Source organism: Faecalibacterium butyricigenerans (assembly GCF_020687345.1).
Lineage (GTDB): Bacteria > Bacillota > Clostridia > Oscillospirales > Ruminococcaceae > Faecalibacterium > Faecalibacterium butyricigenerans.
This window is the reverse complement of record NZ_JAJEQL010000002.1, coordinates 114,288-163,506: the sequence shown is the minus strand read 5'-3', so window position 1 is coordinate 163,506 and position 49,219 is coordinate 114,288. Positions and strand designations below refer to the sequence as shown.

Here is a 49,219-nt window from a genome sequence, read left to right as displayed (position 1 = left end):
TGCGGTTGGTGCAGACGGTTTCCAGCAGGATGTCCACGATCTCGTCCAGCTGCTCCCGGTCTATCCGGGGATTCTGGATGAGGGTGTCATACTCGATGTTCTCCAAAATCAGGTCCCGGTAGATTTGATAGGCCGCTTCCTTTCGGCTTCCGGTCCGCTCCGGCGGCGGTGCCGCTGTCTCGTCCTCGTCCAAAGGCAAGGGGTTTGGGGAATGGATAGGAATGGAATCGGTATTTAATCCCTCTTTCTTTTGTTTTTCTGTAATTAGTTTATCTTTATTTAATTGCATTGGATTTTCCAACGTAGGGTTTTCCTGCGTGGGATTCTCCAACATTGGATTTTCCAATGTAGGTGAAACCGATGCAGGAACGGGCTGCGGCAGCTCGAAAATCACATAGTCTGCACCACGCAGCCGCCCTTTCTCGTCCCGTTCTCTGGAACGCCAGATGTAGCCCGCCTGTTCCAGTTCCCGGATGGCCTGCCGTATCGCGTCGATGCTTTCCCGGTTGATACGGGCCAGCCCTTGCAGGGTGTAGTCCCAATCTTCCGGCAGGGAGAGCATTTGGGAGAGTAAGCCTTTGGCTTTCAGGGACAAGGCCCGGTTCCGCAGGTGGTGGTTTGACATGACCGTGTAGCCGCTGTTCTTTTCTACCCGAAAAACTGCCATTTCACGGATGCCTCCTTTCTGTTTTTGGGCAAAGAAAAAGCCGCAGGCTTTTTGTTAAAGTCTGCGGCTATGCCGATTGTTAGATATTCAATTCTTTGTGTTTCCGCACTCCATATCAATTACCACCGAAACGGTGATATGATTTTCAATGCGTTTATTGCGGAGTTTATCGCCCTCGCCATCGAACACAACATGACGAGAAAACAACGTAAAGCGGATGATTTCCACTAGATTCCTCTTTGTAGCGAAACTATCGCTTCCACATGCTTCGTTCGCGGAAACAGATCCACGGGCTGCACCTTCTCGGCGCGATACCCATGCTGTCCGAGCCACGCGGCGTCGCGGGCGGCGGTGGAGGGGTTGCAGCTGACGTAGACCACCCGGCGGGGGGACATCTGGACGACGGCGGAAAGGGTCGTCTCATCGCAGCCCTTGCGGGGCGGGTCGAGCATAATGACGTCAGGCCGCAGGCCCTCAGCGGCGAGGCGGGCAGCGGCCTCGCCGGCATCGGCACAGAAGAAGCGGCTCTTGGCGGCGACGGCATCGCCCATCCGGGCGGCATTGGCCTTGGCACTGTCGATGGCCTCGGGAATGATCTCCACGCCGATCAGCTCTCGGCAATGGTTGGCCATCGAGAGGCCGATGGTGCCCATGCCGCAGTAGAGGTCGAGCAGGACATCGTCCGGCTCAAGCTGGGCGTATTCGGCAGCGATGCCGTAGAGGCGCTCGGCAGCCAGCGTGTTGACCTGATAGAAGGAGAGGGGGCCGAGGCGGACGGGCACGCCGCAGAGGGTGTCCTCGATGCAGCCCGGGCCATAGAGGGTCACGCTCTCCTCGCCGAGGATGACGTTGGTCTTTTTGGCGTTGACATTGATGAGGATGGTGGCAATATCGCGGAACTTTTCCCGGAGCAGAGCTACCAACTCATCGCTGTGGGGGAGCTTCGGGCGGGTGCAGACGAGGCAGACCATGATCTGGCCGCTGTGTGCGCCCCGGCGCAGGAAGATGTGCCGCACGAGGCCCTTGCCTCGCTCTTCGTCATAGGGCTGGATGCCGTGGGCAGCGAAGAAGGCGCAGAGAGTGTTGCCGATGTCGTTCAGGACGCCGGGCTGCAGCTTGCAGTCGGGGCAGGGGACGATGCGGTGGGTGCGCCCGGCGTAAAAACCGATGCAGGGTGCGCCGTCCTTATCGCGGCCCACCGGGAACTGGACTTTGTTGCGGTAGCGGTCTACCTCAGGGGAGGGGAGGGCGTCCAGCACAGGCACATCCAGCCCGCCGATGCGGCGGAAGGCGTCGGCGACGCTCTCCTGCTTGGCACGCAGTTCGGCAGCATAATCCAGATGCCGCAGGCTGCAGCCGCCGCAGGGGCCGGCTACCGCGCAGTCCACCGGGATGCGGTCCGGCGAAGGGGTGAGCAGCTTGTCCAGAATGCCGAAGGCGTACCGGCCGCAGTCCTTGACGATGCGCACCTGCGCCTCGTCGCCGGGGGCAGTGCCCGGGACAAAGACGGCCTCGCCCTCCGACGAGTGGGCCACGCCGCTGCCATCGTTGGAAAGGCGCTCGATGCGCAGGGTGAGAAGCTGATTTTTTTGTAAGGGCATGGATGAATTTCTCCTTATGTCTCGTCAGGGGCGGGCTGGACGTCTGCGTCAGCCTGCGAAGTCATATACTTGCTGGGCGGCACACCCTTGGCGCGCTTGAACACCCGCGAAAAATAGAACTGGTCGAGGAAGCCCACGGACGCCGCCACCTCGGCGATGGACAGGGTGCCGCCCCGCAGCAGCTTGCAGGCCTCGTTGACCCGGTATTCGGTCAGGTAATCAATGGGGCTTTTGCCCACGTTGAGCATGAACACCCGGTAGAGGTGGCTGCGGGAGACACCGACGCTCTTGGCGACGTCGTCGATGGAGATGTCGTGGGAGTAGTTGAACTGGATGTACTTGATGGCGTTCAGGACGTACTGGCTGGAGGAAGAGGTGCTGTGGGGGCGGCTCTCGCTGGTCTCCCGCATCAGGGCGGAGATGAACAGGTAGAGATAGCCCACCATTGCGGCCTCATCCTGCGGCTGCAATCCGCGAGAGGAGTAGATGCTGCTCAGGGCAGTCCGCATCCCCTCAAGGTCCTGCGTGTGGTGGACGGGGGCAGTGTCCGTAAAGGGCAGCTGCGCGGCCAGCTTATGGGCGCAGGCTCCGTTGAAACCGACCCAGCTGTACTCCCAGGGCTGGGTCTCGTCGGCCGTATAGCGGATGAGCTGGCTGGGGCGGGCGAAGAACAGATCGCCCGGCGTCACCTCGTAGGTGCGCCCGCCGACCTCGAATACCCCCTTGCCGGAGACGACCAGATGGATGAGGTAGTGGTCCCGGATGCCGGGTCCCCATGTCTGCCCCGGAGCGCAGCGCTCCAGACCGCAGTTGAAGATGGACAGCTCGATGTTGTTGGTGTAATTCTGTTTGAAGGACTGTTTATAGACGTCTGCCATTGCGGTTCCCTCCTGCCTATTGGCTCTATAGCCAAAGTATACCACATTTGCCCCTGCAAATTCAACAAAAGTACATCTTATTCTTTGGGCTGGACACCAAAAATTACTTTTTTTGCGGGTTGAAATTGCAAAATGGCATCGGATGCATTACAATAGCGGTAACAAACCGAACATCTCAGAGAGCGCAGGGGGAGGGGTTCTGGATGGCAACCAGCAGACAGCTCAGAGACGAGATCGCAGCGGGAAGGCGGGACGCCGCGCTGGCCGCGCTTTACGGCGGCAGCAAGAGCGTGCTTGACCGTCAGCGCAGCCGCTACTGCGCGGCACTCGACCAGTTCGAACTTTACTATGGGCCGGGGCGGCAGGTGCGGGTCTATTCTGCCCCCGGGCGCACCGAGCTGGGCGGCAACCACACCGACCACCAGCACGGCTACGGCCTTGCGGGCGCTGTCACCCTTGACCTCGTGGCGGTGGCGTCCCGGAACGAGGACGGCTTCATCCGGGTCAAGTCCCGGGGCTTCAACAAACTGGACGTCATCGATTTGACCGAGGCCGAGCCGCAGCAGGGCGAGAGCACCCACTCGGCAAGCCTCATCCGGGGCATCGCCGATGGCTTCCGCACCAAGGGGTTCGGCATCGGCGGCTTCGATGCCTACACAGCCAGCGATGTGCTCCGCGGCTCAGGGCTTTCCAGCTCGGCGGCCTTTGAGATGGGGATGGCGGTCATCCTCAACACGGAGTATGGCTGCGGCCTTGATGCCCCGGCGCTGGCCCGGATCTGCCAGTTTGCGGAGAATGCCTATTTCGGAAAGCCCAGCGGCCTGCTGGATCAGCTGACCAGCGCCGTGGGCGGTGTGCTCTTTGCCGATTTAGCCGACCCGGCTGCGCCAAAGATCGAAAAGATCCACGCCGACGGTGTCCTGCCGGAGGGGATGACCCTCTGCGTCACCGACACCCGGGCCAGCCACAGCGAGCTGACCGGCGAGTTCGCGGCCATCCGGAAGGAGATGGAGGCTGTGGCGGCCTGTCTGGGCGGAAAGGTGCTGGGCGAGGTCAGCGAGGCCCGCTTCTGGCAGGAGCTGCCCCGGCTGCGGGCGTGCTGCGGCGACCGCGCCGTGCTGCGGGCCATCCACTATTTTGAGGAGAACGCCCGAACCCTTGCCCAGAGAGAAGCGCTCACGGCGGGGGACTTCGCCGCCTTTGTCCGGCTGGTGGAGGCGAGCGGCCACTCCTCCTTTGAACTCTGTCAGAATGTCTACTGCGCCGCCTCGCCCCAATGTCAGGGCCTGTCGGCGGCGCTGGCCCTCAGCCAGAGCATCCTCGCAGGGAGCGGGGGCGCATGGCGGATGCAGGGCGGCGGCTTTGCCGGGACGATACAGGCCTTTGTGCCGGATGCACTGGTGGAGCGCTACTGTGCCGCAATGGAATCCATATTCGGCCCGGGCTGCTGCTATCTGCTTTGTCTGCGGGAGCAGGGGGCGATGCAGGTCCTGTGAACACAAAGAAAATGCCCTGCGGCATGGTGGAGACCCACCGCCGCAGGGCATCGTTTCGTTTGGGGAAAGCTCACAGGCGCTGGGCTTTCATGTCCTCGTGCAGAGCGTGCATATCATTTCTGTAGTTCTCGATGTCCGTCGCTGCCTTGCTGGGGCCGCCGAACAGGAAGGTGTGGACGTTTACTGCCACATGGAATCCGGCTTTGACCACATTGAACAGCAGCATCGGGATGAACGAAATGGAAAGGGACAGCAGCCCGCCTCTAAAGAAGAAATCATTGAGGCGGAGGTGGTCCGTAAATGAGTCCCAAGCGTCGCGGAAGGCTCCGCCGCCGCCCAGAAGCTCCTTTTCTTCTTCCGTCACAACAGCATAGGAAGAAGGCATCTGGATACGTTTCATACAACGACTCCTTTCTATCGCTCCATCGGGTCAGGCAGAAGCGCTTATGCAGCCGCCAGAACGCCGGCCTGTGCCGCTGCGCGGTTGGCCTTGGTCTGCTCGTAAGCGTTCTTCAGCTCGATGTAGAGGGACTTTGCCGTGTTATAGATCTGGATGCCCTTGAGGACGCCGTACCAGCCTGCGAGACCGCCAACGACCACGGTGCCGACCTTACCGGCCTTGCTCTGGCCGTCCCAGTAATAGGAGACGGACTGGGACAGGGTCAGGCCGTCCTCGTGCATCAGAAGCAGGCCGCCCACGGCCGCCGTAAGGGCAGCCTTGCCCATCAGCTGGGCGAAGTTGACCGTGAAGTTCACAGCGGCAGCGAGAAGGTTCTCGGGGTGAAATTCGATGAGGTAAGAACCGATCTGAAGGGCACCGCCGTCGATGTAGGTCATCTCGTCGGCAGAGATGACGGCATAAGCAGCCGGCATCATCGGACTCTGATATGTAAGTTCCATAGGGGGAATGCTCCTTTCACACATACGCTCCGCCGGAGACGGAGACTAAACTATCTGGATTATAGCATAACTGCCGAAAAACAACAAGAGAGCGCAGAAACAGAATCAGAACGGGATTTGGGACACCAAAGCATAAAAATCAAGTGAAACAGACGGAAAAACGCTAAAATATAAAGAAGATGCCCCGGTAAAGGCTCCGAAAAAATGTTGTGTTAAAATTTCGCTGAAAACACAGAAAACAGCAGCGCCCCATCTGCGTTCCGGTAAGGGAGAGGCAGGCGGGGCGCTGCTGCTATCAGGATGAAGCGGAGAATGGGGAAAGCTCAGAGTTCCTCGCCCGGTACGCGGTGGTACAGCGCGGTCAGCGCGGCGATGTGGGCACTGAGGGCTGGGGTGAGCGGCTGGGTGAGCCGCCACTGCCAGTTCGCACCCTGCGTACTGGGGGTGTTGATGCGGGCCTCGGCGTCCAGATGGAGCCAGTCGGCCAGCGGGATGATGGCCATATCCGACACGCAGGAGAGACAGGCGCAGATCATGGCTTCGGTGAGGTCTTCCGGCGTACAGCGCAGGTAACGGCAGGCGTAGGCCACGTCCTCGGGACTGGCGCTCTGACGCCAGCCCTCGGTGGTCACGTTGTCGTGGGTGCCGGTGTAGACCACGCTGTTGCGGGGGTAGGTGTAGGGCAGATAGTTGCCCGGCTCGCGGCTGTCGAAGGCGAACTGCATGATCTTCATGCCCGGGTAGCCGCTGGCGGCCAGCATGGTCTTGACCTCGGGGGTAAGGTAGCCGAGATCCTCGGCGATGATGCCGCCCTCGCCCAGCGCCTTGTGCATGGCGTCGATGAAGGCCCGGTCAGGCCCCTTCTCCCAGTGGCCGCCCGCAGCGGTCTTGTTCCCGGCGGGGATGGAATAATAGCTCTCAAAGCCCCGGAAATGGTCGATGCGGACGACATCGTAGATGGAGGTGGCGTGCTTGATACGCCGTTTCCACCAGCGGAAGTCCTCGGCCTCATGGCGGGGCCAGTCGTAGAGCGGGTTGCCCCAGAGCTGGCCGTCGGCGGCAAAGGCGTCGGGCGGGCACCCGGCCACATTGGTCAGATGGACGGCTCCATCGGTCTGGAACAATTCCGGACGTGTCCAGAGGTCGCTGGAGTCCGGGCTGACGTAGATGGGGATGTCGCCCACCAGCTGGATGCCGTGGCCGTTGGCGTAGGCCTTGAGGGCATTCCACTGGGTGTAGAAGAAGAACTGCACGGCCTTGTGGTAGTCCACCTCAGCGGCCAGCCGTGCCTTGGCGGCGGCGAGAGCCGCAGGCTCCCGGGTGCGCAGGTCATCGGGCCAATCGGAAAGTCCGGCCTGCTGCTGCTCGGCCTTGACGGCCATGAAGAGGGCATAGTCCTCAAGCCAGTCGCTCTGGGCCTCGCAGAAGGCCTTGTAGGCCGGAGTGGGGGCCGCCAGCAGACGCTCCGCCGCCTTGCGAAGGACGACGGGCCGCTGCTGGTAGAGCGCGCCATAATCGATGCGCTCTGCGGGCTGAGGGGAGGGAAACTCGTCCTCCGTCAGCAGACCATCTGCTGCCAGCAGCCGGTAATCAATGAAGTAGGGGTTGCCTGCAAAGGCAGAGAAGCTCTGGTAGGGGCTGTCCCCGTAGCCTGTGGGGCCGATGGGTAAGATCTGCCAGTAGGTCTGCTTTGCAGCCGCAAGGAAATCGACAAAGGCGAAGGCTTCGCCTCCCAGCGTGCCGATGCCGTAAGGCCCCGGCAGGCTGAAGACGGGCATCAGAATGCCGCTCGCACGCATGGATAGAACCTCCTTGTCTTAGCCCTTGACTGCACCTGCCACGACACCCTCGATGATGTACTTCTGGCAGGTCATGTAAAGGATGATGATGGGGATGATGGCGATGATGATGCAGGCCATCATGGGAGCCAGCTCCACGCGGCCATAGCCGCCGCGGAAGTACTGGATGGCCATGGGGATGGTGCGGTACTTCTTGATGTCCAGCACCAGCGTGGGCAGCAGGTAGTCGTTCCAGACCCACATCGTCTCAAGGATGGCGGTGGAGATCATGGTGGGCTTGAGGATGGGGAAGACGACCTTGAAGAAGATCTGGATGGGGCTGCAGCCGTCGATCATGGCGGCTTCCTCAATCTCCATGGGGACGCTCTTCATGAAGCCGGTGAACATGAAGACGGCCAGACCGGCACCGAAGCCCAGATAGATGATGCAGATGTTCCACGGGGTGTTCAGATTGAGGGTGTCAGCGGTCTTGGAAAGGGTGAACATGACCATCTGGAAGGGGACGACCATCGAGAAGACGATGAGTAGGTTCATGAACTTGCTGAGCTTGTTGTTCACGCGGGTGAGATACCAGCCGGTCATGGAGCAGCACAGCAGGATGAGGGCCACGCTGGACACGGTGATGACGAGGCTGTAGCCGAGGCTGGACAGGAAGCCCATCTTGGTGACGCCGTAGATGTAGTTGGACAGGCCTGCGAAGGTCTCTGCAGTGGGCAGCTTAAAGACCGTGGAGGTGGTGAAGGTGCCCTCCTTCTTCAGGCTGTTCAGCAGGATAAGGACGATGGGGTAGATCCAGAGCAGACACAGTAGGCTCATGATGACGGTGAGGACGTTGTCCCACATTTTTTTCTCTTTCGGCATTACTGCTGCACCTCCTTGGAGCGGGTAAATTTAAGCTGGATGAGCGAGATGACCACGACGACGAGGAAGAACACCACGGCCTTTGCCTGGCCGATGCCCTTCCACTGAGCGCCGGAGCGGCCGTAGAAGGTGTTGTAGATGTTCAGGGCCAGCATCTCACTGGCGTTTGCAGGCTCACCGGCGGTCAGAGCCACGTTCTGGTCGAAGAGCTTGAAGCTGTTGGTCAGGGTAAGGAAGGTGCAGATGGTGACGCTGGGCATGACCATCGGGATCTTGATCTTGAAGAGGATCTCACGGTCGTTGGCACCGTCGATCTTGGCTGCCTCGATGAGGTCGCCGGGGACGCTCTGCAGGCCCGCGACGTAGATGATCATCATGTAGCCGATCTGCTGCCAGCACATCAGGATGACCAGACCCACGAAGCCCGCCTTGGCGTCCAGTGCCAGCAGGGGCTTCTGGAGGTTGGCCAGCACGCCGTTCAGCAGGATCTGCCAGATGTAGCCCAGCAGGATGCCGCCGATGAGGTTCGGCATGAAGTAGACGGTGCGGAAGAGGTTGGTGCCCCGGATGCCCCGGGTGAGCACCAGTGCGATGGCGAATGCGCAGACGTTGATGAGGACGGTGGACACCACGGTGAACGCCGCCGTGAAGCCGAAGGCGTGAAGGAAGGTGGAGTCCGAGAAGACGCTGAGGTAGTTCTGCAAGCCCACGAAGGTGGTCTTGCTGACGGTGGTGAACCGCTGGAAGGACAGGTAGACGCCCCAGATGAAGGGCCAGATGAAGCCGATGATGAACGCCAGCAGGGTGGGCAGGACGAACACCGGCCAGTATTTGCTGATGGCCTTTTGCATGATATACCTCCCGAAAAAGAAGGGGGCGGGCGAACCGATCGCCCGCCCCCGTTAGTCAAACTGTTGCGGAAGAAAGAGAGTGCTTAGCCGTTGGCCAGCTTGTACTCCTTGGCCCAGCCATCCACGAAGGCGGTGACGACAGCATTCCAGTCGCCGGTGCCTGCGGCGTAAGCGGTCAAAGCGGAGCCGACGCCATTCTTCCACTCCTCGGAAGGCATGGTGGAGAAGCACCAGTCCACACTGGTCTTGCCGTCGGCCACATACTGGTTTGCAATGGTGATCAGGGGGTTGGTGGAGTCCTTAGCCTTCTTGAAGGGGATGACGAAGCCCATCTTGTCAGCCATCGCGCTGGTGCCGGCCTCAGAGGTGACACACCAGTACAGGAAGTCCAGAGTGGCCTGAATATCTTCCTCAGAAGAGGTGTTGTTGACACACCAGAAGTTCTCGGAACCGGTGCACAGGCCCTGGTTCTCCTCGCCCTCAACGCCGATGTAGATGGGCAGCATACCGAGGTTGTCGTCGCCCAGATCCTTCACGTCATTGTAAGCCCAGGTGCCGTTCTGATAGAAGACGGCCTTCTTGCCCACGAACTCAGCAACAGCGTCGTTGCCGGTCTTGGAAGCCAGCAGCTTGGGGTCGCAGGTGGAGTCGGTGATGTACAGATCCCAGATCTGCTTGTAGTTGTCGAGGTAGGTGCCCTTAATGGCGTCGGTGGAGCCGATGCCGTCAGCCTTGTACTCGTAGTAGATGGGCAGGTTTGCCAGATGGGTCTTGAAGCGCCAGTCGGAAGAGCCATCCATACCGGCGGAGGTGAATGCACCATCGACGCCCAGCTCAGCCTTGCGGGCCTGAATGTCGTCGGCGACCTTCTTCAGGTCAGCGAAGCCCTTGATGTCGTCCTGCGTGTAACCGGCGGCAGTCAGCAGCTCCTTGTTGTAGATGATGCCGTAGGTCTCGATGACGTAGGCGATGCTGGTGACGGCGTCGCCGTCCTTCAGGGCGAAGGAGTCGCTGGTCAGCTCACCGTACAGCTGGCTGCCGGACAGGTCGTAGCAGTAATCCTTCCAGTTTGCCAGACCCACAGGGCCGTTGACCTGGAACAGGGTAGGAGCTTCGCTCTTCTCCATCTCGCTCATCAGGGTGGTCTCGTACTGGCCGGAAGCTGCGGTCACGACGGTGACAGGCACGCCGGTCTCCTTGGTGTACTCAGCGGCCAGATCCTGCCAATCCTGATCCTGCTCCGGCTTGAAGTTCAGGTAGTAGACCTTACCGGAAGCAGTGGGAGCGGCAGAGGCAGCGGTGGAACTGGCCGTGGAGCCAGCAGTGCTGCTGGAAGAGCCGCCGCAGGCAGCCAGACCGAGGGCAGCAGCAGAGATGCCGGCGGCTTTCAGGAAGTTACGACGAGAGATCATCTTTTTCATAATTGTTCTCCTTCTTCATCATGTGATATATACATTCCGCCCCGCGGCGGAAATGAGACGAAATAACTCAGATGGCCCGGACGCTCTCGCCGAATTGAAGCTCGGGCTGGAGCGTGATCTTCTGGGCCGGGGCACCATGCTCGATCTGCCGCATCAGCAGCTCGATGCTCTGGAGGGCGATCTGCTCGCTGGGCTGGACGATGGTGGTCATCACCGGCACGCAGTAGCGGGACATCGTGATGCCGTCGAAGCCGATGACCGAGACATCTTCCGGCACCCGAAGCCCGGCGCTTACCAGCGCCCGGATGGCACCGAAGGCGATGACGTCGCTCATGGCGAACAGGGCAGTGAACTCGGCCCGGCGGGCCAGCAGACTGTTCATGGCGTGATAGGCTGACTCAAAATCGTAGTTTGACAGGCCATAGAGCCGGTCGTCGAAGGCCAGCCCGGCGTCCTCCATCGCCTCCTGTGCGCCGAGGCGGCGCATCCGGCTGGGGTAGCTGGTGGCCGGGCCGCCCAGCACGGCGATCTTCCGGTGTCCCTGTGCGAGGAGGTGGGAGACGGCCGTGCGGGCCGCAGCCCGGTCGTCCACTCCCACCATCGAGAGGTTCGGGAAGTCCAGCTCGTCGGACACCAGCGTGGCCAGCACCGAGGGCACCGTGATGTTCGAGAAGCCCTGCCGGAAGTTCGCCACACTGCCGCCGAGGAAGATCATCCCCTTCGGCTTGATCTCCCGGAGGATCTTTTCGGCGGCGTCGATCTCGTTGGCGTTCTCGTCCAGATAGGAGACGATGCCGTTGTACCCGTAGAGGGTCGCGGCCCGCTGCAGCTGGACAAGAAAGTCGGAAAAGAAGAGGTTCCGGGTGCCCTTGACCACGAAGACGAGGCTGCGGGACTGCTGGATCTTCAGCTGACGGGCGTTGGTGTTGGGCACGAAGCCCGACTCCCGCATCACCTGAAGCACCTTCTCCTTCGTTTCGGGCCGCACATCGGGCCGGTCATTGATGACCCGGGAGATGGTGCTCACCGAGCAGCCGCTCAACCGTGCGATGTCTTTGATGGTCAGATTCGGCATTCCGGGAGACCCCTCTCTTTTTGTCGAAAACGGTTTTTTCTCTGAAACTGTATGGGAACGATGTCGGGAACGGTTTCAGTGACTATAGTATGGCACATTTTGTGGAATAAATCAATAACTCTGAAACACTTTTGGCAGAAGTGCATAACGAATCAACCCTCTTTTGTGCAGGTTGATCTGCCCGCAAAGCAAAATGGAAACGAATTTCCGGTAATTCCCGGAAACTACCGGAAACTCCCGGAGCGACCGTACCTTTTTGTAACTTTTAAGACCAAAAAATACGTTCTCATGTGGGATGGATACAAGCTAACGGATGTGCACAGAGGGAAAACAGGCAAAAAATCCCGGTATCCCTGCCGCCGGAGCGGAAAGGATACCGGGAATGGAATCTGGGGAGATTTACTCGGAGCGCAGGGCCTTGACGGGGTTGCTCTTGGCTGCGCCGCGGGCCGGGATGATGCCGGCCAGAATGGTCAGCAGGGTGGCCAGCGCCACGAGGAAGAGGGCCGCGTCCACGGGCAGGGCGGCCACGAGGGTCGAGGTGCCCGAGACTTTCTGGATGATGATATTGCCGGGGATGAGGAGGATCTCGCTGAGGACGATGCCCATGATGCCCGAGCAGAGGCCGATGATGAAGGTCTCTGCGTTGAACACCTCGGAGATGTTCCGCTTAGAGGCACCGATGGCCCGGAGGATGCCGATCTCCTTCCGGCGCTCAAGGACGCTGATATAGGTGATGACGCCGATCATGATGGAGGAGACGGCCAGCGAGATGGAGACGAAGGCCACCATCATGCTGCTGATCATGTTCACGATCTCGGTCACACTGGTCATCAGGGTGCCCACGAGGTCGGTGTACTGCACCACTTTTTCGTCCTCGCCCTTCGCGGACATCCCTGCATTGTAGGCGTCCAGCTTTTCCAGAATGACCGCCTTGCTGGCGAAGTCCTTCGGGTAGATCTTGATCTGGCTGGGGGTGTCCTCATCTGCATAGCCGAAGGCCGTCAGGTTAGCTTCGTAGGTGGCCGAGGAGGAGCGGAGGGTGGAGCGCATCAGCTCCGTCAGCTCGGAGGTGGTCATGTTGAGCTGGATGGCTTTCTGGAAGGCCGACGAGTCGATCTTGATGGCACCCTCCATCTGGCTGCTCAGCTTGCCGATGTTCTGCTGGATGGCCGTCTTGAGCTGGGTCTGGATCTGATCCTGGAAGGTGACGATGCCCTTCTGGAGGGCGGCGTCGAGCTGCTCTTTCAGCACAGCGGTGATCTGGTTGGAGTAGGTGTCCATCACGGTCCGGATGGTGGCCTGCAGCGCCTCCGAAAGCTGGCCCTGCAGCTTGTCCGGGTCCACCAGCTCCTTCATGGATTCGGCCAGCAGCTTCTGGAACCGCTCGGTCTTGAGGTAGGCAGAGAAGCTCCAATTCTTGAAGTTGAGGATACCGTTGCCGATGATATATTTTTTGTAGTCCTTAAAGATCTTCTGCACGAGGTCCTGCAGCGCCTCCGGCGAGACGGAAAGGTCAAGCCCGGAGAGGGCTTCGCTGAGGTCGATGTCGGGCAGCTCGTCGATGTTGAGGGAGAAGTCGGAGAAGTCCAGCAGGCTGCTCAGGTCGAAACTGCCGCTGCTGAGGTCGAAAGCCCCGTTCAGGTCGAAATCGAGGGCAGCGGCGTCGAACTGGAATGCATCCTTCAGTGCATTGGTGTCGATGGAGAAGAGGCTTGCGAGGTCGAAGTCGCGGATGCTCTCGGCTCTGCCAAAGCTCTCGCCGGTGAGGACGTTGGTGGTGGGGTCGGCCATCTGCTGCTTCACGATGTCGCTGTCGGCGGCGTCCTCCATGACCTTCTCGGTGAGGGAGGCGGGGTAGGCGATGCCGGAGGTGAGCATAGAGGCCGAGGCGGTGTAGTCCGGCTGGACGATGCCCACGATGGTGATGTCCTCGCCGTTTTCCACCAGCTGCTGCATATACTCCTTGTCGTCGGCCTTGCTCTTCCAGACTTTGTAAGTTTCATCGTAGACATAGGTGTCGGCACTGTTCACCAGCTTGAACTTGAGGCCCAGCAGCTCGTCGTAGCTGTAGGTGCGAAAATCGCTGGGCACATCGACGCTCTGGTTCTGGGCAAACTGCTGGATCATCTTGTCCAGCTCGGCAGAATCCCGCAGGCCCATGGAGTAGAGGGCGTAATCGGTGACGGTGCCGTATTTGCTCAGGACCATGACGCACTCGGTGGGCTTTTCGGGCCAGCGCCCGGCCTTGACCTCATACTGCGAGCGGTAGAGATCGCTGTTGGCGGGCAGCTGGTAAAAGACGCTGGTGTTGCTGCCCACGCTGTTCATGAGGCTGCTGGTGACGGAGGTGGAGCTGGAGCCGGAATTGCCCAGACCCAGCATCGAGAGGGTGGAGTCCGGGTTGACCTGATGCACGCTGCCGTCGGCGTCCTGCCGGTAGATCTGGGGCTGGGCGCTGTAGGAATACTCGATGGAGGTGGCGTCCTCTGCGATGGTGGACTCGTCGCTCTCGAGGTACTTCTTTAGGGAGGTGAGGTCGTTGGAGGTCAGGCCCGATACCATCTTGGTGATGAGCTGGCGCACCGAGACCATCCCCTCTACGCCGCCGGAGGTGTCCTTTTTGCCGTCCTCATCGGTGGGCAGGCCGGTGGCGGTGGTGCCGTCGCTGCTGCCCGAGGACAGAAAGCTCGTGATGTCCACGCCGCTGCTCAGGATCTGGAGCGGGTATTCGCTCAGGGTGGAGCGCTCCATGTCGGCGATGTAGGCGTTGACGCCGGCGGACAGGGAGATGATGAGGGCGATGCCGATGATGCCGATGCTGCCTGCAAAGGCGGTGAGGAGGGTGCGGGCCTTTTTGGTGCGCAGGTTGTTGAAGCTCAGGGCCAGCGAGGTGAGCAGGGACATGGAGGAGCGGCCCATGTTTTTGTGGATGGGCGGGGCAAGCTTGGTGTCGTCCGGCTCGAAGGGGCGGGTGTCGTCGGTGATGAGGCCGTCCCGCAGGCGGACGATGCGGTTGGCGTACTGCTCGGCCAGCTCGGGGTTGTGGGTGACCATGACCACGAGACGGTCTTTGGCGACGTCCTTCAGCAGCTCCATGACCTGAATGCTGGTCTCACTGTCCAGTGCGCCGGTCGGCTCGTCGGCCAGCAGGATGTCGGGGTTGTTGACAAGGGCGCGGGCGATGGCCACGCGCTGCATCTGTCCGCCTGACATCTCGGTGGGGCGCTTGTGGAGCTGGTCGCCCAGACCCACCTGCCGCAGCGCTTCGGCAGCACGGCGGCGGCGCTCGGCCCCCGACACGCCCGAGATGGTCAGGGCCAGCTCGACGTTGGCGAGGACGGTCTGGTGGGGGATGAGGTTGTAGCTCTGGAACACGAAGCCGACGGTGTGGTTGCGGTAGGAGTCCCAGTCCCGGTCGGTGTAGCGGCGGGTGGAGATGCCGTTGATGATAAGTTCGCCGCTGTCGTAGCGGTCAAGGCCGCCGATGATGTTGAGCAGGGTGGTCTTGCCCGAGCCGCTGGGGCCGAGGATGGCGACAAATTCACTGTCGCGGAGGTTGAGGCTGACCCCGTTGAGCGCTGCCTGTGTCAGATCGCCGGTGGTGTATTTCTTTTCGATGTTGATAAGCTGAAGCATTGGCCTGCCTTTCCGGCAGCAGGACGGGGAGCGTCTGCGGCCTATTCCGCCCGGCGTCTGTGGACGGAGCGGGAAAACGTAGTATCTGTATGATTTTATCAGAATAATGTGAACAAAGTATGTCGTAACGGGTGCCAAGTTCTGTGATTTCTGCCGAAGGATGGAAATGCGCCGCGCCCGGAGCAGAAAAGCGTTGAAATGCGGAAAATGAGCCGGAAATCTCTTGGTTTTTGGCCTTGTGGATGGTATCCTTGGTATAGCGTTGAATTTTAAACTTGAATTTCGTCAGGGTTCGACGAAATATGACGCAAAGTAAAAGTTGAATCTCCTTTTTGCCCTTTCTACAATATTATATTAGGAGAATGTGTAAAAATTTGTCCGGCGGAAGAATAGGCCGGGCAGACGGGGCAAGGAGGAAGCAGAATGGAACAAAATGTCCCATTGGTCAGAAGATTTTCGAAGCTGGAGCCATATCAGGAGGCATATACTCTCGTCTGCTCTCTGGAGCCGACAGGGCCGGGCTGCTGGCTGAGCGTGAGCCGGACGATGGCAAGGGACGGCTCGGCGGACGCCGCCCGTGCATGGGTCCCGGCCCCACAGGAAGAATGTGCGCGGCTGCTGCGATTTTTATACGAGAATTCCGTCCAGCCGGAGCTGTGGCGGGATGCCATTTCCAACTGGTATCCACAGACAGCGGCGGCAGAAGTCCTGCGGGAAGGGGGCGCGTCGTGTGAGCTTTGAGGAACAACAGGAAGCTGTCTGGCGCGTCGCTCTGGCCAGCTATGACCCGCGGGAGATGCGGGTCTGGATGCGCTATCTCGAGGAGTGCAACCCGGCCATCCGCTGCACCGGCTACCGCACCAGCCAGACGCTGCTGCGTCGGCTCGAGCAGGGCGATGTGGATGTTCTTGTGCTGGGCGGCAGGCTCGAGGATGTGGACAGCATCCAGTTCCTGCCCCGGCTGCGGGGTCTGGCCCGCAAGCCTCTGGTGCTTCTGCGGGACGACGGACGGAATGAGAAGGCCGCCGTGGAGAGCCTGAGTCAGGAGGATGCATGTTACCTCATCCGTCAGGCCACACTGGAGGATATGCTGCGGGAGCTGCGTGCCCCGGCCCACAGCCCGGCGGAAAGTCTGGAAAAGCGCTGCGAGCGCATCTACCGCAGCTGGGGTCTGAACACCAGCGACGCCAACAAGCGCTACCTGACCGGTGCCGTCCGGGTGATGATGGCTTCCGACCATCGTCTGGCCATCCGTAAGGAGATCCTCGGGGCGGTGGCGCAGGAGCATCACCTGACCATCGCGGCGGTGGACAGTGCGCTCCGGCGGCTGCTGGATACGCTGGACGCGACCGGCACGCAGGCATGGCTGGATTTTCGGAAAGAGTATGGCCTGGAGCGCAAGCGGGTGACCATCGGCCGCCTGATCTATGCGCTGGAAAGTAAACTGAGTCAGCAGGAAGGCTGACCACACGACGCGGAGGTAGAGCAGAATGCGCAGGCGAAACGATGGAGCAGGCAGCTCCCCCCAAGGGGAGTTTGAGGATGTGTGCTTTCATGCCCTCGGCATCATCGACCAGAACCGGGAATATCTTCAGATGCATCTGCTGGCGTCGGCCGACCTGCCCACCCGGCAGGCGCTTTCGGACATCCAGATAGAGTCTGCCCGGGTGAGCCGCACCGTACACAACGCCATGCTGCTCTATCGGCTGGAAAATGGAGAGCCGTGCGAACTGCAGCCCTTCGATGTGAGCGAGTTGCTGGAAAAGGCAGAACGGATGGCCCCGGACATCGAGAAGTCCTTGGAGATCCAGCTCATGACCGAGCGGGAGGGCGTCGGGCGCTGCGTCGTCATGGGAGCACCCGACGAGGCAGAGCAGCTGCTGCTCCACCTCATCTCCAACGCCCTGTGCGCCTGCGACCCGGGCGGAAGGGTCTGGGTGAGCCTGAAGCAGAGAAAGACCGGTGCTGTGCTCCGGGTGGAGGATGACGGCTGCGGCCTGATGGAAGAAGACCCCATCGAGAACAACCGGCGCTTCCTCAGCGGCGCAAAGCTGGGCCTGCGTATTTGCAGGCTCATCTGCCGCCGCGCCGGCTGGAAGCTGACCCTGACCGCCCGCCCCGGCGGCGGCACCCGGGCGCAGGTGGCTTTTCCGCTGGCCTCCGGCGAGGCCATCCCGCCGGAGCTGGTGCTGCACTCCGGTGAGGGAGAGGCCATCCGGGCGGCGCGATTCGCCAGCCGGGCAGCGCAGGAGATCCTCCTGCTGCGGAGATACTGAACGAAAAAAGGCATCTGTACTGCTGCCGGTAGGGCAGAGGACAGATGCCTTTTGCGTTGTGCGGGAGAGTGGGAGGGGAGCGCTGCAAAATTGACGGACGGTAAAGAATCTTAGCAGAAACGGCGAAAAATCCCCAGAAAAGTTTGCAGATTTAACAAAATGTTTAACTTTAGAAGAAGAATTTACTGTTTTTAAGGTGTAAAATAATCCCGAATGATTGATTGTCGGACGGATTTGGACTATAATATCTGTGTATGCGGGTCAAGTATTTGATTCGTTAGCAAACAACTTCTGCCCGGGCAGGAACGCTTTGCGCGCAGAGGGAGAGTGCATTGTCCTTCAGGAGGAAAAACAACTGTGAGAGTAGGTCTTGACATCGGCAGCACTACCATCAAGTGCGTGGTGCTGGATGAAAACGATACCCTTTTATATTCGACATATGAGCGCCACTACAGCCATATTCTGGAGAAGGCGCAGGAGCTGCTGCGCCGCATCGACGCAGAGCAGCTGCACGGCCAGAAAGCGCTGCTCAGCATCTCCGGCTCGGCAGGCATGGGTCTGGCCGACAGCTGCGGCGTGCCTTTCGTGCAGGAGGTGTTCTCCACCCGCGTGGCGGTCAAAAAGTTCGTCCCGGCGACGGACTGCGTCATCGAGCTGGGCGGTGAGGATGCGAAGATCCTGTTCCTGACCAACGGCACCGAAGTCCGGATGAACGGCAGCTGTGCCGGCGGTACGGGCGCTTTTATCGACCAGATGGCGACCCTGCTCAAGATGAGCGCAGATGAGATGAACAAGGCGGCGGAACAGGCCACCCGTACATACACCATCGCCTCCCGCTGCGGCGTCTTTGCCAAGAGCGACGTGCAGCCCCTCATCAATCAGGGCGCGAGGACCGAGGACGTCGCCGCCAGCATCTACAAGGCCGTGGTCAACCAGACCATCGCCGGTCTGGCGCAGGGCCGACCCATTCAGGGCAACATCCTCTATCTGGGCGGGCCGCTGACTTTCAGCACCGTGCTGCGCAAGAGCTTCGATGAGGCGCTGGGCGTCACCGGCACCTGCCCCGAGCATAGCCTGCTCTATGTCGCGCTGGGCGCTGCCCTCTACGCCGACAAGGAGTTCGTCCTGTCAGACGTGGCCGCCGCGCTGGACGAGTACGCCGCTACGGCCACCTATGCCAGCGAGCCGCCGCTGTTCGCCAGCAAGGAGGAGTATGAGGCTTTCCACGCCCGCCATATGTCCCACAGCGTGCCCCGGGTGGCATTCAGCGCCCAGTGCGGCCCGGTGCACATCGGCATCGACTCCGGCTCGACGACCGTCAAGCTGGTGGTCGTGGACGAGCAGAGTCAGATCCTCTACACCAACTATCAGCCCAACCTCGGCAACCCGCTGCCCCTCATCCGGGAGCAGCTGCTGAAGCTCTATAAAGAGCACCCCGGCCTCAAGGTGGCCAGCGTGACCACCACCGGCTACGGCGAAGAGCTGGTGAAAAACGCATTCCGCTGCGACTTCGGCCTCGTGGAGACGGTGGCCCACTTCACGGCGGCGAAATACTTCATGCCGGACGTGGACTTCATCATCGACATCGGCGGTCAGGACATGAAGTGCTTCAAGATCGAGGACGGTGCCATCAGCAACATCTTCCTGAACGAGGCGTGCTCCTCCGGCTGCGGCAGCTTTTTGCAGACCTTTGCGCAGGCGCTGGGCTACGACGTCAAGGAGTTTGCGGCCCTCGGCCTTTTTGCTGACCGTCCTGTGGATCTCGGCAGCCGCTGCACCGTGTTCATGAACAGCTCGGTCAAGCAGGCCCAGAAGGATGGCGCATCCATCGAGAACATCTCGGCGGGCCTGTCCATCAGCGTCGTCAAGAATGCGCTGTATAAGGTCATCCGCGCCTCCAGCCCCGAGGAGCTGGGCCGGAAGATCGTCGTGCAGGGCGGCACCTTCTACAACGAGGCCGTCCTCCGCGCCTTCGAAAAGGAGATGGGCGTCGAGGTCATCCGCCCCGACATCGCCGGCCTGATGGGCGCTTACGGCGCAGCCCTCTTCGGCCTGCGCCAGTGCCGCAAGAACGGCCAGACCGCCTCCGCCATGATGAGTGAGGAGGAGCTGGAACGCTTCGACCAGAAGGTGGTCAGCGTCAAGTGCGGCGGCTGCGGCAACCACTGCCAGCTCACCGTCAACACCTTCGCCGACGGCCGCAAGTTCATCTCCGGCAACCGCTGCGATAAGCCCGTCACCGGCAAGAGCGAGGACAACAGCCTCAACCTCTACGCCTACAAGCAGCAGCTTCTGGCAGGCTATAAGCCTGTGCCCGGTAAGCGCGGCTCCATCGGCATCCCGCTCTGCCTGAATATGTACGAGCTGCTGCCCTTCTGGCACGCTTTCTGGACAAAGCTGGGCTTTGCCGTCCACACCAGCCCGGTGTCCAGCCGCGGCCTCTATCTGGCCGGTCAGGCCACCATCCCCAGTGACACCGCCTGTTTCCCGGCCAAGCTCAGCCACGGCCACATCAAGGCCCTGACCCAGATGCATCTGGATGCCATCTTCTACCCCTGCCTGACCTACAACATCGACGAGGGGCTGGGCGACAACCACTACAACTGCCCCGTCGTGGCCTACTACCCCGAGGTGCTGGCCGGGAACTGCCCCGAGCTGGAGGGCCAGAAGTTCATCTACGACTACGTCGGCATCCACCGTCCGAAGGACTTCGTCCATAAGATGGCGAAGGAGATCCTGCCCAAGTATTTCGGCGGCATCTCCGAGAAGGAGGTGCAGGAGGCTGCCAACGCCGCCTATGCCGAGTACGAGGCCCATATGGCACAGATCCGGGTCAAGGGCAGCGAGATCATCGACGAAGCCCGCCGTCAGGGCAGGCGCATCATCGTGCTGGCCGGGCGTCCCTACCATGTGGACCCGGAGGTCAACCACGGCATCGACCACCTCATCACCCGCCACGGCGCGGCGGTCGTCACCGAGGACAGCATCTCCAACCGGGTGGAGAAGTTCCCCACCAGCGTGCTGAACCAGTGGACCTACCACAGCCGCCTCTATGCCGCCGCCAAGTACTGCACCACCCAGAAGGATATGGATCTTGTGCAGCTGGTGTCCTTCGGCTGCGGCGTGGACGCCATCACCACCGATGAGACCCGCGAGATCTTACAGGAGGGCGGCAAGCTCTACACCCAGCTCAAGATCGATGAGATCACCAATCTGGGCGCGGTCAATATCCGCCTGCGCAGCCTGTTCGCCGCGCTGGACGAGCGGGACGAAGATAAGAAGTAACCTCATAGGAGGAACCTATGGAATACAATTACCCTAAATTCACCCCGGAGATGAAGAAGACCCACACCATCCTCATCCCCAACATGGCCATTACCCAGTTCCGTCTGCTGGGATATGCCCTGCGCTACGACGGCTACAAGTGCGAGATACTGGGCAACTGCGGCAGCGCTGTGGCGCAGCTGGGCCTGAAGTACGTCCACAACGACACCTGCTATCCGGCGCTGCTGGTCATCGGCCAGTTCCTTGATGCGCTGAACAGCGGCAAATATGACCTCGAGCATACGGCCCTGCTCATCACCCAGACGGGCGGCGGCTGCCGTGCCTCCAACTACATCCATCTGCTCCGCAAGGCGCTGGTCAAGGCAGGCTACCCCAATATCCCGGTGGCCAGCCTCAACTTCTCGGGCCTCGAGAAGGACAGCGGCTTCCAGATGACCCTGCCGCTGGCCCGCCGTGCCATCGCCAGCGTCTTCTACGGCGATATGCTCTGCGCCCTCCGCAATCAGGTGGCCCCCTACGAGAACGAGAAGGGCGCTGCCGACAGGATGGTAGACCTCTGGGTGGAGCGTCTGGGCCGGGTGCTGCTGGCGGGCAAGGGCTTCACCTCCCGCGAGATGAAGCACACCTTCCCCCTCATCGCCAAGGACTTCGCCTCCATCCCCGTCACCCGCGTGCCGAAGGTCAAGGTGGGCGTCGTGGGCGAGATCTACGTCAAGTACAGCCCGCTGGGCAACAACGATCTGCAAAAGTTCCTCGAAAGTCAGGACTGTGAGGTCAACTTCCCGGGCCTGATGGGCTTTGTGCAGTACTGCATCTTCAACATGGGCGAGGATCACGTCCTCTACGGCGGCAAGCTGGCCATGAAGATGGGCACTGACCAGTTGCTCAACTGGCTGGACAGCGTGGAGCGCTCCATGCTCAAAGCGGAATCGGAGGCCGGATTCTACGCCCCCGGACCCTTCAAGGAGCTGGTGGAAAAGCCCGAGGGGGTCATCTCTCTGGGCGCGAAGATGGGCGAGGGCTGGCTGCTGACCGCCGAGATGATCGAGCTGGTGCAGGGCGGCTACGGCAATATCGTCTGCGCCCAGCCCTTCGGCTGCCTGCCGAACCACATCGTGGGCAAGGGCATGGTGAATAAGATCCGCGCCCTGTACCCCAGCGCCAACATCACCCCCATCGACTACGACCCCAGCGCCACCAAGGTCAATCAGGAGAACCGCATCAAGCTGATGCTGGCGGTGGCAAAGGAGCGTCTGAACGCCCCCGCTGCGCCGAAGCCTCTGACGGCTGAGGAGATCGCGGGCGGTGCGCCCAGCCTCTCCCACGTCTGAGAGGCGTCCCAAGCAAAAGAAAGAGCCGCTCTGTACTGCGAAAAACGGTACAGAGCGGCTTTTGTCATGCGCAGAGGCGCTTACAGCTTGTGGTACTTGCGGTCCTCCTGCTCATAGGCAGGCTCGCAGGTGAGGTACATCCCCAGACGCTTGAGGGTGTCGGTGTCCACGCTGGACAGGATGACGGTGGAGTGCATATCGCAGCCCTTGAGCTTGGAGAGCTGCCGCAGCGCGATGGCGGCAGTCTCATTCTCGGCGGCAGAGCTGGACAGCGCGATGAGGATCTCATCGGTGTGCAGGCGGGGGTTGCGGCTGCCGAGGTAGTTGGTCTTGAGGGTCTGGATCGGCTCGATGGCGCGGGCGGAGACGAGGTCGATCTCCTGATCGATGCCGGCCAGCTTCTTGAGGGCGTTCAGGAGGGCAGAGGAGGCCGCGCCCAGCAGGGGGCCGGTCTTGCCGGTGACGACAGTGCCGTCCGGCAGCTCGATGGCGGCGGCGGGCGCGCCGTCGGTGCGCTCGGCCACGGCATGGGCCTGCTTCTCCACCGGGCGCTCGCCGACGGCCAGACCGGCCTGATTCAGCAGCAGCTCCAGCTTGAACAGCTCGCCGTCCACGTTCTTGCCGGTCTTCTGGTCGCAGAGGGTCTTGAAGTAGCGGCGGATGATCTCGTTGCGGGATGCCTCGCGGCAGACCTCGTCGTCCACGATGCAGTTGCCTGCCATGTTCACGCCCATGTCGGTGGGGGACTTGTAGGGGCTTTTGCCTGCGATCAGCTCGAACATCGCATTGACCACCGGGAAGATCTCGATGTCGCGGTTGTAGTTGACGGTGGTGACGCCGTAGGCCTCCAGATGGAAGGGGTCGATCATGTTCACGTCGTTCAGGTCGGCGGTGGCGGCCTCATAGGCGAGGTTGACCGGGTGCTTGAGGGGCAGGTTCCAGATGGGGAAGGTCTCGAACTTGGCGTAGCCCGCCTTGATGCCCCGCTTGTGCTCATGGTAGAGCTGGGACAGGCAGGTGGCCATCTTGCCGCTGCCGGGGCCGGGGGCCGTGATGACGACGAGGGGACGCTGGGTCTCGATGTAGTCGTTCTTGCCGTAGCCCTCGTCGCTGACGATGCGGGCCACATCGTTGGGGTAGCCCGGGATCTTGTAGTGGCGGAAGGTGCGCACACCCACGCTGTTCAGCTTGTGCTCAAAGGCTTCGACTTCGGGGGCGGCGGTGTACATGGTCACGCAGACGCTGCCCACGAACAGGCCCATGCCCTGAAAAGCGTCGATGAGGCGGAGGACGTCGAGGTCGTAGGTGATGCCGTAGTCGCCGCGCACCTTGCTGCTGATGATGTCCTGTGCGCTGATGACGATGACGATCTCGGCCTGCTCCTTGAGCTGCAGCAGCATCTGCAGCTTAGAGTCCGGCTCAAAGCCCGGCAGCACGCGGGAGGCGTGGTAGTCGTCGAACAGCTTGCCGCCAAACTCGAGGTAGAGCTTGTTGTCGAACTGTGCGATGCGCTCCCGGATGTGCTGGGACTGCATCTGAAGATATTTCGCGTTGTCAAAGCCTATTTTCATGGAATGCTCCTCTTCCTGTTTTTACAACTTCAACTCCGGCACCCCGGTGGTGCGGCAGGCCGGAGAGTCACACAAACACTTTATAGTATAGCATACGAGGGGTTCCGGCGCAATTATTTTTTGTGGGCTTCCATCTGTTCCAGCTGCTCCAGCTCCTCGATGTCCTCCTTGAGGAACATGAGGCAGAAGCTCACGCCCAGCAGCAGGCAGGACAGCCAGATGGCCCGGCCTGCCATGGGGAGCAGGGCCACGCTGCCGATGCCTGCACCCAGCGCGAACAGGAAGATGATGGCGAAGTAGTGCACCGCCTTGCCGAAGGCCTTGGCGTTGCCGCCCACCAGCCACGCACAGAGAGAGTCCATGCCGCTGCGCAGGTTGCCGATGCACATGGTGCTGGCGAAGGCATAGCCGTTCACCTTGCGGAAGGCCTGCACCTGCATCGCGCAGGAGAAGGAGACGATGGAATTGGCCAGCAGGTTCAGCTCCTGCGGCAGAAAGCCCACGACGAAGAGCAGCAGGATCTCGAACAGCACCACCAGCTGACGCCAGTGGAGCCACTGCATCTCCCTCAGCTTGAGGCGGATGAACTCGGCAGCGAAGATGCCCAGCGCAAAGGCGCACAGGGGGACCAGATACCGCAGGGCCTCGCCCCACTCGCCCGCAAAGGCATGGACCGACATCAGCACGATGTTGCCGGTCTGGGCGTTGGCAAAGACCTTGCCGCGGAAGAGATAAGTATAAACGTCCTGCAGACCGCCCGATACGGAGAGAAAAAGGGCGGTGATGAAGGCTTCGGACATCTGTCCGTGATGTTTGAGAGATGGCATAAAAGCTTCCTCCTTATATCCAGAATAACTCCATGCCATACTATAACGCAAAATTGGCGCTTTGTCAAAAACTGTGGGATATTTTTTATCAATAATGACGATTCCGGGCGGGTATCGCAGGAGGCACGATGCTTTGCAATGCGGCGCAGACTGTGGTATAATATCGCTAACGCGATATTATAGTTTTATGCGCAGCGCCTCGCCGCTTGCTCCTGCGGAGCTGCGTGGCAACCGGCTTTGGATGCGCAATTATACCATTTCACTGCGTTCATGGTATAATACACAGAAAACAGCATTTGCAGGAGAAGGAGGGGCTGTCTGTATGCCCAACATCATCGAGATCACGGATTTCCACGCGCCGGAGCTGGACCCCTATGCCCGGCTGACCCAGAACCAGCTGCGCAATCGCCTCGAACCGGAGAAAGGCATCTTCATCGCCGAAAGCCCGAAGGTCATCGACCGGGCGCTGGACGCAGGCTATGAGCCGGTGTCCCTGCTGATGGAGCGCCGACAGATCACCGGCCCGGCGGCGGGCATCCTGAGCCGCTGCGGCGATGCACCGGTATATACTGCCGACCGGGAGCTGCTGGCGGCGCTGACCGGCTTTGAGCTGACCCGGGGCGTGCTCTGCGCATTCCGCCGTCCCGCGCCCCGCCCGGTGGAAGAGCTGTGCCGGGACGCCCGCCGGGTGGCGGTGCTGGAGGGCATCGTGGACTCCACCAATGTGGGGGCGATCTTCCGCTCGGCGGCGGCGCTGAACATGGACGCCGTCCTCATCAATCCCTCCTGCTGCGACCCGCTCTGCCGCCGCGCTGTCCGGGTCAGCATGGGCACGGTGTTTCAGGTGCCTTGGGGGCAGCTGGGCGACAGCCCGGCAGACTGGCCGGAGAAGGGGATGGACGTTCTCCACGCCCTCGGCTTCAAGACGGCGGCGATGGCCCTCAGCGACCGCTCGGTGAGCATCGACGACGAGCAGCTGGCCAGAGAGCCGAAGCTTGCCATCGTGCTGGGTACCGAGGGCGACGGTCTGGCCGCCAGCACCATCGCGTCCTGCGACTATACCGTGAAGATCCCCATGTCCCACGGCGTCGATTCGCTGAACGTCGCCGCCGCCAGCGCCGTGGCGTTCTGGCAATTAGGCAAGCAGTAAAAAGTTATAAAGAAAAAGGCTGTTGCGGGGGCAACAGCCTTTTTTGCTGGATCAAATCGTAGAAAGGAACCGCTCGAAGCCTGCGCGGCCTGCGACGTCCAGCTTGTAGACGCCGGCGTCCTCGAGCACCTGCTCGAAGACGTGGCCGACCTCGTCCTGTACGATGCTGTGGACGTTTTCGGCGTTCAGCTCCGGGTGACGGGCGAGGATGTCCATCGCCCACTCGGCGTGCTTCTGGATGCTCTCGCCGTACTCGGCGGCAGGAGTGCGGGCCGCGAGAGCGGTCTCCACATCAGCCATCTCTGCCTTCAGGCGGCTGGGCAGGACGGCGAGACCCATGACCTCGATGAGGCCGATGTTTTCTTTTTTGATATGGTGGAGCTTTGCGTGGGGGTGGTAGACGCCCAGCGGATGCTCCGGCGTGGTGATGTTGTTGCGCAGCACCAGATCGAGCTGGAACCGGCCATCCCGCATCCGGGCGATGGGGGTGATGGTGTTGTGCGGCTCGCCGTCGGTCTCGGCGTAGACAAAGCAGCTCTCGTCGGTGTAGCCCCGCCATGCGGTCAGGATCTTGTCGGCCAGCTCCACGAGGCGCTCGTCATCGGCGCAGGTCAGCCGGATGCAGCTCATGGGCCAGTGGACGATGCCGGCCTCCACATCCTCAAAGCCGGGGAAGACCCATGCCTTCTCAATGGGGGCTTTGGCCATGGCGAACTCGTAGTGGCCGCCCTGAAAATGGTCATGGCTCAGGATGCTACCGCCCACGATGGGCAGGTCGGCATTGCTGCCCACGAAGTAGTGGGGGAAGAGGGCCACGAAGTCCAGCAGCTTGCGGAAGGTGGCACGCTCGATCTTCATAGGGGTGTGCTGGCTGTTGAAGACGATGCAGTGCTCGTTGTAGTAGACGTAGGGGCTGTACTGGAAATTCCACGCGCTGTCGTTGATGGTCAGCGGGATGATGCGGTGGTTCTCGCGGGCGGGATGGTTCAGCCGGCCCGCATAGCCCTCGTTCTCCACGCAGAGCTGGCACTTGGGGTAGGCGCTCTGGGGGGCGAGCTTTGCCGCCGCGATGGCCTTGGGGTCCTTTTCGGGCTTCGAGAGGTTGATGGTGATGTCAAGGTCGCCGTAAGGGGTCTTGGTGACCCACTTGAGGTCCCGCTTGATGCGGTAGCGGCGGATGTAGTCGGTGTCCTGACTGAACTGGTAGAACCAGTCGGTGGCGGCCTGCGGGCCGTCCGTCTCATACCGCTCCTCAAAGTTGGCCCGCACGATGCTGGGGCGGGGAGTCAGCACGCCCATGAGCTTGGTGTCGAAGAGGTCGCGGGCCGTGGGGCTGTCGTCGCAGACGCCCCGGGCCACGGCATCGTCCACCAGCGCCTTCAGGATGCTCTCGAGGTCGGCGTAGCAGACCTCACCCTCCGGCTCGGTGAAGCTGTCGAGCTGCATGGTCATGAGGAGCTGGTTGCGGATGTAGATCTCGTCGTCGGGCAGGATAAGTCCGGTGTCCAGACCGTAGTTGACGAGCTGCTGGATGGCGGTGGAGATCACAGGACAGCGCCTCCCTCCGGACGGATGGAGAGGACGTGGCAGCGGCCCTCGCCGAGGATGGCTTCCATGCCGGCCTTGAACTCGGCCAGCATCTCGACGGGCACAAAGGCCTGCACCGTACCGGCAAAGCCGCCGCCGTGGACGCGGACTGCACCCTTGCCGCCCAGCAGATGCTTTGCGGCGGCGATGGTGACGCCCACCTCCTGATGCTCCTTGTAGCCTGCGGGGATGACGTTCTGCAGGTATTCCCAGCTGCTGCGGCCCGACTCGTTCACGAGGCGGAGGAAGGTGTCGAAGTCGTCGTCGCGGAGAGCAGCCACCTGCTTTGCCACCCGGTCGTTGTCGGCGTAGATATGGAAGGCGCGGAGGACGGCCCGGTCGCCGCACTGTCTGCGGCATTCGGGCAGCTTTGCGAGGAAGGTCTCGAAGGGTACGTCCCGCAGCACCTCGCCGCCGCAGACAGCGGCCACGGCGCGGCACTCGGCGGGGATGGCGGCGTACTCATCGGTCAGGTCGGCGTGGTCTGCGCCGGAGTCGAGGATGCAGAGGGCAAGGCCCGCCTTAGAGAAGTCTACGGCCACCGGCTCGACGACCGGCTTGGCGGGGCTGGCGAAGTCGATGGTGATGATGTTGCCCACGCTGGAGGCCATCTGGTCCATCAGGCCGCAGGGCTTGCCGAAGTAGACATTCTCGGCCCACTGGCCGATCTGGGCGATGACGATGGGGGAGACCTTCTCGGCCATGAAGCAGTCGTTCAGAATGACGCCGATGAGGACCTCGAAGGCGGCAGAAGAGGAGACGCCGCTGCCCTTGGGCACGTTGGAGGAGATGTAGACATCCAGACCGGTGAGCGCTGCGCCCCGCTGGGCGAAGGCGGCGCACTCGCCGCGCAGCAGGGAGGCGGTGGTGTTCTCCTCCTCCTTGCGGGCCTCGAGGTCGTCGAGGTCGATGATGCACAGGTCGTAGCCCTCGCTCTGGACCCGGAGCTGGCCCTTGTCGTTGGGGGCGGCGGCAGCGATCATGTCGATGTTCACGCTGCCGGCCAGCACACGGCCATGCTGGTGGTCGGTGTGGTTGCCGCCGATCTCGGTGCGGCCGGGGGCGCTGTAAAGACCGGCCTCGGCGTGGGGGCCGAAGGTCTTTTCCAGACCGTCCAGCACGGCGGCGTAGCGGGCGGCCTCGGAGGCCGTCTCGGCGGGTGCGCAGCAATACAGGGAGGCGAGGCGCGCGGCGTGGGTGCCGCCGGACAGCTCCTGCTTCCATACGGGAATGGACTTCATCATGGAATCTTCCTCCTGACAGACAGATACGTTTTACTTCCGGGTGGTGCGGGAACCACCCGCTTCTATCCCTATAGTAAAGGATTTGCCCCCAAAAAACCATGTCTTATTGTTGCATCTGAATGAAAAGTTGCAAAAAAGCCCTGCTGGGGCTGCCCGACGGGGGAGCGGAGCGAAGCTCCGGGATAAAATGCAACTGAGACAAAAGTTTTTTCGAAACCGAAAAAGCATTGTGTAACTGCACAAAAACCTCTGCCCGCTGCGCCCCGACGGAGGCGGAGGGATGATATGGAGAAAAAATAAAGGCCGCGTTCCGTCGGCAGGGCGGAACGCGGCACTTCGTTGAAAGGATATTAAGGGAAGAGAGTATGATGTCGGGCGGAGAGCAAGGGAGCAAAGCCCTCCGGCCGGAAACGCATTACTGCATCAGGCTGCACACGGCCTCGGCATAGGCGGCGGGGTCATCCACGGGCAGGCCCTCGATGAGCTGTGCCTGTGCGTAGAGCAGGGCGCTGTACTTCTTGAGCTTGTCGGTATCGCCGGCCTCCTGTGCGGCTTTCAGCACAGCGAAGACGGGGTGGTTGACGTTCAACTCCAGAACTTTGTCGCTCTTGACGCCCTCGCTGCCGGGCTGCTTGGAGAGGACTTTTTCCATCTCGATGGACAGCGGGCCGTCGGCAGACAGGCAGACGGGGTGATCCTTCAGGCGGGTAGAGACCTTGACCTCCTTGACCTTGCCGTCCAGAGCGTCCTTCATGGCGTCGAAGAGGGCCTTGTTGGCGGTGTTGGCCTCCTCGGCGGCCTTCTTCTCGTCCTCGGTCTCGAGGCCGAGGTCGCCGCTGTTGACATTCTTGAACTCCACGGTGCCGTCCTTGCCCTCGGCATCCTTGCGGGGATAGGTGCGCATGATCTGCAGGCAGAACTCGTCCACATCCTCGGTCAGCAGCAGGACATCATAGCCCTTGTCCATGACCAGTTCGGCGGCGGGCAGCTTGGCCAGACGGTCGGTGGAGTCGCCGGCGGCGAAGTAGATGTACTTCTGCTCGGCGGGCATCTTCTCGACGTACTCCTGCAGTGTGACCATCTTCTGCTCCTTGGCAGACCAGAACAGCAGCAGGTCGCGCAGAAGCTCGGCGTGCATCCCGTAGTCGGAGTAAGCGCCGAACTTCAGCTGACGGCCAAACTCCTTCCAGAAGCTCTCGTATTTTTCGCGGTCGTTGGCCAGCATGGCGTGCAGCTCGTTCTTGATCTTCTTTTCCAGCGCGTTGTGGATGAGCTTGAGCTGGCTGTCCTTCTGCAGCATCTCGCGGCTGATGTTCAGGCTCAGGTCCTGACTGTCCACGATGCCCTTGACGAAGCTGAAGTAGTCGGGCAGCAGGTCGCCGCACTTCTCCATGATGAGGACGCCGGAGGCGTAGAGGGCCAGACCCTTCTCGTAGTCCTTGGTGTAGAAGTCGTAGGGGCGGTGGCTGGGCACGAAGAGCAGGGCGTTGTAGTTCGCGGTGCCCTCGGTGCGGCTGACGATGACCCGGGCGGGGTCGGCGTAGTCGTTGAACTTATCCTTATAGAAGCTGGCGTACTCCTCGTCGGTGACTTCACTCTTCTGCTTCTTCCAGATGGGTACCATGCTGTTCAGGGTCTCCAGCTCGGTGTAAGTCTCCCACTCGGGCTTGTAGTCCTCGGGCTTGGGGTCGGGTTCGGGCTTCTGACGGCTCTTCTCCCGCTCCATCTGGATGGGGTAGCGGACATAGTCGCTGTACTTCTTGACGATGGCCACGATGCCATACTCGTCGAGGAAGTTGTCGTAGTGGTCGGTCTCGGTGTCGGGCTTGATGTGGAGGATGATGTCGGTGCCCGCCGTCTCCTTCTGGGCAGGCTCCAGCTCATAGCCGTCCGCACCGCTGGACTCCCACTGCCATGTCTCGTCGGAGCCGTAGGCCTTGGAGATGACCGTCACCTTGTCGGCCACCATGAAGGCGGAGTAGAAGCCGACGCCGAACTGGCCGATGATGTCGATGTTCTCGTCCTTGTTGTCCTTCTTGAAGTCGAGGGAGCCGGAGTGGGCGATGGTGCCGAGGTTCTGCTCCAGCTCCTCCTTCGTCATGCCGATGCCGTTATCGGAGATGGTAAGGGTGCGGCTGTCCTTGTCGCGGGTGAGCAGGATGCGGAAATCGCCTTTGTTCATGCCGACGGAGGGGTCGGTCAGGCTCTTATAATACAGCTTGTCGATGGCGTCCGAAGCGTTGGAGATCAGCTCCCGCAGGAAGATCTCCTTGTTGGTGTAGATGGAGTTGATCATCATGTCCATCAGCTTTTTGCTTTCGGCCTGAAATTCTTTTTTCGCCATAATACAAAACCTCTTTTTATCAGATTCAATGCCAGCACCCGGAGCAGCTGACTGCTCGCGGGGACTTAGCACTCATAACTTTCGAGTGCTAATATACACCGGCGGGAGATAAAAATCAAGGGCTTTCATAAAAAGTTCAAAAAACTTTCCCGGCGGGGCGGCGTTTGGCTTTACTTTGCCCTGCCGAAGCCGTATAATGGGCCGGAGTGATCTGTATAAAAAAGGAGGAAAACGGAACGATGCAGCAGATACAGCTGGAACTTGAGGGCGGCGGGACGCTGACCGTCTGCCTGCGGGCGTCGCTGGACGCCATGCCCACGGTGAAGCAGCGGCCTCTGGTGCTGGTGGTGCCCGGCGGAGGATACAGCCACGTCAGCCCCCGGGAGGGCGACCCGGTGGCCCTGCAGTTCGCGGCGGCGGGCTATCACACCGCCGTGCTGACCTACAGCGTGGGGGAAGGGGCGCGGGACTACCGGCCCCTCCGCCAGCTCAGCGAGGCGCTGGGGCTGCTGCGGCAGCACGCGGAGGAATGGCATATCCTGCCGGATAAAATAGCGGTCTGCGGCTTCTCGGCGGGCGGGCATCTGGCCCTGTCCGGCGCAGTGCTGGACATCCCGGGCGAGATGGCCCAGCAGCGGCCCGACGCGGTCATTCTGGGCTACCCGGTCATCACGGCGGGGGAGTATGCCCACCGGGGCAGCTTCGTCCAGCTGGCGGGCAGCGAGGATGCCGCCGCGCAAAGGGCGTTCAGCTTGGAGGATAAGATCACCCCCGACACACCGCCGGTCTTTGTCTGGCATACCATGGAGGACAGGACCGTCCCGGTGGAGAACACGCTGCTGCTGCTCTCGGCCCTGCGGCGGGCGGGCGTGGCCTGCGAGGCGCATCTCTTTGAGCAGGGGGTCCACGGCACCAGCATCAGCACCGCCGAGGTGGACGCCGCCGACCGGCACCGCGCCCGCTGGGTGACGCTCTGCCTCGAGTGGCTGGGGCGGACGTTCGGGTTCGACCTGCGGTGAATTGGACATTCCTACAAAAAATTCATAATTTTATGGTTGACCTGCCCAAGATTTAAGGGTATACTGGTCAGCGGAAACAAACGAGGAAGAAGGAAACGTACATGGAAAAGAAGATCTCGGTCAAAGACCTGCTGATGCAGGCATTCCTGACGGGCTGGGAGCTGTCCGACAAGAGTATCTCGCAGGACGAGTACCTCCAGAGCGCCATTCAGGTCATCGAAGTGCTGCAGGTGGAACCGGAAAATATCTACGCCGAAGAGGGCCTCGGCCTGACCGACGGCGACGAGGTGGACCATCTGGACGACCTGCTCCGCGCCGACGGCCAGTGGCTCTATTATGGTGTGGAGGCGGAGAATTTCTTCCTCATCCAGTGGTATCCGGACGAGGCCTCCGCCAAAGCCAAGCTGGCGCAGCTCGAAGAGCTGGGCGACGGCAAGCAGTACCTCGTGGATCTGAGCCTCCGGCGCTCGAACCCCACCGAGGCTGAGAACTTCGGAAATTCGAACCCGGTGCAGCTTCGCTCGTAAGCCTCTCCCTTTGGGAGAGGTGTCACCGTAGGTGACGGAGAGGGCAAGCTTGTCGCCCAAGAGCCGCTGTACAGCGATAAGCTGTCTCTTTGTCAGAGCGAAGCTATCGCTGTGTCTGTGCTTCTCCGTCAGCGCCCTTGCCCTCTCAGGCGCTTCGCGCCAGCTCTCCCAAGGGGAGAGCCTTTTATGATGGAAAGAAAGGAAACTTTTCAATGCAGCTTTCTGATCTGGAGCGCCAGCGCCTTGCCGCCATCCTGATGCGATACGACCAGCACCCCGAGGTGCAGCGGATGCGGGAGTTTATCCAGCACGGCGATGTGACCACCTACCAGCACTGCAAGAACGTGGTGCTGGTGAGCTTCTGGCTCAACCGCCGCTTCCATCTGGGTGCGGACGAGACATCGCTGGCTGTGGGGGCCTTCCTCCACGACTTCTATCTCTACGACTGGCACAAGCGCAGCTCCTTCCACGGCCTGCGCCGTCTGTTCGAGATGCACGGCTTCGCTCACCCCGGCTCTGCCTGCGTCAACGCGGAGCGCTGCTTCGCCATCACCAAGAAGGAGCAGAACATCATCTCGAGCCATATGTGGCCCCTGACCTTCCGCCATGTGCCCACCTGCCGGGAGGCCATCATCGTCTGTCTGGCCGACAAATACTGCGCCGTGCTGGAAAGCATGTTCCAGCGTACCCGCGTGGCCGATGCCGACGCAGGGGAGAATGAGTGGTAAAGGGCTTGTTCCATACGAAAAAGAGCTGCTGTACGTCATGTACAGCAGCTCTTTTCTTATAATTTCTTATACCCCGCAGGCTCATCGGCTCTGGCGCGGCGCTCCATCAGGTAGGTATCCAGCCAGCGGCCATGACAGTCCCGGGCGATCCGCTCCCGCCGCCCCACGACCCGGAACCCGCACTTGGTGTGGAGGCCGAGGCTGGCGGTGTTGTCCTGCAAGACTGTGGAGTGGAGCGTCCAGTAGCCCTCCTGCTCCGACGCCTCACAGAGGGCCGTCAGCAGCCGGGAGCCGAGGCCCCGGCCCCGGAACTTCTCGCCGACGTAGATGCTCACCTCGGCCACGCCCCGGTAGCACCAGCGGGGGTCGATGCGGCGCAGCGCGGCCCAGCCCGCCAGCTCGCCGCCGTCCAGAATGACGAGGCGGCATTCCTTGATGTGGAAGGCGTCCCACGCCGTGTAGGGCGGGCAGGTGGTCTGGAAGGTGGCGTGCTCGGTGGCGATGCCCTCCAAGTAGATCTCGGACACAGCGGCCCAGTCCTCCGGCGTCATCGGCCGGACAGTGATATTGCTCATGATACTTTCCCCGGCAGAGCGCCCCAATGCGCCCTGCACCATTCCTCTTATCCCAGTTTATCCCAGTATAGCAGATGCGGCCCGTCTGTGCAATGACTTCTCACTCCAGCCCCGGCAGGGTGTCCAGCACCGGGATGCCAAGCCCCTGCAGAAAGGCCCTCTTCTCCTCGATGAGAGGGACGACGTCCAGCTCCGAGGGGGCGTGGGCGTCGCAGCCCACGATGGCCCTGACCGGATACTCCGCCGCGATGCGCCAGAACTCGTCCCGGGTGTAGCCCAGCGAGCCGTCGGGGCGGCGCTGGAGCGTCAGGCCCGCCATGTTGTACTCGAGGGGGATGTCTAGCCGCGCCGCTGCGGCACAGACCTCCCGGCAGGCTTTCTCGGCCTCGGTGTCGAAGGCCGTCATCCGGTTCAAAAAGAGGTCGGGGTGGGCCAGATACCGGTACAGCCCCGTTTCCAGCGCCCGTTCCACCTGCTCGGCGTACCGTCTGCCGTGGGCCGGGGAGGCGCTGCCGCCGAAGCGCCGGGCCTTGGCGTCCTGCTCGTCGGTGGTGTCGTAGTGACAGCCGAGGATGAGGTACTCGATGCCCAGCCGCTCGGTCTCCTCCTTCAGCCAGCCCAGATAGGCCGGGAAATACTCGGCCTCGAGGCCGATGTGGAGATGGAGCCGGTCGGCGTACTTCTCCCGCAGGCTTCGCAGCGTCAGGACATAGTCGTCCAGCTGGGCGGGCAGCATCCGGATATGGCTGACGAAGCCGGGCGTGGCGTAGGCCCACGGGGTGTGGTCGGAAAAGCCCAGCACCTTATAGCCGCAGCGCAGGGCCGTGAGGATGTACTCCTCCTCGGTGCCCTCGGCGTGGCCGCAGCGGGTGGTGTGGGTGTGGTAATTGGTCAGCATGGAAAAAAGCCCCTCCTGGGCAGAAATCTTTTTGACAATCATCACGGTTGTGATACAATAGAGAAAATACCCGTTCGGGGCAGGAACTATTATAGACCTCTTTGCCGCAAAATGCAATTCGGCTGCTCCGAAAAAAAGGAGACAAGAAGATGGATTGGAAACGACTCACTGCCTCTGCGCTGATGCTCGGCCTCCTCGCTCTCCCGGCCTCTGCGGCCAGCATCACGCCCCAGACCACAATGAAAGAGATCCGCGACGACCCCGACATCCGGGCCAGCGGCCTCTACACCTATACCTATGTATGGGAGCGGGACTGCGAAAAGCTCTCCACCAGCCGGGACGATGAGACGCTGGCCGAGGTGGTGGACGATACATCGGCGGAGGCCTGCGCGGCGGGGCTGAACTATCTGGCGCAGGTGTACCACGACGGGGTGCAGGTGACGTACCCGCTCTATTCGGAGGAGGAGATCGCCGCCATGCCCGCCCGCGCCCACGCGGAGCTGTATTACTGCCCCGCAGAGCAGCCGGGGGCGAAGTTTGCCATCGTGCTGTCGGGCAACTCGCTCTACTACAGCGGCGAGCTGCGGGGCGGTGTGTCCACGGCGTGGGAGCTGCACCAGCAGGGGTACGCCGTCTTCTCCCTGCGCTACCGCATCGGCCTCGAGGCCGGGGACGACGCCCCGATGGAAGACCTTGCCCGGGCCATCCGCCTCGTGCTGGCGAACGCAGACACCTTCGGCGTCTCCACCGAGGATTACGCCCTGCTGGGCTACTCCTCCGGCGGGCAGATCGCGGGCGTCTTCGGCAATGAGGAAAAGGGCTGGGGCCGCTACGGCGTCCCGAAGCCCGGCGCACTGCTGCTGGCCTACCCCATCAACAACTTTCTGGAGGCAAAGCCCGCCTACCATCTCCTGATGGACACCGACCGGCTGGAAAGGCGCTACTACTCCTACACGGTCTCGAAGCTGGTGACGCCGGACTACCCGCCCACCTTCCTGTGGTATGGCCGGAACGACAAGATGCTCATGGCCTTCGTCTTCCCGCTGCAGGGGCCGGCCCTTGCCAAGGCCCTGCGGGACAACGGCGTGCCCAACCGGGTGCAGGTCTACGACGACGCCAAGCATGGCGTCGGCATCGGCGTGGGCACCGACGCGGAGGGCTGGGTAGCCGACGCCGCCGCATTCTGGAAGAGCGTTTCGGAAGAATAAAGAAAAGAGGGAAAGGATATGTACGATTTGAATGAATGCATCCGCAGCCTGAACGTGGGCCTGCCCGACGACATTGCCCGGCTGAAGGCAGCCGGATACTACAAGGAGGCCATCGCCCGCATCGACCGGCTGCTGGCCGAGGACTGGACCAAGACCCAGAACAGCCCCGCCACCAACGGCAGCGCTGCGCCGGAGGGATACGTCCCGCCCGAGAACCCCACGCCCCACGGCGTGGACGCCCTGCGGGAGGCGCTGACCGTCCAGAAGGAGATCATGCGCCGTCTGCCCGGGGAATACTGCTGGACGGAGGCCGAAGCCATCGCCCGGATGCAGGAGCGGGTGAAGGGGTTCACGGCGGAGGAGTTCCGCGCCCTCGACTGGGAGGGCCGGATGGACTGGCGGTTCGTGGAGGGAGAAAAGCGGTATCAGGAGCGGTTCGCCGAGACCCTGCTGGCCACCCACGCCGACCTCGCCGCCCGGAAAAAGACCCCGGACGCCCCCAGCAATAAGAACGAGGAGCGTCACCGCCTCTGCGAAAAGATGATGCAGGAGGGGAGCGCCAGCGCCGACATCACCCTCCGCACCAGCATCCGGATGTCGGACGAGGCCTTCGCCGCCGCGCTGGAAAAGGCGAGAGCCGAGGGCCGGGACACCATCCATGTCCGGGCGTGGCTGGCCCTGCCTGCCGCCTGCCCGTCCCAGAGCCATATCACGCTGGACGGATTCACCGAGACGCCCGGCCATATCGCCGCCGAGGACGCGCCCCAGCGCACCGTGTACTGGGAGGCCGACCTTGCCGAGAACCGCACCTTCGGCGCGGAGTACAGCTACCGCGAAACGGCGGTTTACGCCGACCCGCTCTCCTTCACGCCCGACCCGGAGCAGCCGGACTTCTACACCGGCGAGGAGGCACCCCACATCGTCTTTACGCCCTATCTGCGGGCGCTGGCGGCCCAGCTCACCGAGGGCGTCACCAGCCCGGCGGAGAAGGCGAAGCGCATCTACGACTACGTCACCCTGAACGTCCGGTATCACTTCCAGCCCTCTTATTTCGTCCATGAGTCCATCGCCGAGAACTGCGCCCGCAGCCGCCGGGGCGACTGCGGCATCATGGCCCTCACCTTCATCACCCTCTGCCGCATCGCGGGCATCCCGGCCCGCTGGGAGAGCGGCCTTGCGGTGGCCCCGGGGGATGCAGGCTGCCACGACTGGGCACGGTTCTACATCGCGCCCAAGGGCTGGATGTACGCCGACTGCTCCTATGGTTCCTCCATGGCACGCCGGGGCGATGAGATGCTCCGCCGCCACTATTTCGGCAGTCTGGACACAGGCCGGATGGTGGCCAACAGCGCCTTCGAGGCCCCCTTCGACCCGCCGATGACGGGCTTCCGCAGCGACCCCTACGACAACCAGAGCGGGGAGATGGAGGCCGACGGCGTGGGCCTTGCCGGGGAGGAAAGGGTCACCACCAAAGAAGTTTTGAGATTTGAGGAAGTAAAGTAAATGGAATATCTTGCGTTCGTGTACACCCTGCTGCTCGTCGCCATCTGTCTGATGATGGCGGTGCTGCTGGCTCGCACCAGCCGCCTGCTGAAGGAGCCGAAGGACGACGAGGCCCTGAAGAGCTGGCTGGAGCAGCAGCTTGCCGCACAGGCCAAGGACTTCAGCGCCCGGCAGGATGCCGTGGCCCAGCAGAACTACGCCGCCATCCGCAGCGTCAGCGAGACGCTCCAGACTGCCGTGCAGGGGATGAGCACCACGCTGGGGCAGGGGCAGGACAGCCAGCAGCGCATCCTTGAGCAGCGGCTGCGCAGCCTCGAGCAGGCCAACACCCAGCAGATGGAGCAGCTGCGTCAGGCCGTCACCCAGAGCATGGCGACGCTTCAGGCCGAGAACGCCCGCAAGCTGGATGAGATCCGCCACACGGTGGACGAGCAGCTTCAGGACGCCCTGCAGAAGCGGGTCACCGAGAGCTTCAAGGCCGTCAACCAGCAGCTCGAGCAGGTGTACAAGGGTCTGGGCGAGATGCAGTCCCTTGCCGCCGATGTGGGCGGCCTGAAGCAGGTGCTCTCGGGCGTCAAGACCCGCGGCATCCTCGGCGAGATCCAGCTGGGGGCCATCCTCGAAGAAATTCTGGCCCCCGAGCAGTACGACACCAACGTCGCCACCATCCCGGGCAGCACCCAGCGGGTGGAATACGCCATCAAGATGCCGGGCGCGGACGGCGGCAGCGTCTGGCTCCCCATCGACTCCAAGTTCCCCGGCGACACCTACGGCCACCTGCAGGACGCCTACGCCTCCGGCGACGCACAGGCCGTGGAGAACGCCCGCCACGCGCTGGAAATGGTCCTCCGCAGCGAGGCAAAGGACATCCGGGAAAAGTACGTCGAGCCGCCCTATACCACAGCCTTCGGCATCCTGTTCCTGCCCTTTGAGGGCCTGTACGCCGAGGTGGTGAACGCCGGGCTGCTGGAGGTCTTGCAGCGGGATTATCAGGTCAACGTGGCAGGCCCCAGCACCATGGCGGCCCTGCTGAACAGCTTACAGATGGGCTTCAAGACCCTCGCCATCCAGAAGCGCTCGGGCGAGGTGTGGCAGCTGCTGGGCGCGGTGAAGACCGAGTTCGACAAGTTCGGGCAGGGCCTCACCAAGATGCAGCAGCGCCTGCGCCAGACCGACGAGGAGCTGGACAAGCTCATCGGCGTCCGCAGCCGCGCCATCAGCCGGAAGCTGCGCAGCGTCCAGAGCCTCGACGAGGCCAGCGCCAGCGCCCTCCTCGAGATCGACGACATGAACGAGCTGCCAAGTGCACTCTCCGAGACAGGCGGGACATCTGACCAAGTTGGAAATTAACGACGGTGCATCGCCGAAAATCGAACTTAGCCAAGGAGACCAACTTCGACGGAGGTGACCAAGTTGGAACTTGGCCAGCAAAGGCAAGTTGGCCAAACTGACCAACATGGAATATATAACATAGATACGTTATTATATTGGAACTTGGTCTTATATTCCACAGGAGTAGAGCCTCGGCCTGCTGCCCGGCCTGATAAATAGTTGACGAAGGGGGCAGGCTGTGCTATACTAAGAACGATTCTTGAAAAATACTGCCGACTGCGGTATGTCATACACAAAACAGCAGAGAGGAAATGTGCTTATGAGCGTAAAGAATATCAGCAGCGCCATCCTTGGCGTGGGTGTGGACGATACCACCATTGACCTGTTCGAGAGCCAGTACCCTGTGCCCACCGGCGTCAGCTACAACTCCTATATCATCCGGGACGAGAAGACCGCCATCCTCGACACGGTGGACGCGCGTGCCACCGACGAGTGGATGGCAAACGTCACCGAGGCGCTGGCAGGGGAGAAGCCCGCCTACCTCGTCGTCCACCACATGGAGCCGGACCACGGCGCAAATGTGGCCCGCCTCGCCGCCCTCTACCCCGAGATGCAGGTGGTGGGCAACGCCAAGACCTTCCAGTATATGGAGCAGTTCTTCGGCCCGGAGGCCATCGCCAAGGAGCGCCGCGTCGTCGTGAAGGACGGCGAGAGCCTCTCGCTGGGCGCACACACCCTCACCTTCGTCTTTGCACCGATGGTCCACTGGCCCGAGGTCATGGTGAGCTATGAGTCCACCGAAAAAGTCCTCTTCTCCGCCGACGGCTTTGGCCGCTTCGGCGCTGTGGCAAAGTTCGACGAGAAGGCCGACTGGGCCAGCGAGGCCCGCCGCTACTACCTGAACATCGTGGGCAAGTACGGCCCGCAGGTGCAGGCCCTGCTGAAAAAGGCCGCTGCGCTGGACATCGCCACCATCTGCCCGCTGCACGGCCCCGTCCTCACCGGCGACCTCAGCAAATACCTGAACTACTATGATATGTGGTCCAGCTACAGGGCCGAGGAGCCGGAAAAGATCCTGGTGGCCAGCGCCTCCATCCACGGCCACACCCGCGCCGCCGCCCACACTCTGGCCGACAAGCTCCGGGCCAAGGGGGCGAAGGTGGTGGAGATCGACCTGACCCGGGTCGATGTCTCCTACGCCGTCACGGAGGCCTTCCGCTGCGGCAAGACCGTGCTGGCCTGCGCCACCTACGACGGCTTCCTCTTCCCGCCGATGGAGAACCTGCTGGCCCACCTCAAGACCAAGGCCTTCCAGAGCCGCACCATCGCCCTGATGGAGAACGGCACTTGGGCGCCCATGGCCGCAAAGCTCATGCGCGCCGAGCTGGAGGGCATGAAGAACATCACCGTCTGTGACACCGTCGTCACCCTCCGCTCTGCCTCCAACCCCGCCGCCGAGGCGCAGATGGATGCGCTGGCGGAGGAGCTGCTGGCGAAGTAAGTAAAAGATTGCGAACATGAGAAAATCCCCCACATTTGTGGGGGATTTTCTTGTTTTCTGTCAGCGTTTATGATACACTGGTGCTGCCGCTGGAAAGCGGCGGGGCACTGTACATACGGCAGGCGGTTTGGTCTCTCACTTCCGAAAGGAGGTGAGAAGATGCCGATTACTTTGACGTTCCATGTCTTTGGACTTACGTTCACGATTCGGATCAAAAAGTAAAACCGCCACCTCTGCCAAGGTGACGGTTTTCAAAAAGCCAAATCCTTAGAAAGAGGCCAAACCGTTTGTCACAGTGCCTTTTCTATGGATATTATAGCGCATTGCCGGGCGGCTGTCAAGGAACCCGGCAGTGCGTTTTTTATCAAGAAGCGCGCGGTTTTCTGCCAAGCGCCGCCGCACAGCGATGAGCAGGCTCTTTGTCAGAGCGATACCATCGCTGCGCCCGCGCTTTGTGGTCAGCATCCTTGCCCTCTCAGGCGCTTCGCGCCAGCTCCCCCAAAGGGGGAGCCACTGGCGTGCCGGGCCACTTTTCGCTGGATGCCTAAGGCCCGACAGGGCGCAAAAGAGCGGGCCTCGCTTACGGGGGCAGCGGCTTCTGAACAAGAGCGCCTTGTCAAGCTGCTGTGAATCCAGACCGCAGGGCACTACTGTTTCCGGATAGAGTAAACTTTGCTCGTCCCGCGTGGGCCTGACCGGTACGCCAGTGCCTCTCCCCATGGGAGAGGTGTCACCAAAGGTGACGGAGAGGGCCTGCCGCTGCCAGCAAAACGCAAGAAAAAAGCGGATATTCCCCGAAATCTGCCTGCGCCGCTTGCAAACCGGCCCGAAATGTGGTAAGATGATTCATGGTTATTTGATGACCACGACCTGAATACTCCAAACGCAGCGACGGAGAGAGTAGGCGGGCGCACCGCAGCAAAGAGAGAAGCTTCACCGGCTGAGAGGGCTTCCGTGCGGGCGCTGGCTGAAGTTCGCTCCCGAGCGGCTGGCCTGAACCTTGCAGTAGGGCCGGACGGTGCGCCCCGTTACGGCGTTTTGAGCGCCGCACGGCTCCCGAGTGGGCCGGGCGGAAACCGGGTGGTACCGCGGAGCTGTAAATTTTTGAAGCTTCGTCCCTTTTGCCGGGCCTTACGAGAGGCCTCGGCAGGGGACGGAGCTTTTTTGCTGTCCGCTGAACAACACGAATGAGAAGGAGAGAACATCCATGCAAGCAATGATCGACGAGCTGGCAAAGCAGGCGGAAGAGAGCCTCGGTCAGGTCTCTTCCAAGGAGACGCTGGCAACTTTCTGGCAGGAATATCTGAGCAAGAACGGCAAGATCCCCGCCCTGATGAAGAATCTGCGCTCGGTCGCCCCCGAGGAGCGTCCGGCCATGGGCAAGATCATCAACGAACTGAAGACCAAGGTGCAGGCGGAGTATGACGCCGCCGCCGAGCAGGTCAAGCAGGCCGAGCTTGCCGCCCGCAACGCCGCCGAGACGGTGGACATCACCCTGCCCGCCAAGACCCGAGCCGTGGGCGGTCTGCACCCGTTGACCCTCGTGACCAACCAGATCATCGACGTCTTCTCGGGCATGGGCTTTGCGGTGGCAGACGCCCCCGAGATCGAGGACGACGACCACAACTTCACCCGTCTGAACGTCCCGAAGGACCACCCCGCCCGCGATATGCAGGACACCTTCTACCTGTCCGACGAGTTCCTGCTCCGCACCCAGACCTCCGGCGGCCAGATCCGCACCATGGACAGCCAGAAGCCGCCCATCAAGGTGCTCATCCCGGGCCGCGTCTTCCGCTCCGACTCCGACGCCACCCACAGCCCCATGTTCCATCAGATGGAGGGTCTGGTGGTGGATAAGGGCATCACGCTGGGCGACCTGCAGGGCGCGCTGAACACCTTCGTGCAGAAGCTGTTCGGTGCCGACACCCGCACCCGCCTGCGCCCCTCCTACTTCCCCTTCACTGAGCCGAGCGTCGAGGTGGACGTGAGCTGCTTCGAGTGCCACGGCAAGGGCTGCCCCCTGTGCAAGCACACCGGCTGGATCGAGGTGCTGGGCGGCGGCGTCGTCAACCGCAAGGTGCTGGAGAACTGCAACATCGACCCGGACGAGTACTCGGGCTTTGCCTTCGGCATCGGCATCGAGCGCATCGCCATGCTGAAGTACGGCATCAACAACATCGGCCTGATGTTTGAGAACAACCTGCAGTTCCTCAAGCAGTTCCACGAATAAGAGGGGAGAGAGCAAACAATGAAAGTACCTTTCAGTTGGTTAAAAGAACTCGTCGATATTGACGTTACCGCACAGGAGCTTGAAGAGAAGCTCTTCTCCTGCGGCTTTGAGGTCGAGGAGCTGATCCCGCTGGACGCCGGCATCAGCAAGGTGGTCGTCGGTAAGATCGTGGAGATGGAGCCTCAGGAGGGCACCCATCTGACCAAGTGCGTCGTGGACTGCGGCAGCTACGGCCACGACATCCGCATCAGCACCGGCGCTTCGAACATGAAGCTGGGCGACTGTGTGCCCGCCGCGCTGGACGGCTCCACTCTGCCCGGCGGCATCAAGATCAAGGCCCGCAAGATGCAGGGCGTCGAGTCCAACGGAATGCTCTGCTCCGGCGAGGAGCTGGGCCTGAACGACGACCTGTTCCCGGGCTCTGAGGTCTACGGCCTGCTCATCCTGCCCGAGGACTCCGTCCCCGGCACCGACATCGCCCCCGTGGTGGGTCTGGACGACTACATCTTCGACATCTCCATCACCGCCAACCGCCCCGACTGCCAGTCGGTGCTGGGCATCGCCCGCGAGGTGTCCGCCATCCTCGGCAAGCCCCTGCACATGCCGGCCATGGACTACAAGGCCGTCTGCGACGCCGACGCGCCGGTGAGCGTGAAGGTGGAGGCCCCCGACCTCTGCCCCCGCTACATGGCACACTACGTCCGCAACATCCGGATGGGCGAGTCTCCCCGCTGGATGAAGCGCCATCTGGCCCTCTGCGGCCTGCGCTCCATCAGCAACGTGGTGGACATCACCAACCACACCCTGCTGGAGATGGGTCAGCCCATGCACGCCTTCGACCTGAATAAGGTGGCGGGCCGCAGCATCACCGTCCGCCGCGCTGCGGAGGGCGAGAAGATCACCACCCTCGACGAGAAGGAGTTCACCCTGAATCCCAACAATCTGGTCATCTGCGACGCCGAGAAGCCGGTGGCGCTGGCCGGCATCATGGGCGGCGCAAACTCCGGCATGGACGACGCCACCACCAGCCTGCTCTTCGAGTGCGCGACCTTCGCCCGCGACTCGGTCCGCAAGACCAGCCGCGCTCTGGGCCAGAACAGCGACTCCTCCGCCCGCTACGAGAAGGGCGTGGACCGTCACTCCCCCGAGATGGGCCTTGCCCGCGCCCTGCACCTCATTCAGGAGCTGGACTGCGGCGACATCACCACGCTGGAATACGACCTGACCGATGGCCGCCCGCTGGAGCGCAGGCATATCGTCACCACCCCGGCCAAGATCTGCGGCGTGCTGGGCATCACCGTGCCCGACCAGACCATGATCGACATCCTCAAGCGCCTCGAATTCACCGTGGATGTGCAGGCCGACGGCAGCTGGGACGTCTCGGCACCGCTCTACCGCGAGGACGTGGAGAGCTTCCCCGATCTGGCCGAGGAGGTCATCCGCGAGTACGGCTATGACCACATCGTGCCCACCTTCCTGAACACTGCCTCCGTCACCAACGGCGGCCTGAACTACGACCAGAAGCAGCAGCTCAAGACCAAGCGGCTGCTGGCGGCACAGGGCTTCTATGAGGCCTCTACGCTGGCCTTCTACTCCAACGCCGAGTTCGATATGCTCCATATCCCGGCGGACGACGAGGCCCGCAAGGCCATCCGCATCCTGAACCCCATCAGCGAGAATCTGTCCGTCATGCGCACCCTGCTGGCCCCCTCCATGCTGAACGTCATCGTGGACAACCTGAAGAAGGGCAACGCCGAGGGCCGCCTGTTTGAGATGGCACCGGTCTACCTCGCCAAGGAGCTGCCCATTCAGGAGCACCCCCACGAGCGTCAGACCCTCTGCCTCGGCGCGTTCGGCCCGGCGGAGGACTTCTTCACCGTCAAGGGCGCTCTGGAGGCGCTGGCCGCAGGCTTCGACCTGACCTTCACCTACCAGCGGGAGACCACCAGCTGGCTCCACCCCGGCATCAGCGCCGCCGTCTACTGCAACGGCAAGCGTCTGGGCGTCTTTGGCAAGCTGGCCAACGAGATCAACGCTGAGCTGGAGATCGCCAAGGAGCAGAAGGACAGCCAGAACATCTATCTGGGCGAGCTGGACTACGAGGCCCTGATGTCCTGCGTCGAGGGCGGGCTGCGCTACAAGCCCCTCAGCCCCTACGCCGCCGTCAAGCGCGATCTGGCGCTGGTCTGCGACGAGGCTGTGGCCTGCGGCGACATCGAGGAGGCTATCAAAAAGGCCAGCCCCCTCATCACCGAGGTCAAGCTGTTCGATATTTACCGGGGCGCGAACCTCGGCGAGGGCAAGAAGAGCATGGCCTTCTCCCTGACCCTGTCCGACCCCGCTGCCGAAGTCTCCGCCGAGCAGGTGGAGCGCACCGTCAAGAAGGTGCTGGGCAACCTGAAGTTCAAGCTGGGCATCGAGATCCGCTGAACCTGATATGAAAAATGAGTCCGTCTGTGCCGCTGGCACAGGCGGGCTTTTTCTTTGGGGCGGTTTATGCTATACTTATCTCATTGATGAAAAGCAGGAGGAACCAGCGTGGAGGATTACCGCACCATCCGAGGCACGGCCATCGGAGAATACGAAGAGAAGAAGAGCCGCTTCATCGCGCAGCTCTCCTTTGCAGACAGCGAGGAAAAGGCCGTGGCCTTTCTGGAGCAGGTGCGTGCGGCCAACCGCACCGCCCGCCACAACGTCTATGCCTACCGTCTGCGGGAGGGCAGCCGGGAGCGCTACTCCGACGACGGCGAACCGGCCAAGACGGCGGGGACGCCTGCGCTGGAGGTCTTGCAGCACAGCGGCCTGACCGACCTCATCGTGGTCGTCACCCGGTACTTCGGCGGTGTGCTGCTGGGCACAGGGGGCCTCGTCCGGGCCTACACCACAGCCACCGCCCGGGCGCTGGAAGCCGCCGAGGTGGTCACAGTGCGCAGCGTGGTGGCGCTGGAGGTGACGGTGGACTACGGGCTTTATGAGCGGGCCGACCTCCTCATCCGGGCCGCAGGGGGCAAGCTGGCCGAGCCGGAGTTCACCGACCGGGTCACCCTCCGCTGGCAGATGCCGGAACACACCGAGGGGCCGCTGCTCACCCAGCTGCAGGAGCTGACACGGGGCACGGCCAATGTCACCGTGAGCGCGCCGTTTTATGCGGCGTTCTGAGGGGGCATGCCGCTGCCAAAGAACGAAAAACAGCAGCAACCGGCGAAAGAGGCCGGAATACCAAAAATTCCCAGCAAACCCATCGAAACATTTTTTGAACGAAGAGTCATGGATTTTCCCCCTTCGACAGCGCAAATCGGTTACAATAGCCGCAGACGCGGCACTGGGATCGGCCGCGCACGGAGAGGAGGGGGAACGAGAGAAAAAGAAGCGGCAGATCTGCCGTCCGCACCTTCGAGGACGTCTTTGTGCCCCGCAGGCGGCACGTTTTGGAGAAAAAGGAGCGCCGAACATCGTTATGATCCCACACGAATATATTGAAGAGCTGACCCGCCGCACCGACATCGTGGAGCTGGTGGGCAATTATGTCCAGCTCAAACGGAAGGGCCGGCTCTACGGCGGGCTGTGCCCCTTCCACAGCGAGAAGACCCCCTCGTTCTACGTCTACCCGGACACCCAGAGCTTCTACTGCTTTGGCTGCGGCGCGGGCGGCGACGCGGTGAGCTTTACCAAGAGGATCAACAGCATCGACTACATCGAGGCCGTCAAGCTGCTGGCCCAGCGGGCCGGGATGCCCGAACCCACCGAGGACGACAAAACGGGCCGTCTGCGCAGCCGCATCCTGACCATGAACAAGGACGCGGCCCGCTTCTTCCACGCCTGCCTCAACTCCACGGTGGAGGAGGCCCGGCAGGCCCGGGCCTACTGGCGGCGGCGCGGCCTCGACGACAAGACCATCAACCGCTTCGGGCTGGGCTATGCCCCCGACGACGGGCAGGCGCTCTACCAGTACCTCCGGGATAAGGGATACAACCAGCAGGAGCTGGACGCCAGCGGCCTGTTCAAGCGCAGCCAGTCGGGCCGCATCTACTGCCTGTTCTGGCGGCGGGTCATGACCCCCATCTTCGACCTGCGGGGCAACATCATCGCCTTCGGCGGCCGGGTGCTGGACGATTCCAAGCCCAAATACGTCAACAGCCCCGAAACGCTGGTCTACCACAAGTCGGATACGGTGTTTGCGCTCCAGATCGCCAAGCGGAGCGCCTCCCGCCGGTATGTCCTCTGTGAGGGCTATATGGACGTCATCTCCATGCATCAGGTGGGCATCGACACCGCCGTCTGCGCCTGCGGCACGGCCCTGACGCCCGATCAGGTCAAGCTCATCAGCCAGTACGCCGAGGAGGTCATCCTCAGCTACGACTCCGATGAGGCGGGCCAGAAGGCCACCCTCCGCTCTCTGGAGCTGTTCCGCAACAGCCCGGTGCGGGTGGGCGTCTTACAGATCCCGGGGGCGAAGGATCCGGACGAGTACATCAAGAAATACGGTGCCGACCGCTTCAAGGCCCTGCTGGACGGCGTGGGCAACGCGCTGGACTTCCGGATGAAGCGGCTGCGGGACCAGTACGACCTCAAGCAGGACGCCCAGCGCCTCGAGTACGTCAAGGAGGCCGTGGAGATGCTGGCCCAGCGCTCCAACCCCACCGAGCAGGAGGTCTACGCAGGCCGTCTGGCCGAGGAGACCAACATCTCCAAGACCGCCATCATGGCCCAGCTGGCCGACGCCGTGAAAAGGGCCGGCAGCAAGCGCCGCTGGGAGCGGAGCCGCGCCCGTCTGCGGGAGGGCGAGATGGACCAGATCAAGGTGCCCTACGGCGCAGGCCGGGGCGCACTGGGGATGGCCAGCGCCGAACAGCGGCTTCTGGCCGCCATGCTGCGGGAGCCGGGCTACATCGACAAGGTGAGTGCCCGGCTCAGGCCGGAGCAGTTTTTGCAGCCCCAGCAGAAGGAACTGTACGAGGCCATGCTCCGCTGCAGGGAGCAGGGGGTGGACGTGAGCCTCGCCACCCTGCGGGCCTTCGTCAGCGAGGAGGCCCTGAATGAATTGAGCCGTCTTGCGGCACAATACAGCGATGTAAACTGTACGCCGGAGGACATCCAGCTCTATCTGGAACGCATCGCCCGGGGCACCCCCGTGGCCAGCCGCGCCGCCAGTATGTCAACCAACGATATTGAACAGTATCTCCAGTCGATGCGGGAACAAAAGCAGGGAACTGCTGACGCAGAAGATTCGGTCTGATCTCTCCACCGGCTGGGGCCGGAAGGAGAAGAGCAGATGCAGAAAATGTCACAGACGGAAGAAATGGCAAAACTGCTGGCGGGACGTGCCCGCCGCCATGTCCTGACGCCCGAGCAGGTGAGCCGTGCGATGGAGGAACAGGACTTCGACCCGGCAGGGCTGGACGAGCTGTATGCCGCACTGGAGACGCGGGGCGTGCAGGTGGCTGAGGAGGAGACGGAGCTGCCGCTTCTGGATGAAGAGCAGATCGGCAGGCTCGAGGATGAGCTTTCTGCCGAGGGGGTGGCGCTGGACGACCCGGTAAAGACCTATCTGAAGGAGATCGGCCGGGTGCCCCTGCTGGCCGCGGAGGAGGAGGCTGCCCTTGCCCGTGCCGCGCAGGCCGGGGACGAGGACGCCCGCCGCCGTCTCAGCGAAGCGAACCTCCGCCTCGTGGTCTCGGTGGCAAAGCGGTACGCCGGGCGGGGCCTGCCTTTCCTCGACCTCATTCAGGAGGGGAACCTCGGCCTGATGAAGGCAGCGGAGAAGTTCGAGCCGGACCGGGGCTTCAAGTTTTCCACCTACGCCACATGGTGGATCCGGCAGTCCATCACCCGGGCCATCGCCGATCAGGGCCGCACCATCCGCATCCCGGTGCATCTGGTGGAGAGCATCAACCGGGTGAAGAAGACGGCGGGGGAGCTGCTGCGCCGCACAGGCCGGGAGCCGACCGTCGAGGAGATCGCCGCCCAGCTGGACATGGAGGCGGCCCGGGTGCGGGAGCTGCTGCAGCTGTCGCAGGACCCCATCAGCCTCGAAACGCCGGTGGGAGAGGAGGAGGACGCCCACCTTGAGGACTTCATCCGGGACGATGAGGCGGGCATCCCCGCCGACGAGGCCGGGCGGCAGCTGCTCCGCCGGGAGCTGATGACGGTGCTCAAGAGCCTCACGCCCCGGGAGGAGCGGGTCATCGCCCTTCGCTTCGGCCTTGAGGATGGCCGCGCCCGGACGCTGGAAGAGCTGGGCCGGGAGTTCAACGTCACCCGCGAGCGGGTGCGCCAGATCGAAGCCAAGGCCCTGCGCAAGCTGCGCCACCCCAGCCGGGCCAAGCGCCTGCGGGATTATCTGGACGAGTAGAGCAGGATGCAAGAGCAAATGGTGACAAAATGCACAAGGGTGTTTTTGTCTGGAACGTAAAAAACAAAAAAATCAACCCCAAAATCGCGCAAAGCGTACACGCACCCGGGCGTCCCATAAAAGAGGGCGCTCGGGAATTTTTTTGCCTCAAAACGGAAAAATGGCTTGACAACAGGGGTTTCAGGGTGTATACTGCATTAGTATCACATAATGGCCTAGTGCGCCAAAAAGGGAGTTTGTGCAGCGCGAGCCGGACGGGTCTCACCGAAAAGTTTGTGCAAAACGCCGGACTTCTGCGCGCGGTGCAGGCCGAATTATGTGTGTCTGCTCAAATTCGACCTGCATTTTGCAACATCCGTAGAGTATAAAAGTAAGGAGTGGTTGATTTTATGATGAAAGTCAAGCCCGTCAAGCTCGGCAAGACCGAGCGCATGAGCTTCTCCCACATCGACGAAGTCATCAGTATGCCGAACCTCATCGAGGTCCAGAAGAACTCGTACCAGTGGTTTCTGGACGAGGGCCTGAAAGAGGTCTTCCACGACA

Annotated in this window: 40 protein-coding genes (1 of these 40 running past the window's edge); 20 read left to right on the top strand and 20 right to left on the bottom strand. The window is 61.9% G+C overall.

The features are described 5' to 3' along the window. The 4 genes from LKD23_RS01740 to LKD23_RS01725 form a co-directional block, all read right to left on the bottom strand. Window positions 1-667, bottom strand: a 667-nt coding sequence (locus LKD23_RS01740; RefSeq protein WP_227620077.1) for a DUF6017 domain-containing protein, incomplete at its 3' end; no start/stop codon positions are given. Between the two features lie 87 nt (window positions 668-754). Further along, on the bottom strand, window positions 755-895 hold the full coding sequence (locus tag LKD23_RS01735; RefSeq protein WP_166444378.1) for a hypothetical protein: 141 nt from the start codon (window positions 893-895) through the stop codon (window positions 755-757). Continuing rightward, window positions 895-2,268, bottom strand: a complete 1,374-nt coding sequence (gene rlmD, locus LKD23_RS01730) for a 23S rRNA (uracil(1939)-C(5))-methyltransferase RlmD (protein ID WP_227620076.1) — start codon at window positions 2,266-2,268, stop codon at window positions 895-897. The genes LKD23_RS01735 and rlmD overlap by 1 nt, the downstream gene beginning before the upstream one ends. A 14-nt stretch (window positions 2,269-2,282) precedes the next feature. Next, window positions 2,283-3,146 (bottom strand): AraC family transcriptional regulator, encoded by an 864-nt coding sequence (locus LKD23_RS01725; RefSeq protein WP_227620075.1) that lies wholly within the window; start codon window positions 3,144-3,146, stop codon window positions 2,283-2,285. A 203-nt stretch (window positions 3,147-3,349) separates the two neighbouring features. On the opposite strand from LKD23_RS01725, the gene LKD23_RS01720 reads away from it, so the two are divergent. Further along, complete coding sequence (locus tag LKD23_RS01720; protein ID WP_227620074.1) at window positions 3,350-4,642, top strand: galactokinase; 1,293 nt, start codon at window positions 3,350-3,352, stop codon at window positions 4,640-4,642. 70 nt (window positions 4,643-4,712) lie between these two features. On the opposite strand, the gene LKD23_RS01715 is transcribed toward LKD23_RS01720, so the two are convergent. From LKD23_RS01715 to LKD23_RS01680, 8 genes are all read right to left on the bottom strand, one after another. Continuing rightward, window positions 4,713-5,042, bottom strand: a complete 330-nt coding sequence (locus tag LKD23_RS01715) for a hypothetical protein (RefSeq protein ID WP_227620073.1) — start codon at window positions 5,040-5,042, stop codon at window positions 4,713-4,715. Window positions 5,043-5,086: 44 nt separating this feature from the next. Then, window positions 5,087-5,542, bottom strand: coding sequence for a hypothetical protein (locus tag LKD23_RS01710; RefSeq protein ID WP_227620072.1), 456 nt, complete (start codon window positions 5,540-5,542; stop codon window positions 5,087-5,089). 323 nt (window positions 5,543-5,865) lie between these two features. Beyond that, a complete protein-coding gene (gene malQ, locus LKD23_RS01705) occupies window positions 5,866-7,341 on the bottom strand; it encodes a 4-alpha-glucanotransferase (protein WP_227620071.1) in 1,476 nt (491 codons plus the stop codon). 18 nt (window positions 7,342-7,359) lie between these two features. Next, the gene (locus LKD23_RS01700; RefSeq protein WP_227620070.1) at window positions 7,360-8,202 is read right to left on the bottom strand and encodes a carbohydrate ABC transporter permease; all 843 of its coding nucleotides are present in this window, start codon (window positions 8,200-8,202) and stop codon (window positions 7,360-7,362) included. Further along, complete coding sequence (locus LKD23_RS01695) at window positions 8,202-9,053, bottom strand: carbohydrate ABC transporter permease (RefSeq protein ID WP_227620069.1); 852 nt, start codon at window positions 9,051-9,053, stop codon at window positions 8,202-8,204. Before LKD23_RS01695 ends, LKD23_RS01700 begins: the two co-directional genes overlap by 1 nt. Before the next feature lie 83 nt (window positions 9,054-9,136). Further along, window positions 9,137-10,474: an ABC transporter substrate-binding protein gene (locus LKD23_RS01690; RefSeq protein ID WP_227620068.1), complete on the bottom strand. Its 1,338-nt coding sequence runs from the start codon at window positions 10,472-10,474 to the stop codon at window positions 9,137-9,139. Between the two features lie 67 nt (window positions 10,475-10,541). Further along, the gene (locus LKD23_RS01685) at window positions 10,542-11,549 is read right to left on the bottom strand and encodes a LacI family DNA-binding transcriptional regulator (protein ID WP_227620067.1); all 1,008 of its coding nucleotides are present in this window, start codon (window positions 11,547-11,549) and stop codon (window positions 10,542-10,544) included. A 399-nt stretch (window positions 11,550-11,948) separates the two neighbouring features. Then, window positions 11,949-15,188, bottom strand: coding sequence for an ABC transporter ATP-binding protein/permease (locus tag LKD23_RS01680; RefSeq protein ID WP_227620066.1), 3,240 nt, complete (start codon window positions 15,186-15,188; stop codon window positions 11,949-11,951). Window positions 15,189-15,611: 423 nt separating this feature from the next. On the opposite strand from LKD23_RS01680, the gene LKD23_RS01675 reads away from it, so the two are divergent. The 5 genes from LKD23_RS01675 (at window position 15,612) to LKD23_RS01655 (ending at window position 22,080) form a co-directional block, all read left to right on the top strand. After that, window positions 15,612-15,929 carry a hypothetical protein gene (locus tag LKD23_RS01675; protein WP_227620065.1) on the top strand — a complete coding sequence of 106 codons (318 nt, stop codon included), beginning with the start codon at window positions 15,612-15,614 and terminating at the stop codon, window positions 15,927-15,929. After that, a complete protein-coding gene (locus LKD23_RS01670; protein ID WP_227620064.1) occupies window positions 15,919-16,653 on the top strand; it encodes a hypothetical protein in 735 nt (244 codons plus the stop codon). The genes LKD23_RS01675 and LKD23_RS01670 overlap by 11 nt, the downstream gene beginning before the upstream one ends. A gap of 79 nt (window positions 16,654-16,732) precedes the next feature. After that, the gene (locus LKD23_RS12940; RefSeq protein ID WP_227620063.1) at window positions 16,733-17,464 is read left to right on the top strand and encodes a sensor histidine kinase; all 732 of its coding nucleotides are present in this window, start codon (window positions 16,733-16,735) and stop codon (window positions 17,462-17,464) included. Window positions 17,465-17,821: 357 nt separating this feature from the next. Beyond that, window positions 17,822-20,749: an acyl-CoA dehydratase activase gene (locus LKD23_RS01660; RefSeq protein WP_227620062.1), complete on the top strand. Its 2,928-nt coding sequence runs from the start codon at window positions 17,822-17,824 to the stop codon at window positions 20,747-20,749. Window positions 20,750-20,766: 17 nt separating this feature from the next. Continuing rightward, a complete protein-coding gene (locus tag LKD23_RS01655) occupies window positions 20,767-22,080 on the top strand; it encodes a 2-hydroxyacyl-CoA dehydratase (RefSeq protein WP_227620061.1) in 1,314 nt (437 codons plus the stop codon). Window positions 22,081-22,160: 80 nt separating this feature from the next. Here LKD23_RS01655 and LKD23_RS01650 read toward each other — a convergent pair whose 3' ends face one another. Continuing rightward, complete coding sequence (locus LKD23_RS01650; RefSeq protein WP_227620060.1) at window positions 22,161-23,651, bottom strand: DUF1846 domain-containing protein; 1,491 nt, start codon at window positions 23,649-23,651, stop codon at window positions 22,161-22,163. 113 nt (window positions 23,652-23,764) lie between these two features. Further along, a complete protein-coding gene (locus tag LKD23_RS01645; RefSeq protein ID WP_227620059.1) occupies window positions 23,765-24,478 on the bottom strand; it encodes a YoaK family protein in 714 nt (237 codons plus the stop codon). A gap of 322 nt (window positions 24,479-24,800) precedes the next feature. Here LKD23_RS01645 and LKD23_RS01640 point away from each other — a divergent pair, with 322 nt between their 5' ends. Beyond that, the gene (locus tag LKD23_RS01640; RefSeq protein WP_227620058.1) at window positions 24,801-25,628 is read left to right on the top strand and encodes a TrmH family RNA methyltransferase; all 828 of its coding nucleotides are present in this window, start codon (window positions 24,801-24,803) and stop codon (window positions 25,626-25,628) included. Between the two features lie 51 nt (window positions 25,629-25,679). Here LKD23_RS01640 and galT read toward each other — a convergent pair whose 3' ends face one another. The 3 genes from galT to htpG all read right to left on the bottom strand — a co-directional run bounded on the left by galT (window position 25,680) and on the right by htpG (window position 30,803). Further along, complete coding sequence (gene galT / locus LKD23_RS01635) at window positions 25,680-27,176, bottom strand: UDP-glucose--hexose-1-phosphate uridylyltransferase (protein WP_227620057.1); 1,497 nt, start codon at window positions 27,174-27,176, stop codon at window positions 25,680-25,682. Continuing rightward, entirely contained in the window at window positions 27,173-28,459 is a 1,287-nt protein-coding gene (locus LKD23_RS01630) for a galactokinase (RefSeq protein ID WP_227620056.1), read from the bottom strand. Before LKD23_RS01630 ends, galT begins: the two co-directional genes overlap by 4 nt. Before the next feature lie 415 nt (window positions 28,460-28,874). Beyond that, complete coding sequence (gene htpG / locus LKD23_RS01625) at window positions 28,875-30,803, bottom strand: molecular chaperone HtpG (protein ID WP_227620055.1); 1,929 nt, start codon at window positions 30,801-30,803, stop codon at window positions 28,875-28,877. 239 nt (window positions 30,804-31,042) lie between these two features. On the opposite strand from htpG, the gene LKD23_RS01620 reads away from it, so the two are divergent. The 3 genes from LKD23_RS01620 to LKD23_RS01610 all read left to right on the top strand — a co-directional run bounded on the left by LKD23_RS01620 (window position 31,043) and on the right by LKD23_RS01610 (window position 33,077). Then, window positions 31,043-31,822 (top strand): alpha/beta hydrolase, encoded by a 780-nt coding sequence (locus tag LKD23_RS01620; RefSeq protein WP_227620054.1) that lies wholly within the window; start codon window positions 31,043-31,045, stop codon window positions 31,820-31,822. A 101-nt stretch (window positions 31,823-31,923) separates the two neighbouring features. Further along, window positions 31,924-32,349, top strand: coding sequence for a hypothetical protein (locus LKD23_RS01615; RefSeq protein WP_227620053.1), 426 nt, complete (start codon window positions 31,924-31,926; stop codon window positions 32,347-32,349). A gap of 212 nt (window positions 32,350-32,561) precedes the next feature. Next, window positions 32,562-33,077: an HD domain-containing protein gene (locus tag LKD23_RS01610; protein ID WP_227620052.1), complete on the top strand. Its 516-nt coding sequence runs from the start codon at window positions 32,562-32,564 to the stop codon at window positions 33,075-33,077. Window positions 33,078-33,133: 56 nt separating this feature from the next. Here LKD23_RS01610 and LKD23_RS01605 read toward each other — a convergent pair whose 3' ends face one another. Beyond that, entirely contained in the window at window positions 33,134-33,652 is a 519-nt protein-coding gene (locus tag LKD23_RS01605) for a GNAT family N-acetyltransferase (RefSeq protein WP_227620051.1), read from the bottom strand. 100 nt (window positions 33,653-33,752) lie between these two features. Continuing rightward, on the bottom strand, window positions 33,753-34,550 hold the full coding sequence (locus LKD23_RS01600; protein WP_227620050.1) for a histidinol-phosphatase: 798 nt from the start codon (window positions 34,548-34,550) through the stop codon (window positions 33,753-33,755). A 149-nt stretch (window positions 34,551-34,699) separates the two neighbouring features. Here LKD23_RS01600 and LKD23_RS01595 point away from each other — a divergent pair, with 149 nt between their 5' ends. From LKD23_RS01595 to LKD23_RS01580, 4 genes are all read left to right on the top strand, one after another. Further along, on the top strand, window positions 34,700-35,758 hold the full coding sequence (locus tag LKD23_RS01595; protein ID WP_227620049.1) for an alpha/beta hydrolase: 1,059 nt from the start codon (window positions 34,700-34,702) through the stop codon (window positions 35,756-35,758). Window positions 35,759-35,776: 18 nt separating this feature from the next. Beyond that, on the top strand, window positions 35,777-37,261 hold the full coding sequence (locus tag LKD23_RS01590; RefSeq protein WP_227620048.1) for a transglutaminase-like domain-containing protein: 1,485 nt from the start codon (window positions 35,777-35,779) through the stop codon (window positions 37,259-37,261). Further along, window positions 37,262-38,611 (top strand): DNA recombination protein RmuC, encoded by a 1,350-nt coding sequence (locus LKD23_RS01585; protein WP_227620047.1) that lies wholly within the window; start codon window positions 37,262-37,264, stop codon window positions 38,609-38,611. A gap of 301 nt (window positions 38,612-38,912) precedes the next feature. Beyond that, window positions 38,913-40,094 (top strand): FprA family A-type flavoprotein, encoded by a 1,182-nt coding sequence (locus LKD23_RS01580; RefSeq protein ID WP_227620046.1) that lies wholly within the window; start codon window positions 38,913-38,915, stop codon window positions 40,092-40,094. A gap of 267 nt (window positions 40,095-40,361) precedes the next feature. On the opposite strand, the gene LKD23_RS01575 is transcribed toward LKD23_RS01580, so the two are convergent. Next, entirely contained in the window at window positions 40,362-40,559 is a 198-nt protein-coding gene (locus LKD23_RS01575; protein WP_227620045.1) for a hypothetical protein, read from the bottom strand. 742 nt (window positions 40,560-41,301) lie between these two features. Here LKD23_RS01575 and pheS point away from each other — a divergent pair. From pheS to rpoB, 6 genes are all read left to right on the top strand, one after another. Further along, entirely contained in the window at window positions 41,302-42,324 is a 1,023-nt protein-coding gene (gene pheS, locus LKD23_RS01570) for a phenylalanine--tRNA ligase subunit alpha (RefSeq protein WP_227620044.1), read from the top strand. An 18-nt stretch (window positions 42,325-42,342) separates the two neighbouring features. Beyond that, on the top strand, window positions 42,343-44,754 hold the full coding sequence (gene pheT / locus LKD23_RS01565) for a phenylalanine--tRNA ligase subunit beta (RefSeq protein WP_227620043.1): 2,412 nt from the start codon (window positions 42,343-42,345) through the stop codon (window positions 44,752-44,754). Between the two features lie 108 nt (window positions 44,755-44,862). After that, window positions 44,863-45,483: an IMPACT family protein gene (locus tag LKD23_RS12935; protein ID WP_227620042.1), complete on the top strand. Its 621-nt coding sequence runs from the start codon at window positions 44,863-44,865 to the stop codon at window positions 45,481-45,483. Window positions 45,484-45,781: 298 nt separating this feature from the next. After that, window positions 45,782-47,560: a DNA primase gene (dnaG, locus tag LKD23_RS01555; protein WP_227620041.1), complete on the top strand. Its 1,779-nt coding sequence runs from the start codon at window positions 45,782-45,784 to the stop codon at window positions 47,558-47,560. A 36-nt stretch (window positions 47,561-47,596) separates the two neighbouring features. Beyond that, on the top strand, window positions 47,597-48,676 hold the full coding sequence (rpoD, locus tag LKD23_RS01550; RefSeq protein WP_227620040.1) for an RNA polymerase sigma factor RpoD: 1,080 nt from the start codon (window positions 47,597-47,599) through the stop codon (window positions 48,674-48,676). Between the two features lie 389 nt (window positions 48,677-49,065). Next, window positions 49,066-49,219, top strand: partial view of a DNA-directed RNA polymerase subunit beta gene (gene rpoB, locus LKD23_RS01545; RefSeq protein WP_227620039.1) — the beginning only. Its footprint extends 3,674 nt past the window's final position; 154 of the gene's 3,828 nt are visible here — the first part of the coding sequence; its start codon is at window positions 49,066-49,068; the stop codon falls past the right edge of the window.

Coding starts and splice junctions, on each gene's coding strand:
- rlmD (WP_227620076.1), bottom strand. CDS start 2,268: ATGCCCTTACAAAAAAATCAGCTTCTCACCCTGCGCATCGAGCGCCTT.
- LKD23_RS01725 (WP_227620075.1), bottom strand. CDS start 3,146: ATGGCAGACGTCTATAAACAGTCCTTCAAACAGAATTACACCAACAAC.
- LKD23_RS01720 (WP_227620074.1), top strand. CDS start 3,350: ATGGCAACCAGCAGACAGCTCAGAGACGAGATCGCAGCGGGAAGGCGG.
- LKD23_RS01715 (WP_227620073.1), bottom strand. CDS start 5,042: ATGAAACGTATCCAGATGCCTTCTTCCTATGCTGTTGTGACGGAAGAA.
- LKD23_RS01710 (WP_227620072.1), bottom strand. CDS start 5,542: ATGGAACTTACATATCAGAGTCCGATGATGCCGGCTGCTTATGCCGTC.
- malQ (WP_227620071.1), bottom strand. CDS start 7,341: ATGCGTGCGAGCGGCATTCTGATGCCCGTCTTCAGCCTGCCGGGGCCT.
- LKD23_RS01700 (WP_227620070.1), bottom strand. CDS start 8,202: ATGCCGAAAGAGAAAAAAATGTGGGACAACGTCCTCACCGTCATCATG.
- LKD23_RS01695 (WP_227620069.1), bottom strand. CDS start 9,053: ATGCAAAAGGCCATCAGCAAATACTGGCCGGTGTTCGTCCTGCCCACC.
- LKD23_RS01690 (WP_227620068.1), bottom strand. CDS start 10,474: ATGAAAAAGATGATCTCTCGTCGTAACTTCCTGAAAGCCGCCGGCATC.
- LKD23_RS01685 (WP_227620067.1), bottom strand. CDS start 11,549: ATGCCGAATCTGACCATCAAAGACATCGCACGGTTGAGCGGCTGCTCG.
- LKD23_RS01680 (WP_227620066.1), bottom strand. CDS start 15,188: ATGCTTCAGCTTATCAACATCGAAAAGAAATACACCACCGGCGATCTG.
- LKD23_RS01675 (WP_227620065.1), top strand. CDS start 15,612: ATGGAACAAAATGTCCCATTGGTCAGAAGATTTTCGAAGCTGGAGCCA.
- LKD23_RS01655 (WP_227620061.1), top strand. CDS start 20,767: ATGGAATACAATTACCCTAAATTCACCCCGGAGATGAAGAAGACCCAC.
- LKD23_RS01650 (WP_227620060.1), bottom strand. CDS start 23,651: ATGAAAATAGGCTTTGACAACGCGAAATATCTTCAGATGCAGTCCCAG.
- LKD23_RS01645 (WP_227620059.1), bottom strand. CDS start 24,478: ATGCCATCTCTCAAACATCACGGACAGATGTCCGAAGCCTTCATCACC.
- LKD23_RS01640 (WP_227620058.1), top strand. CDS start 24,801: ATGCCCAACATCATCGAGATCACGGATTTCCACGCGCCGGAGCTGGAC.
- LKD23_RS01630 (WP_227620056.1), bottom strand. CDS start 28,459: ATGATGAAGTCCATTCCCGTATGGAAGCAGGAGCTGTCCGGCGGCACC.
- htpG (WP_227620055.1), bottom strand. CDS start 30,803: ATGGCGAAAAAAGAATTTCAGGCCGAAAGCAAAAAGCTGATGGACATG.
- LKD23_RS01620 (WP_227620054.1), top strand. CDS start 31,043: ATGCAGCAGATACAGCTGGAACTTGAGGGCGGCGGGACGCTGACCGTC.
- LKD23_RS01615 (WP_227620053.1), top strand. CDS start 31,924: ATGGAAAAGAAGATCTCGGTCAAAGACCTGCTGATGCAGGCATTCCTG.
- LKD23_RS01610 (WP_227620052.1), top strand. CDS start 32,562: ATGCAGCTTTCTGATCTGGAGCGCCAGCGCCTTGCCGCCATCCTGATG.
- LKD23_RS01605 (WP_227620051.1), bottom strand. CDS start 33,652: ATGAGCAATATCACTGTCCGGCCGATGACGCCGGAGGACTGGGCCGCT.
- LKD23_RS01600 (WP_227620050.1), bottom strand. CDS start 34,550: ATGCTGACCAATTACCACACCCACACCACCCGCTGCGGCCACGCCGAG.
- LKD23_RS01595 (WP_227620049.1), top strand. CDS start 34,700: ATGGATTGGAAACGACTCACTGCCTCTGCGCTGATGCTCGGCCTCCTC.
- LKD23_RS01590 (WP_227620048.1), top strand. CDS start 35,777: ATGTACGATTTGAATGAATGCATCCGCAGCCTGAACGTGGGCCTGCCC.
- LKD23_RS01585 (WP_227620047.1), top strand. CDS start 37,262: ATGGAATATCTTGCGTTCGTGTACACCCTGCTGCTCGTCGCCATCTGT.
- LKD23_RS01580 (WP_227620046.1), top strand. CDS start 38,913: ATGAGCGTAAAGAATATCAGCAGCGCCATCCTTGGCGTGGGTGTGGAC.
- LKD23_RS01575 (WP_227620045.1), bottom strand. CDS start 40,559: ATGCTGACCACAAAGCGCGGGCGCAGCGATGGTATCGCTCTGACAAAG.
- pheS (WP_227620044.1), top strand. CDS start 41,302: ATGCAAGCAATGATCGACGAGCTGGCAAAGCAGGCGGAAGAGAGCCTC.
- pheT (WP_227620043.1), top strand. CDS start 42,343: ATGAAAGTACCTTTCAGTTGGTTAAAAGAACTCGTCGATATTGACGTT.
- dnaG (WP_227620041.1), top strand. CDS start 45,782: ATGATCCCACACGAATATATTGAAGAGCTGACCCGCCGCACCGACATC.
- rpoD (WP_227620040.1), top strand. CDS start 47,597: ATGCAGAAAATGTCACAGACGGAAGAAATGGCAAAACTGCTGGCGGGA.